63 protein-coding genes, 1 other RNA gene, 1 riboswitch and 1 other annotated feature (2 of these 66 running past the window's edge) are annotated in these 57,671 nt (G+C 28.6%); of the genes, 8 read left to right on the top strand and 56 right to left on the bottom strand.

The window, feature by feature from the left end; genetic code table 11:
* From PZA12_RS03855 to PZA12_RS03785, 15 genes are all read right to left on the bottom strand, one after another.
* Positions 1-291, bottom strand: the 5' portion of a protein-coding gene (locus PZA12_RS03855; RefSeq protein WP_077828992.1) for a phage major capsid protein. 885 nt of this gene lie to the left of the window's left edge; only the first 291 of its 1,176 coding nucleotides appear in the window; its start codon is at positions 289-291; the stop codon falls past the left edge of the window.
* 40 nt (positions 292-331) lie between these two features.
* The gene (locus tag PZA12_RS03850) at positions 332-1,054 is read right to left on the bottom strand and encodes a head maturation protease, ClpP-related (RefSeq protein WP_077868130.1); all 723 of its coding nucleotides are present in this window, start codon (positions 1,052-1,054) and stop codon (positions 332-334) included.
* Entirely contained in the window at positions 1,047-2,309 is a 1,263-nt protein-coding gene (locus tag PZA12_RS03845; protein WP_103698271.1) for a phage portal protein, read from the bottom strand. The genes PZA12_RS03850 and PZA12_RS03845 overlap by 8 nt, the downstream gene beginning before the upstream one ends.
* 16 nt (positions 2,310-2,325) lie before the next feature.
* A complete protein-coding gene (locus tag PZA12_RS03840; RefSeq protein ID WP_103698272.1) occupies positions 2,326-4,068 on the bottom strand; it encodes a terminase large subunit in 1,743 nt (580 codons plus the stop codon).
* A complete protein-coding gene (locus PZA12_RS03835; RefSeq protein ID WP_077828988.1) occupies positions 4,068-4,550 on the bottom strand; it encodes a phage terminase small subunit P27 family in 483 nt (160 codons plus the stop codon). Before PZA12_RS03835 ends, PZA12_RS03840 begins: the two co-directional genes overlap by 1 nt.
* A gap of 126 nt (positions 4,551-4,676) precedes the next feature.
* Positions 4,677-5,096, bottom strand: a complete 420-nt coding sequence (locus tag PZA12_RS03830; protein WP_103698273.1) for an HNH endonuclease — start codon at positions 5,094-5,096, stop codon at positions 4,677-4,679.
* Positions 5,096-5,590, bottom strand: a complete 495-nt coding sequence (locus tag PZA12_RS03825; protein ID WP_077828986.1) for a hypothetical protein — start codon at positions 5,588-5,590, stop codon at positions 5,096-5,098. Before PZA12_RS03825 ends, PZA12_RS03830 begins: the two co-directional genes overlap by 1 nt.
* Before the next feature lie 276 nt (positions 5,591-5,866).
* The gene (locus PZA12_RS03820; protein ID WP_103698274.1) at positions 5,867-6,520 is read right to left on the bottom strand and encodes a tyrosine-type recombinase/integrase; all 654 of its coding nucleotides are present in this window, start codon (positions 6,518-6,520) and stop codon (positions 5,867-5,869) included.
* Complete coding sequence (locus tag PZA12_RS03815; protein WP_181005993.1) at positions 6,520-6,678, bottom strand: hypothetical protein; 159 nt, start codon at positions 6,676-6,678, stop codon at positions 6,520-6,522. The genes PZA12_RS03820 and PZA12_RS03815 overlap by 1 nt, the downstream gene beginning before the upstream one ends.
* 39 nt (positions 6,679-6,717) lie before the next feature.
* Positions 6,718-7,128: a helix-turn-helix domain containing protein gene (locus tag PZA12_RS03810; RefSeq protein WP_103698275.1), complete on the bottom strand. Its 411-nt coding sequence runs from the start codon at positions 7,126-7,128 to the stop codon at positions 6,718-6,720.
* A gap of 233 nt (positions 7,129-7,361) precedes the next feature.
* The gene (locus PZA12_RS03805) at positions 7,362-7,691 is read right to left on the bottom strand and encodes an RNA polymerase subunit sigma-70 (protein ID WP_103698276.1); all 330 of its coding nucleotides are present in this window, start codon (positions 7,689-7,691) and stop codon (positions 7,362-7,364) included.
* A 114-nt stretch (positions 7,692-7,805) separates the two neighbouring features.
* On the bottom strand, positions 7,806-7,979 hold the full coding sequence (locus PZA12_RS03800) for a hypothetical protein (protein ID WP_181005994.1): 174 nt from the start codon (positions 7,977-7,979) through the stop codon (positions 7,806-7,808).
* Positions 7,980-7,997: 18 nt separating this feature from the next.
* Positions 7,998-8,255 carry a hypothetical protein gene (locus tag PZA12_RS03795; protein WP_103698277.1) on the bottom strand — a complete coding sequence of 86 codons (258 nt, stop codon included), beginning with the start codon at positions 8,253-8,255 and terminating at the stop codon, positions 7,998-8,000.
* A gap of 38 nt (positions 8,256-8,293) precedes the next feature.
* The gene (locus PZA12_RS03790) at positions 8,294-8,488 is read right to left on the bottom strand and encodes a hypothetical protein (RefSeq protein WP_103698278.1); all 195 of its coding nucleotides are present in this window, start codon (positions 8,486-8,488) and stop codon (positions 8,294-8,296) included.
* 24 nt (positions 8,489-8,512) lie between these two features.
* The gene (locus PZA12_RS03785) at positions 8,513-8,731 is read right to left on the bottom strand and encodes a hypothetical protein (RefSeq protein ID WP_103698279.1); all 219 of its coding nucleotides are present in this window, start codon (positions 8,729-8,731) and stop codon (positions 8,513-8,515) included.
* Between the two features lie 128 nt (positions 8,732-8,859).
* Between PZA12_RS03785 and PZA12_RS03780 the strand changes: the two genes are divergently transcribed.
* On the top strand, positions 8,860-9,183 hold the full coding sequence (locus tag PZA12_RS03780) for a hypothetical protein (protein ID WP_103698280.1): 324 nt from the start codon (positions 8,860-8,862) through the stop codon (positions 9,181-9,183).
* A gap of 130 nt (positions 9,184-9,313) precedes the next feature.
* On the opposite strand, the gene PZA12_RS03775 is transcribed toward PZA12_RS03780, so the two are convergent.
* From PZA12_RS03775 to PZA12_RS03715, 13 genes are all read right to left on the bottom strand, one after another.
* Positions 9,314-9,622, bottom strand: coding sequence for a hypothetical protein (locus PZA12_RS03775; RefSeq protein ID WP_103698281.1), 309 nt, complete (start codon positions 9,620-9,622; stop codon positions 9,314-9,316).
* A gap of 41 nt (positions 9,623-9,663) precedes the next feature.
* Positions 9,664-10,038 carry a hypothetical protein gene (locus PZA12_RS03770; protein ID WP_103698282.1) on the bottom strand — a complete coding sequence of 125 codons (375 nt, stop codon included), beginning with the start codon at positions 10,036-10,038 and terminating at the stop codon, positions 9,664-9,666.
* A gap of 26 nt (positions 10,039-10,064) precedes the next feature.
* Positions 10,065-10,577, bottom strand: coding sequence for a hypothetical protein (locus PZA12_RS03765; protein WP_077828979.1), 513 nt, complete (start codon positions 10,575-10,577; stop codon positions 10,065-10,067).
* A gap of 18 nt (positions 10,578-10,595) precedes the next feature.
* The gene (locus PZA12_RS03760) at positions 10,596-10,832 is read right to left on the bottom strand and encodes a hypothetical protein (protein WP_077828978.1); all 237 of its coding nucleotides are present in this window, start codon (positions 10,830-10,832) and stop codon (positions 10,596-10,598) included.
* A gap of 114 nt (positions 10,833-10,946) precedes the next feature.
* A complete protein-coding gene (locus PZA12_RS03755) occupies positions 10,947-11,102 on the bottom strand; it encodes a MarR family transcriptional regulator (RefSeq protein ID WP_077828977.1) in 156 nt (51 codons plus the stop codon).
* A 5-nt stretch (positions 11,103-11,107) separates the two neighbouring features.
* Complete coding sequence (gene dnaB / locus PZA12_RS03750; RefSeq protein WP_209013975.1) at positions 11,108-12,427, bottom strand: replicative DNA helicase; 1,320 nt, start codon at positions 12,425-12,427, stop codon at positions 11,108-11,110.
* A 1-nt stretch (position 12,428) separates the two neighbouring features.
* Complete coding sequence (locus tag PZA12_RS03745; RefSeq protein WP_077828976.1) at positions 12,429-13,145, bottom strand: hypothetical protein; 717 nt, start codon at positions 13,143-13,145, stop codon at positions 12,429-12,431.
* Between the two features lie 14 nt (positions 13,146-13,159).
* Positions 13,160-13,531 carry a hypothetical protein gene (locus PZA12_RS03740; protein ID WP_103698283.1) on the bottom strand — a complete coding sequence of 124 codons (372 nt, stop codon included), beginning with the start codon at positions 13,529-13,531 and terminating at the stop codon, positions 13,160-13,162.
* Entirely contained in the window at positions 13,524-14,405 is an 882-nt protein-coding gene (locus PZA12_RS03735; RefSeq protein WP_242984837.1) for a ParM/StbA family protein, read from the bottom strand. The genes PZA12_RS03740 and PZA12_RS03735 overlap by 8 nt, the downstream gene beginning before the upstream one ends.
* A 109-nt stretch (positions 14,406-14,514) precedes the next feature.
* On the bottom strand, positions 14,515-15,009 hold the full coding sequence (locus tag PZA12_RS03730) for a hypothetical protein (protein WP_103698284.1): 495 nt from the start codon (positions 15,007-15,009) through the stop codon (positions 14,515-14,517).
* 138 nt (positions 15,010-15,147) lie between these two features.
* On the bottom strand, positions 15,148-15,321 hold the full coding sequence (locus PZA12_RS03725; RefSeq protein WP_171779989.1) for a hypothetical protein: 174 nt from the start codon (positions 15,319-15,321) through the stop codon (positions 15,148-15,150).
* A 16-nt stretch (positions 15,322-15,337) separates the two neighbouring features.
* Positions 15,338-15,829: a helix-turn-helix domain-containing protein gene (locus PZA12_RS03720; RefSeq protein WP_103698285.1), complete on the bottom strand. Its 492-nt coding sequence runs from the start codon at positions 15,827-15,829 to the stop codon at positions 15,338-15,340.
* A 40-nt stretch (positions 15,830-15,869) separates the two neighbouring features.
* Positions 15,870-16,085, bottom strand: coding sequence for a helix-turn-helix domain-containing protein (locus tag PZA12_RS03715; protein ID WP_103698286.1), 216 nt, complete (start codon positions 16,083-16,085; stop codon positions 15,870-15,872).
* Positions 16,086-16,237: 152 nt separating this feature from the next.
* On the opposite strand from PZA12_RS03715, the gene PZA12_RS03710 reads away from it, so the two are divergent.
* From PZA12_RS03710 to PZA12_RS03700, 3 genes are all read left to right on the top strand, one after another.
* Complete coding sequence (locus PZA12_RS03710) at positions 16,238-16,666, top strand: helix-turn-helix domain-containing protein (protein ID WP_103698287.1); 429 nt, start codon at positions 16,238-16,240, stop codon at positions 16,664-16,666.
* A 14-nt stretch (positions 16,667-16,680) separates the two neighbouring features.
* Positions 16,681-17,115: an ImmA/IrrE family metallo-endopeptidase gene (locus PZA12_RS03705; protein ID WP_103698288.1), complete on the top strand. Its 435-nt coding sequence runs from the start codon at positions 16,681-16,683 to the stop codon at positions 17,113-17,115.
* Between the two features lie 145 nt (positions 17,116-17,260).
* Positions 17,261-18,775, top strand: coding sequence for a recombinase family protein (locus PZA12_RS03700; protein WP_181005995.1), 1,515 nt, complete (start codon positions 17,261-17,263; stop codon positions 18,773-18,775).
* Here the strand turns inward: PZA12_RS03700 and ssrA are convergent.
* The 12 genes from ssrA to PZA12_RS03640 all read right to left on the bottom strand — a co-directional run bounded on the left by ssrA (position 18,736) and on the right by PZA12_RS03640 (position 32,238).
* Positions 18,736-19,093, bottom strand: a transfer-messenger RNA (tmRNA) gene (ssrA, locus tag PZA12_RS03695). The two genes, PZA12_RS03700 and ssrA, sit on opposite strands and share 40 nt — an antisense overlap.
* Positions 19,094-19,355: 262 nt before the next feature.
* Positions 19,356-21,179, bottom strand: a complete 1,824-nt coding sequence (locus PZA12_RS03690) for a PAS domain S-box protein (RefSeq protein ID WP_103698289.1) — start codon at positions 21,177-21,179, stop codon at positions 19,356-19,358.
* A gap of 54 nt (positions 21,180-21,233) precedes the next feature.
* Positions 21,234-21,506: an STAS domain-containing protein gene (locus PZA12_RS03685; RefSeq protein WP_011968016.1), complete on the bottom strand. Its 273-nt coding sequence runs from the start codon at positions 21,504-21,506 to the stop codon at positions 21,234-21,236.
* 11 nt (positions 21,507-21,517) lie between these two features.
* Positions 21,518-23,518 (bottom strand): methyl-accepting chemotaxis protein, encoded by a 2,001-nt coding sequence (locus PZA12_RS03680; RefSeq protein ID WP_103698290.1) that lies wholly within the window; start codon positions 23,516-23,518, stop codon positions 21,518-21,520.
* Between the two features lie 65 nt (positions 23,519-23,583).
* Entirely contained in the window at positions 23,584-23,979 is a 396-nt protein-coding gene (locus PZA12_RS03675; RefSeq protein ID WP_078116020.1) for an ATP-binding protein, read from the bottom strand.
* A 428-nt stretch (positions 23,980-24,407) separates the two neighbouring features.
* Positions 24,408-26,123 (bottom strand): methyl-accepting chemotaxis protein, encoded by a 1,716-nt coding sequence (locus tag PZA12_RS03670; protein WP_103698291.1) that lies wholly within the window; start codon positions 26,121-26,123, stop codon positions 24,408-24,410.
* 312 nt (positions 26,124-26,435) lie between these two features.
* Positions 26,436-27,155 carry a YczE/YyaS/YitT family protein gene (locus tag PZA12_RS03665; RefSeq protein ID WP_078116018.1) on the bottom strand — a complete coding sequence of 240 codons (720 nt, stop codon included), beginning with the start codon at positions 27,153-27,155 and terminating at the stop codon, positions 26,436-26,438.
* Between the two features lie 369 nt (positions 27,156-27,524).
* Positions 27,525-28,919, bottom strand: a complete 1,395-nt coding sequence (gltA, locus tag PZA12_RS03660; protein ID WP_338481374.1) for an NADPH-dependent glutamate synthase — start codon at positions 28,917-28,919, stop codon at positions 27,525-27,527.
* Positions 28,919-29,809 carry a sulfide/dihydroorotate dehydrogenase-like FAD/NAD-binding protein gene (locus tag PZA12_RS03655; RefSeq protein ID WP_061114804.1) on the bottom strand — a complete coding sequence of 297 codons (891 nt, stop codon included), beginning with the start codon at positions 29,807-29,809 and terminating at the stop codon, positions 28,919-28,921. The genes gltA and PZA12_RS03655 overlap by 1 nt, the downstream gene beginning before the upstream one ends.
* A gap of 390 nt (positions 29,810-30,199) precedes the next feature.
* Positions 30,200-31,462: a sensor histidine kinase gene (locus tag PZA12_RS03650; protein ID WP_077855528.1), complete on the bottom strand. Its 1,263-nt coding sequence runs from the start codon at positions 31,460-31,462 to the stop codon at positions 30,200-30,202.
* Positions 31,463-31,496: 34 nt separating this feature from the next.
* Positions 31,497-31,625 (bottom strand): hypothetical protein, encoded by a 129-nt coding sequence (locus tag PZA12_RS03645; RefSeq protein WP_017212455.1) that lies wholly within the window; start codon positions 31,623-31,625, stop codon positions 31,497-31,499.
* Between the two features lie 55 nt (positions 31,626-31,680).
* Positions 31,681-32,238 carry an accessory gene regulator B family protein gene (locus tag PZA12_RS03640; protein ID WP_077844409.1) on the bottom strand — a complete coding sequence of 186 codons (558 nt, stop codon included), beginning with the start codon at positions 32,236-32,238 and terminating at the stop codon, positions 31,681-31,683.
* A 580-nt stretch (positions 32,239-32,818) separates the two neighbouring features.
* On the opposite strand from PZA12_RS03640, the gene PZA12_RS03635 reads away from it, so the two are divergent.
* Positions 32,819-33,379: a class I SAM-dependent methyltransferase gene (locus PZA12_RS03635; RefSeq protein WP_078116015.1), complete on the top strand. Its 561-nt coding sequence runs from the start codon at positions 32,819-32,821 to the stop codon at positions 33,377-33,379.
* 39 nt (positions 33,380-33,418) lie between these two features.
* Here the strand turns inward: PZA12_RS03635 and dut are convergent, their stop codons facing one another.
* From dut to PZA12_RS03620, 3 genes are all read right to left on the bottom strand, one after another.
* Positions 33,419-33,859, bottom strand: a complete 441-nt coding sequence (gene dut, locus PZA12_RS03630; protein WP_077844407.1) for a dUTP diphosphatase — start codon at positions 33,857-33,859, stop codon at positions 33,419-33,421.
* A 179-nt stretch (positions 33,860-34,038) separates the two neighbouring features.
* Complete coding sequence (locus PZA12_RS03625) at positions 34,039-34,545, bottom strand: prealbumin-like fold domain-containing protein (RefSeq protein ID WP_077844406.1); 507 nt, start codon at positions 34,543-34,545, stop codon at positions 34,039-34,041.
* Between the two features lie 97 nt (positions 34,546-34,642).
* On the bottom strand, positions 34,643-39,997 hold the full coding sequence (locus PZA12_RS03620; protein ID WP_103698532.1) for a diguanylate cyclase: 5,355 nt from the start codon (positions 39,995-39,997) through the stop codon (positions 34,643-34,645).
* A gap of 176 nt (positions 39,998-40,173) precedes the next feature.
* On the opposite strand from PZA12_RS03620, the gene PZA12_RS03615 reads away from it, so the two are divergent.
* Positions 40,174-40,890, top strand: a complete 717-nt coding sequence (locus PZA12_RS03615; protein WP_103698531.1) for a polysaccharide deacetylase family protein — start codon at positions 40,174-40,176, stop codon at positions 40,888-40,890.
* 72 nt (positions 40,891-40,962) lie between these two features.
* Here PZA12_RS03615 and PZA12_RS03610 read toward each other — a convergent pair whose 3' ends face one another.
* The 6 genes from PZA12_RS03610 to thiF all read right to left on the bottom strand — a co-directional run bounded on the left by PZA12_RS03610 (position 40,963) and on the right by thiF (position 46,667).
* Positions 40,963-41,481, bottom strand: a complete 519-nt coding sequence (locus tag PZA12_RS03610) for a tryptophan transporter (protein ID WP_078116012.1) — start codon at positions 41,479-41,481, stop codon at positions 40,963-40,965.
* Positions 41,482-41,658: 177 nt separating this feature from the next.
* Positions 41,659-41,891: a binding site (T-box leader), on the bottom strand.
* 45 nt (positions 41,892-41,936) lie between these two features.
* Positions 41,937-43,682, bottom strand: a complete 1,746-nt coding sequence (locus PZA12_RS03605) for a putative bifunctional diguanylate cyclase/phosphodiesterase (protein ID WP_103698530.1) — start codon at positions 43,680-43,682, stop codon at positions 41,937-41,939.
* Positions 43,683-43,874: 192 nt separating this feature from the next.
* Complete coding sequence (locus PZA12_RS03600) at positions 43,875-44,066, bottom strand: DUF4250 domain-containing protein (protein ID WP_171773444.1); 192 nt, start codon at positions 44,064-44,066, stop codon at positions 43,875-43,877.
* A gap of 89 nt (positions 44,067-44,155) precedes the next feature.
* On the bottom strand, positions 44,156-45,022 hold the full coding sequence (locus tag PZA12_RS03595; protein ID WP_103698529.1) for a tRNA 2-thiocytidine biosynthesis TtcA family protein: 867 nt from the start codon (positions 45,020-45,022) through the stop codon (positions 44,156-44,158).
* Between the two features lie 183 nt (positions 45,023-45,205).
* Complete coding sequence (locus PZA12_RS03590; protein WP_103698528.1) at positions 45,206-45,856, bottom strand: thiamine phosphate synthase; 651 nt, start codon at positions 45,854-45,856, stop codon at positions 45,206-45,208.
* Between the two features lie 7 nt (positions 45,857-45,863).
* On the bottom strand, positions 45,864-46,667 hold the full coding sequence (thiF, locus tag PZA12_RS03585; RefSeq protein ID WP_103698527.1) for a sulfur carrier protein ThiS adenylyltransferase ThiF: 804 nt from the start codon (positions 46,665-46,667) through the stop codon (positions 45,864-45,866).
* 186 nt (positions 46,668-46,853) lie between these two features.
* A riboswitch (TPP riboswitch) is annotated at positions 46,854-46,961 on the bottom strand.
* 330 nt (positions 46,962-47,291) lie between these two features.
* On the opposite strand from thiF, the gene PZA12_RS03580 reads away from it, so the two are divergent.
* Complete coding sequence (locus tag PZA12_RS03580) at positions 47,292-47,888, top strand: ECF transporter S component (RefSeq protein ID WP_077839041.1); 597 nt, start codon at positions 47,292-47,294, stop codon at positions 47,886-47,888.
* 267 nt (positions 47,889-48,155) lie between these two features.
* On the opposite strand, the gene clpB is transcribed toward PZA12_RS03580, so the two are convergent.
* Positions 48,156-50,747 carry an ATP-dependent chaperone ClpB gene (gene clpB, locus PZA12_RS03575; RefSeq protein ID WP_103698526.1) on the bottom strand — a complete coding sequence of 864 codons (2,592 nt, stop codon included), beginning with the start codon at positions 50,745-50,747 and terminating at the stop codon, positions 48,156-48,158.
* A gap of 265 nt (positions 50,748-51,012) precedes the next feature.
* Here clpB and PZA12_RS03570 point away from each other — a divergent pair, with 265 nt between their 5' ends.
* Complete coding sequence (locus PZA12_RS03570; RefSeq protein WP_103698525.1) at positions 51,013-51,399, top strand: CBS domain-containing protein; 387 nt, start codon at positions 51,013-51,015, stop codon at positions 51,397-51,399.
* Between the two features lie 156 nt (positions 51,400-51,555).
* Here the strand turns inward: PZA12_RS03570 and PZA12_RS03565 are convergent, their stop codons facing one another.
* The 6 genes from PZA12_RS03565 to PZA12_RS03540 form a co-directional block, all read right to left on the bottom strand.
* Positions 51,556-52,821 (bottom strand): transcriptional regulator, encoded by a 1,266-nt coding sequence (locus tag PZA12_RS03565; RefSeq protein ID WP_103698524.1) that lies wholly within the window; start codon positions 52,819-52,821, stop codon positions 51,556-51,558.
* A gap of 17 nt (positions 52,822-52,838) precedes the next feature.
* Positions 52,839-54,149 (bottom strand): tetratricopeptide repeat protein, encoded by a 1,311-nt coding sequence (locus PZA12_RS03560; protein WP_103698523.1) that lies wholly within the window; start codon positions 54,147-54,149, stop codon positions 52,839-52,841.
* Positions 54,150-54,401: 252 nt separating this feature from the next.
* Entirely contained in the window at positions 54,402-54,575 is a 174-nt protein-coding gene (locus PZA12_RS03555) for a YtxH domain-containing protein (RefSeq protein WP_111938351.1), read from the bottom strand.
* Between the two features lie 221 nt (positions 54,576-54,796).
* On the bottom strand, positions 54,797-55,750 hold the full coding sequence (locus tag PZA12_RS03550) for a viroplasmin family protein (RefSeq protein WP_103698522.1): 954 nt from the start codon (positions 55,748-55,750) through the stop codon (positions 54,797-54,799).
* Between the two features lie 103 nt (positions 55,751-55,853).
* Positions 55,854-56,816, bottom strand: coding sequence for a YkvA family protein (locus PZA12_RS03545; RefSeq protein ID WP_103698521.1), 963 nt, complete (start codon positions 56,814-56,816; stop codon positions 55,854-55,856).
* A gap of 314 nt (positions 56,817-57,130) precedes the next feature.
* Positions 57,131-57,671: the 3' portion of a MetQ/NlpA family ABC transporter substrate-binding protein gene (locus PZA12_RS03540; RefSeq protein ID WP_041894123.1), read on the bottom strand. The gene runs 290 nt beyond the window's last position; 541 of the gene's 831 nt are visible here — the last part of the coding sequence; its start codon lies off the right edge, out of view; its stop codon occupies positions 57,131-57,133.

Here is a 57,671-nt window from a genome sequence, read left to right as displayed (position 1 = left end):
TTTACCTGTAACCTTCTTTATCATTGCTCTTATCATATTTGCATTTTCTTTTGTTTTATTTTTAGAATCTTTTGCTGAGCCTTCTTCTGACTCTTTTTCTGCTTCTGCTTGTGCAGCTAATATTGCTTCTTCTTCTTGTTCAAGTTCTTCTTGAACTTCGATAGCTGCTTTTAACGTTCTAACCTCTTCCATCTTGTTCTTAGCATCTTCAACTTTGTTATTATCTAATAACACTTGAGCCTCATTCTTTAATTTTTCTAAATTATTTTTCATTGCTATACTTTTTTTCATTTAATACACTTCCTTATCTGAAATTTTTAGTACAAAAAAACTACATATCAAGCAACTCAAGCTCAATTTGTAGTTTATTTTTTAACTCACTATCTAGTTTTAGGTGTTCGTCACGATCACCTTTTTGAATTTTATCTTTAAATTCCTCTGGTATATTTCTATAATTTTTAAAATTATTAAAATCCACTTTTGCAACTGCTTTGTTCTCTTCAATTACCTTGACATTAAAATATTTCTCAGCTTCATTTGCTGGTAACCAAGTCTCTTTATCCATTAAATCTTTTATAGTTTCTATATCAATGCCATCTTTTAGCTTAGTTTTATATACATTTTCAATTCCTATTTGAATAGTATCCAAATCATCAGCCATTTTTCTCATATCTGTTGCATTTCCCCATACCATGTTACTTGGTTTATGAATCATCAGATATGAATTGTTTGGCATTATTATTTCATCAGCTGCCATGCAAATAACACTAGCTATTGATGCTGCCATTCCATCTATATGACATTTTTTCTTTCCAGTTGCTCTATTTAACATATTATATATAGCAAGTCCAGCAAATACAGAACCTCCACCACTATTTATATAAATATTTAAATCTTTTCCTTGTGCTTCATTAAGTGCTTCAACCACATCTTGTGGGCAAGTATCTGTATCACACCACTTTTCCCACTCATCGCCAACTATATCTCCATAAAAATATATATCTGCACTAGTATCTGTTGAATTTTTAACTTTTAGATAACTTAACCTACTCACTATTACCGCCACCTTTGTCGTATTGTTTTCCTAAATCTTTTAAGAAAATACTTGCGCCATTACCTACAATTAACTGATCTGTTCCCTCTATATAAGATAAATTTTCTTTTTTTCTTACTTCAGCTATAGTCATATAAGAATTATTTATGCCTGCAACATAAGATGCTGTCCTACTAGCTAAATCGCTTCTTAAAATGCTATCAACATTAAACTGCCAGTAATAACCTTCCTTATCTTGCTCATCCTCAGTAAGTAATTTATAATCCATTTCCTGCTCATAAGTAGTCAAAGTATTTTGCAACGTATCACTATAGAATGCTTTATTCTGTTGCTCTATGTTGTTGTAAGTGCTTTTCTCCATATCATTAAGCTGAAATCCCTTGACTCCAAATGCATTAGCAATATGTCTTGTTGTTAGCCCTTGCAATTGAAAGAACTGACTATTGACTAATTTAGTTTCTAATTGCTCAACCTTAAAATCGGTTGGAATAGGTACAACCTTACCAGCATTTTTAGCTCCACCCATATCAGCGAATTTCTTTTTAATCTTCTGTTGTTTTGCATCATTCAAATCACCAATATATTGAACAATTATCGGGTCCATTAATCCATTTTTATACCTGTCTTTTAAGATTTTATTAGAATATTGCTCATTTGCTATTACATCAGAAATATATTTTTTAATGCTCGTGCCTTTCAACCCATCCATGCTAAAGTTTTTAAAATGCACTATATTATCACTTGTATATAGTAATTCTCCTTTTTTACTATCTGAATATAAATAATAAACTGCATTTTTCTTATCTAATATTCCTGTATTATCTACTATAATTTGAACTCTTGTACTATCTAACAAATATAAAGCTGTTATATTCCCCTTAATATCATTCCCCATTACCCAAAATGAATTACCATGCTCTAATCTTTGGAATTCTGTTGCCCACAAAAAATCGTGCGCGTTAGTAAATGGATTTGGTCTTTTCTTTAAAATCTTATATAAGTTATGGTCAACTGCCTTATTTGCACCTTTTTCAGTTTCTTGCATTAACTTAATTGGTAATTTTGCAATTGCATTGCATCTTATTTGCATACATGCATAATACGATGCACTTGTTAATTTAGAGTTAGAAATTTCTTCTATGCTTGTATGAAAAAAGCTTTCTAACTGTTCTAGCGTTGGATTAGTTCCTATTGTTTCAACTTCGGATATTGATTGATTTTTAAAAGTATTCTTTATTTTACTTATAACTCCCATTTGCTTTATCACCTCCTTACCATTCATCTTTCTCTAGCCACTCATCTGTATCAGTTATGTCTATAAATTCATGATATAGTGCTAATTTAAAGGCACATAATAGAGCATCAACTGGGTCAATTCTTTTTGTTGTAGCATCTTTATCAATTTTTATAAGACCATTATTAGTTTTTATTACTGCATTACTCATTGCGTAATTTAATAATGGATTATTAGTATAAATAACATTTCCACAATAAATCTGCTCTCTAAATCCTTGTGTAGATTCATTCAAAGATTTATGACTTTGGAATACTTCTTCAACTACATACCCCTCATTGCTTAAATCAATCATCATTTTGCTTGCATTTGCTGGATCAAAACATAATGTTTCTATTCTCCAGTTATTTTTCTTACAAGTTTCTAATACATAATCCATAACTTGTTGCTGATCTACTATTTCAGTATTAGTTATAGTTAAATAACCAGACCTTTCCCATGAATCATAAGGAACTTTATCTACTGCCATCCTTTCCCTTAGTTTTGTTCGATTAGGTATAAAAGAATGACTAAAACAAACGTATTTTACTATTTTCTTACCACTAGAATCTAACTCATCACTTAAAATAGGTATAATAAAAGCCACCGAAGTTAAATCTATCTTCGCTGACATATCAAATCCAACATATACTACCCTATTTCTTAGATCATAAGGTATCTCTTTTACTTCGCATTTCTTCCATTTAGCCATATTCATATAGCCATTTTCCTTGGCTTGCACCCATTTATTAAGGCATTTTGTTAGAAATGCAATCATCTTTTCAGGAATTTCTTTGGCGATTTTATACTCTCCACGTATTTTTTTAATACCTGCATCATATGTCATTCTAATTGGATTCGCTTTTTTCCAACTTTCCTCATCCTCAATGTCATCATCTTCATCTATTTCACATATATCAATAAAATATTCTTCATTATCAATATCGACATTCGGATCTAGTATCTTCGAGCAATAAGTATACTCTTGAGTAAAACATGGGTAAGTTAAATCAACTCCAGCAGTAGTAATAATCATTAATAAACTTTCTTTAGTATTACCGCCTAACCCTAGGTCATAAAACTCAGTTGTCTTGTGCTGATGATATTCATCTAATACCAGTAAAGCTGGATTGCTTCCATCCCCTTCTTTACCGTCTTGTTTGTTAAGCGGTTTTAAGCTGCTAGTAGTTTTTACATGCTGTATACTGTTCTTTGTTATTTTAAATTTGCCTCTTAGTGGAGACCCCTTTAACATATTCTTGCACTCATTGAATATAACTTCTGATTGTTCTCTTTTTACTCCAGCACAATAACACTCATAAATTTCCTTATTCTTAGTAGCCCTCGTAGACATTTCATAGAGTGTTACTCCAGCTTCCATTTGTGACTTAGCATTTTTTCTAGCCACTTCTATAAAAGATTTTGTAAATCTCCTTAAATATGTTTCTTTATGCTCCCATCCATAAATCTGACATAAGCAAAACTTTTGCCACGTATTTAAAGTTATAAATTGTCCTGCTAATACACCCTTGCTATGCTTTAAATATCCAAACCATTTAACAATCTTATTAGCTTCTTCTTCATTCCAGTAATACTCAAATGGTGTACTTAATATATTTAATTCAGAATTTTTTATATCATTTAAAAATCTTAAACATGCCCATTTATGCTTTTTACCACTTGGGATTATATCATTTAAACAATCATTAGAATATTTAATTAGTTCTTCTTTAATAGTCACTAAATATCACCGAACTCATCTGTAATATCTTCTTGCTGCTTACTAGTTTTAACTGTAGCAACTTTTAATCTACTATCAATAGTCATTCCACAAAGTGAAGCAAACTTTCTCATCTCTTCTGCATAGTTTTTTTGAATTTTAATTAATGGATTTTCAACTGTTATGATACCTGACTTTGTCATTTTCTTTGATATTAGGGGCTTATCCTGCAATTCAGATGTTGCTTTTAGATACAACGAATATGAATTACAATATCCACCTAAATTATTCAAATCTAGATTTCCAAGTATATCAATTTTATCAATCTCCTTAACAACTCTTCTAAATTCTTTTTTTGCAATATCATCGATAAGCCAAGAAGGTGCTTTTTTCAATTGCTCTTTCCCTAATACCAGCATTTCTTCTTGCTGTTCCTTCTGGACTTTTTCCTCATTAGTTAAATGCTTCTTTTGCATTTCTAATGACTTCCTTCCCCTTGGCATTTTTTACACCTTCTTTCATTTCAAATTTTACTTTTTAAATTTTTTATTGGGATTTTTGAGAAATGAAAGCTGGGGGTGCGGTCTAGAAATTTATCTTAAAAACATTTCGGGCATCCCCCTATGCTATTATTCCTCTATATCAAATTCTTTTTTAAATCTAGCTACTAACTCATTTAATTCATTAATAACCTCATTATATTCACCACTCTCCATCCTATTATGGATAACTCTATGATTACTTTCCGTCAGATATATAAGATTATCTAGAGCAAATCTCTTTTCCCATTCTCTTTTAATAGGCACAATATGATGGACTGTTTGACCATACTCTAATTTATTTGAGACATAATAACTATAAATATCAATATATTCATATAACTCTTTTGCTTTATCTTTGATCTTATTCCACTGATCACTTGAGTAGAATTTCTTCTCTTTGCTATTAATTTTGTCTTTATCATATTCTTTATATCTCTTTTGAGAGCAGTTACATTTAGATCCTGTTTGTATTCTCTTACCACACCTACTGCATCTTTTACATATCATCACTCATTCCATTCTTTCATAAGTTTTTTTCTCTCATCTGCTTCCTCTTTCTTAAGCTCCAATAATGCTTTATCTATTTCGGCTCTTGTAGGGTTATCCTTCCATCGTCCTTGCTTTCTATTGATTAGCCAGAACTTAATTGCCTGAACATCTGCTGGTATCTCTTTTGTTACTTCAACTGTACCTAAGTTTTCTTTCTGACATTTGTTGCCTCTATCGTCATAATAAATGTCTTTTAATTTAACTGCTACAGTCTCTTTGACTTCATATCCAGTAGCCTTTTTATATAATGCATTTTCAACTTTGAAATCAGCCTGATTTTTGCCCCTTTTTAAACTTTCTAAAATGTCTAAATGATCTCTTTTATAGTTCTCTAAGGTCGCTCTACTTATGCCTAAATTATAAGCGATTTGCGTTTCAGATAATCCCATAGACGCCCATAATTCAACGTCTGCCAGTTTTTCTTTAACTTCATTCCATTTGCTTTTTGCCATGTGAAAACACCTCCTTTCCATTTAGACAATCATGATTTTAAATGCCTTGATTTTCGGTGTATTTCCCAACTTTTAAAACCTCACATTTTTTTATATTTTTTATGGCTTTATGCAAATGTCCCTAAGATATTGAAATTACTAGCTTTATCCCTATTTTAGTATTTGTTAAATAATAGGTAATAACATGGAGGATTACTGATATCTTTTTTAAGGCACATATATTAGTAATAATTTTTTAAAACTATATAAAATAAGTACCAGTTTATTTTTTACGCATTATATATCTTCGTCAGCAATTTCTGCTGCATCCTCTTTCATCTTTTCTTTTATGCCTAGATATCTTTTTGTTTCTTCAACTGATTGATGATTTAATGCAATTCTAACTTTTTCTAAATCCTTACCTGACTTTTCATATATTCTAGTAGCATAAGTTTTTCTAGGACTATGACCACTTATATTTTTTAATCCCATGCTCTTGCCAACCTCAGTAAGAATTGCACTAAATGATTTTTGTTCTATTGGTTCTAAACCATTTTTGGATTTATTTGATGGAAATGCATATTCAGCTCTTTTTTTACCTTTAACATATTCCCTTAAATAATTTTCTAAATTACTTTTTATATATACTTTTCTTTTATCAGGTTTCTTTTTGTTAGGATACCTATGTAAGTTCGCTAACCACTGTTTATATTGTTTAGATTCCTGTATTAAAAAATATCCATCATCTAGCGCATCTTTTATTTGTCCAATTGTAAGTTCAACTAAATCTTGCATTCTATATCCAGTCGCTCTAGCCAAAATAAATAAGTTTAAATTCCTATCAGCATATTTTTTACTATGTTCAATCAATTGCTCTTTGAATCTTTCATATTTATTTTGTGGTATTGGCGATGCTGTACCTTTTTCCCACTTATGTTTTCTTTCTTCCATTATTTCACCTGCTTTATCGCTCCTTTGTGTCTTTTATAACTTGAATGAGACATTAATTCTTTTATATCACGTTCACTCAACTTTTCTTTTTTCTTAATGGCATCCAATTTCTTATATGTTTTTGGATCTCTTTCTTTTAATATTTTTTCAATTATCATAACTCCCTCCTAAAATTCTCAATAAAAAAGAGCTGCTAATTAATTTAACAACTCATTACTTGTATCTCTATATTTTTTTACTACTCGTTTTTCATATAGTTCTTTGCTATCTTCATTTATTAATTTTTTTGGTGTATCCCACGTTACAACTGGTGCAACTCTTTTATTGATAACTATATCTCCATTTAATTTAGTCTCATATATTGATCTATTCTTTTTTATGAAAGTACTATCACCCATATATTTATTAGCTTCATAATTTGTAGCTTTTATATTTTCACGTCTTTGAACAACTGCTATATCATGTTTATGTTTCAAATGACTAAAGTTTCTTTGAATACACTTTTTTACAGTATCTTTTTCAACTTCTAATTTCCTTGCAATCTCTGGAGATTTTAGCCCATCTAAATATAATTTTTTAACTTTTTCTTTCTCTAATTTAGATTTCAAATTATCAACTCCTAAAAAAGTATATAGTTCACCCAAACCAAAAAGAGGGACATTTCTTATTTTTATAAAAGTTAAATAAGAAATATGAACTTGTATTTTGTGTTTATTACTTATTTATGTACATATATTATCATAAATTCTGGGACATTTGTGGGACATTTTCAAGACATTTTCGGGACACTTTTAGGACATTTTTGAGACATTCTATAAAAAAATAAGGATGCATTTGCACCCTATAATACTATCTTTTTAACAGCTCTATTTAAAATTCTATTTAACTGCCTTTCTGTTCTATCAATTTCATTAGCGGCTTTTTTCTTATCTTTACAATCTATTAAAACTAATTTTATAACCTTATATTCTTTTTCAGGTAATAAATTTAACATATTATCAATTCTTTTATTTTCATTTTTTAATCTATTAATTTCCTTAGTTAAAATTTCTATTCTTATGTCACTTTCATCTAATCCACTTAGTCTCAAATTTTCAATTTCAATTTCTAAATTATCAATCTTACATTTTCTTTCTCTATAGATATTAAATATACTTTTTATTTCTGCCATTTTTATCACCTATCCTTTAAAATATGGTATAATTTAGATAGGTTGATTAGAGAACCTACGTTCCAAGTTGTATTCTCTAATCTGGTGAAGGTGTTCGTGATGAACACCTTTTTCTTATTTTCTTTTTTCAATCTCTAAATAAACATTAGAATATTTACTTTTATTTCTGCCTTTATAAATTCTACTTTCATTTAAAATTCTATAATTATCTTTAAATATTTGTTTTGCTTCATCAAACTCTTCTTGTCCATCTATATCATCTACAAAAGTTACTCTTATTTTTAGCATGACTAATTCTCCTTATAATTAAATGTACTTCACAAACGTATCATCAATACTTTTACGCTTTATGAAACTCAACAACACTCCTTGATAAAAATTACTGTGTTCTGCTCTTATAGAAATAACTAAATCATTTTTCTTTGCTTTTTCCGCCATTTCTTTAAGTTCATCTTGAGTATAATGTTCAATTGGTGCTGATGTAATATGCTCTACTTCTAACGCATCTTTGATAACAGCATCAACACTTGATTTTTGTATAGTTGTATAATCAGCTACTGCCATTGATATTCCTCCCTATATTTTTAATTGCTACTTCAAATCTACATTTCTTCATCAATAAAATTATCATCTTTAAAAACTTGAAGTTCTAATTCTTCCCCAGTTTTTTCTTCATAAGTTTGGCAAAGTTTATCAATATCTATTTCACAACCATCTAATTTAAATATCATTCCATTACTTTCAAGCACAAGCTTATTATCTTCTGTAATTCCAACTATGTTCATTTCAACTTCCATCTAATTCACCCCTTTTTAGAATTGTTAAGTTAAATCTCCTGTTAATGCAACCATGATTTTATCAAATGTTCTATCACGTTCCTCTGATTCTTGAAAATTGACTATGAATGAATTAGGAGGAAAACTACTATTTTGTGCTATTGCAAATTCTATGCCTGTTCCATTTTCAAGCTTTCTGGCATAAACAATGTTATCTTTCCTAACTACTAATCCTTTAATTGCTACGAACTCACATTTATCCATATTTTATTCACTCCTTTCTGCCCCAAATTTTAGTATGACGTAATAACTCCTCACTATATTTCTAATCTATTTTTGCATATTCTCCCTATAGTTTAGAAAGAATAATGTTATACAAGGAGGTGTGTTTTTTGAATATTAAAAAGTTCTTAATATCTTTTTTACTATCCACAATTCTTTTTACAGAAGTTGCACAAGCAATTTTTACATTTGATTCTTATAAGCAAGGTGTATACAACATTTCCGGAATTCAATCTTTTGATGCTACAGCTAAGCTTGTAACTCCAAATAATGTTACAAGTTTATTTATAATTGATTCTAATGGAAACCAGAAATTTTATAAAAGATTTGATACACTAGATGAAATTATCAATCTAGGAACTATTAAAAATGGAGATCTAATTGCTATAGTTGGTAGTGGGGAAATAGCGATTACACGTGCAAGTACTCAATAAATATTAATACTAATTACAGTATTTAAAATTAATATCCTTTTACTTCAATGGCACTTTTTAGTGCTATTTTTATTAACACAATATTTTTTGTTTGTATTTAATGTAATACACACTTTCTACACTTTGTGCATTATTTACTCTTCATTAATTGTTCAATTCTTTTATTAATATCCTCCCATTTCTTACGGTTCTTTCTATCAGCTTCAATAATATCTATAATTTCTTTTCTGTTTTTGGCTTTTGTTATATCTCCAGTATCAATTTTATTTATTTTCTCTAATCTATTTAATAATGCTGTAATTAAATAATGTCTAGCTGTTGAAATTCCACCATCTTTACTAATACAAAAATAAGCATTATTGCTGATAATACAGTCAACTAATTCCTCTTTGGTCATTTCATTTAGTAGTTTTCTAACCTCAATGTTTTTAGCACTCATTCCTTTTACTCCTTAACTCTACACTTTACGCATTATTACAATCAATTTTTATATTTATACCAATTATGATTTTTCTTTAACATCTCTAAATTTTTATTATGAATTGATACGTCTTTTTTAGTGGCTTGTCTTAATTCCTCTATATTTTCCTTAGTGATTGTTAATAGAATATCGTCACAATCTTCACTGACTGCATAACATACGAAATAATCATAATCTTCATAGAATTCGTTTTTACCAAAAGTTTCATGCATTACTTTAAAGAATTTCTCCATTTGATCTAATTGAATAGGTCTTAATACCAAAAATTCATTTGAATTTTCTTGTAGCTCAATAACTGCTATCTCTAATCCAGCTACTAAGTTCCAATCATCTGTAGCATTTTCTTTAACTTTAGCAATTAATTGTTTTATCATGATCTCCCTCCATATATATTTTTTGCTTATAGCTCTTTATAAAATTTATCACTTACTGATCTTCCAAGAATTAATTCTAGTCCTTGCTTGCTTAACCAAAAGTAAATACATTCATCATTATTTGGATGATTAGTGCCTTTTTCAGCTAAGCCTTTTTGAACTAATTCATTCCAATCTTTATCTGTTTCCTGAGTAAAAAAATAATTTCTATATGGTTTATTTTTTCTTCCTATACCAACACAATGTCTCATTATATCTAATTGATATTGAGTTACATATTCTAATAAATTTTTGACTTCCGTATTTTCTCTGTTATATAAAGAGCAATATCCCTTTTGGCATCTATAAAATGCAACTGGCTCTTCATCTTCCTTAACTGGTTGCCTTATTCTTTTACACCTTGACGCTGATAACCATTTATCAGCATATTTTTTATAACTTCCACCATCTAACATAGGCAGGCCAGTTTCTCTACATGATGCTGCTGTATAAAATCCATATCCGTTTGCTACTAGTAAATCTTTTATATTATTACTCATAATTGTTACTCCTTCCCCCTATACTGCGGTCACATACCACACATCAAATATCTCTTCTGGTAACACATAGGTGCATGACTGCCAATTAGCTATTACTGGATTATAAAACTTTAATTTATTCTGCTTTTCTGATATATCAATTCTGTAGCTTTCGCCACTTTTTTTGCTAGTAATTATCACATTTTTATCATCTATTCCTTTTTCCCATGCTTCTAGGAATTTATATTCAATTGTTTTATCTATCTTAATATCCATGCTTACACCTTATTTACTACAAGAGGATTGCTCCCCTTGTATATTTTTTTATTGCAGTAACCTTAACATTAACAATTCGTAACCCCTGCCAACGCTCCTAGTCCTGCAAGTACTTCAATTTACTATTTCTTTTATTTTTTTATAAAAAGCTCTTGTCTTATCATCCGAAAAGCCTTTTGTATATTCCTTAAAAATTTCTTCCAAAGTTTTATCCGGCTTTTCGAAATATGCTTTAACAACCTTATCTATAATTTCATTCTTATTCTCCATTTGCTCTACCTCCTTATAACATCTAGAGAACCAAATCTCTGAAATTGCCCTAACCATGCAAGTTTAGTAGTGGTTGTTTGTCCATTACGATTCTTAGCTGTAATAACTTCCGCAATGTTTTTATCTTCCGTTTCTTTGTTGTAATACTCATCTCTATAGAGAAAATGAATTACATCTGCATCCTGTTCTATAGATCCTGATTCTCTTAAATCAGATAAAATCGGTCTATGATCCGCTCTTTGTTCTGGAGCTCTTGATAACTGAGATAAAGCAATCATAGTAATATCTAATTCCTTAGCTAGTGCCTTAAGCTCTCTTGAAATATTTGATACTTCCTGCTCTCTACTTGATGTTTTCAGTGTAGTTCTTATTAGCTGTAAATAATCTATTATTACAACATCTAGGCCCTTTTGTATTTTTAGCTTTCTACATTTAGCTTTTATATCACTTAAAAGAGTTGTTGTATCATCCAAAACCAGTTTTCTTGTCATTAAATCATTAGCTCCAATAGAAATATCCTCAAACTCCTTGTCATTCAATTGACCAGTTTTAACTTTTAAATATTCAATTAAGCATTTAGCTGATAGTAATCTATCTGTTAACTGATCATTAGACATTTCCAATGAGAATATAGCTACACTTGCATCTTTGGAGGCTGCTTGTCCTATGTTTAGTGCAAGAGCTGTTTTACCCATTGATGGTCTTGCTGCTATTATTACAAAATCCTTTTTTATCAATCCGCATGTAATTTTATCTAAATCCTGAAATCCACTTGATAGTCCAATTAAATCTCCACCATTATTGAATCTTTTCTCTAAATTGATAAATGCTTTCTCTACAGCTTTATCAATTGGAACAAAATCATTTTTATTTTGATTACTAGATATTTGATATAAATCATTTTCAGTATTATCAATAACACTCTTAATGTCTTCTGCTTCATAAGCTCCTTCTAAAAGGCTTTTACTTGCTTTAATTAATCTTCGTCTATTTGCTTTTTCCTTAACTATATTTGCATATGTTTTAATATTAATGCTTTCAAAATATGAAGTTGCTAACTCTGTTACATAAGTCACACCACCGCACTTATCAAGTAAGTTCTTTTTCCTCATTTCCTCTAATACTGTAACTAGATCTGTTCCAATACTTCGGTTGAAAAGTGATATTACTACTTCATAGATTTTCTTGTGCTTATCAACATAAAAGTCTTCTGGTAGTAATATTAATTCTACTTCTAGTAATTTATCTGCATTGCTCATTATGCATCCAATGATTGCTTGTTCTGCATCGATGTTATTAGGTAACATCCTATCTAGAATTTCCATACTACAAATCTCCTAACTTCGACTTATCTATTTCTACTGTCTTTGGTTCAATATTACCTTTGATATCGATAGCTGTATCAGATTTGTAATTATTATCTAAGTAATCCTCAAACCTGCCATTAAAAAATGTTGATCCATTAAGAATGAATTGACTTTCTTTTCCCTTAACCTCATTAGAATATCTTTCAACACATCTAGATAATTGGTCTTTACCATACTTTTTTAATATACTAGGTATTTTTTTAATAGCTTGAGCCTTTCCCCTTTTGTTAGGATACATATTCCAAATCTCTTCTTCATCACCTGGTATATATATATCTGTGTTTATATATGTGTTTATATCTGGTATAGGTTCCCCTGTTTGGTCATTTGGAATTTCCTCTTTGGTAACTTCCATTTTCCCATTTGGTAAAATGGAATATCCCTTTTGGGTAATTGCATACCACTTAGTTCTATCGTAGTTTAACTTGTTATAATTCCCATCAATCAAATATCCACCTTCTATTAAATTTTTTAGGATTCTTGATATCTGCTTTTTAGACCAAAAAGGAAATAATTTTTCAAAAGCATTTACGGTATTATACGTCCAATAGCTATCATCATAAAAATGCTTATTATTAGCCTTATTTTTTTCTATCCAAAAACTAATATTCTGCAACATAACTGCTCCGTCCACACCAACTATTTCAGCCACATTAGAATCAAACATATAATTCATATTGCTATCTCCTTTCAAAAATTATTTTTAAGAAAATCTAGAGCATTTTGACTTGGATTTTCTGATTCATCTGTATCAATTTTTAGTTCTGTATCAGACACATTGCTTATATCTATAAAAAAATTGTTATTATCATTATTTGATAATTGTGTTATCACTTCATTATCATCATGTGGTAATTGAATTACCATCTTATTATCATTGTGTGATAATTCATTTATCATTAAATTATCATCATGTAAAATATTGTTATTTTTTATATAAGAAAAAAGTGCATCCTTTATAAACTCCGAATAATTGTATTGCTTGCCTAATTCATCTAAAATTAATTTCTCTTTTGGATTATTTTCATTAAGTATTATAGTTTTTCTAACCCCTTTAGCCATTGCTCTTATCGCTCCAAATTTGCTTACTAACTGCTAATGCTCCATTTATATTTGAATACAAAGCATTATCTAGAACGCTACATTGTTTAGGCAAATTATTTTTTACTATGTCAGCTATAACTAAAGAACCTCCACCAGTAAAAGCTACATTGTAATGATTTATATTAACTGCTAAGCTAATCTCATTTATCACATCATTTGCGAATACTGCTAAATCCTTTTGAGACACCTTAATATCACCTCTTTGAATCGCTTTTTCAATATCCTCTAGCTTATACTGTTTGTCCTCATTTAGGAGCTTAAGCTTTGAATAAAAATCTAAAATACCAATCTTATAAGTGTTTAATGTTTGTGGCTTTCCATAATCCATTGCAACTACATTTGTTGTTCTCCCACCAATATCTATAATTAAGACATTACTTGCCTTCAATTTATCATCCAATGTAAAGTAACTTGCATATCCTTCTGGAACTACAAAAACATCTTTTATCTTAACGATCATATCCTTTTTCTTGTTAGCTTTAACAGCAAATTTAAATTGCTTATTTTTTAACTCATCCTCATACTTTGCTTTATGCTCCATTTCACTTATTGGCAGCAATAAAGTTAAATTAGTATCTATACTATCTGCATCAGGATTTAATTTTGCTATTCCATATAATAATTGGGCCTTATAATCTTTATTAGTTTTTATGTACTCCTTACTAAAAGTACCCTTTTCAAAGTAAGTATATTGTCCATCTAAAAGCACATAATTAAATCCATCTGGATATGCTTCATAATCCCTACTTAAATTACTTCTAAAATTAATCGGACCACATATATCTGTTAATCCCTTAATATTGTTATTTCCTAAATCTAATACTGTTATCATCTTTACATCTCCAATCAAATAATTTATAATGGAGATACGGAGTAGTGATCCGCATCTCAAAGAACGTAAATCAAAACTTATTGAACCTTTATGTAAGGTTCTTTTTTTATTAGTACCATTGTTTGCCTTCATGAGTTACATGTAACCAAACTTTACTCTTACCCTCTAAGAACGCGAATCTTAAATATTCCTTTCTATACTGCTCTGTAGGCTTTAAATTCTTATACTCACTATCTGAATATTTGTGTAATTGTTTTTTACTTCCATCAGCTTTTAATACAATTATTTTTGTATCTATGCTTACATAACAATCCTTATAGTCTTCATCAACTTCTGCATCAGGATGTGGTGCTACATAATCTATTTCCTCAACATAATTTATAGCTTTTGGCACTGTAATCATCTTTTTATCCATTCCCATGGAATTAAAGAAATTAATAATAAAATTAGTGTAAATTTCTTTATTTTCTTCTGTTAAATCCTCATATCCATTAACTGCTAATGCATCTATACCTAAACAATTCTTTAGATCTTCAATACAAGTTAATCTATAATCATTCAATCCATGTTCTTGAAAAACTTTTTCAACTTCATTTCTTTTCATTTCTAACACTCCTTACATATTTTGCATTTAGAATAATTTCCACAACAAAATTTAATTAAATGAACTTTTCTACTCTTTTTATCCAGAATTTTGCTACGCAATTTATGGCTATTGTGGATAAAGTGAGGACATTTAATCTTACACATTTTTCTCTTTCCTTTCTTTTGCTAATTTTTCCATAATGCATTTTGCTTCAATTTCAACTATTGGTGCGTAAAATTCTTTATCAGTCATGTCTAAAACTTCAATTATTTCTCGACTTAAGCATTTGCCTGTTTTTCTATCATAAGTACTTCTTAAAACTCCTACCATATTTCATCCCCCACATCTATTCAATTTCTAATTTTTCTAGAGCTATTACTAATTCGTTTGTTAATCCAGAAAGTTTTTTTAAATTTCCTACTATATAATCCACCTGTGGCTTTTCGTCTTCTGTTATTTTCCCATCCTCAACAACATCAAGTAAGGTTGTACTCATTTCATTGCCTGCACCAAGCAAATTAAAAATACTTATTGAAAGTTTATAAATATTTTCAACATTTTCTTGATTAATTGGTATTGCAATATGCTGTCCTATTGGACATTCATGGCAACAATAATGATTTAAAAGCTCTGGAGCATTGTATGTGTCCGAAATTAGAAGTACTTCCTCTGGATAAGGATTTAGACTTCCAAGTTCTATACGAGCTAATCTAGTTCTATCTATGCCAATTTTCTCAGATGCACCTTCTCTACTATTTAGCGAATCATTGAACTTTGCTGCTTCCATTCGTGCTTTATAGAATATGTTATCAATGGCTTTTGTGGCTTTTTTGGACATGTATTTCCCCCTCTTTCAAAGATATAATGTAAATATAAATTCAGCTACACATTTCGTGTACATACTGTCTAAAAAAAATATCATCTATTGACGCATTTGGGAATGCACTTTTGAATTTATTAAGAAAATTATAACTAGGATTTCTAAGACCTAATTCTATTTTGGAATAATATGTTAAGGTAATTCCTAGTAAATCAGAAAATTCTTCCTGAGTTAATTTTTTTTCTTTTCTGAATTTTAATAAAAACTCATTCATTAATTTATCACCTCGTTTCACACGCTTTGTGTTTATGTTTTTATTATAAATCACACGTTTTGTGTTGTCAATATTTTTTTACACTTTTTGTGTGATTTATTTATTACCTACACATATTGTGATACTATAATTTTAAAGATTGGAGGATTAATATGTTAGGCGATAATTTGAAAATTTTAAGAGAGGAAAAAAATTTGACACAAGCTGCTATAGCAAAAATACTAAATATAAGTCCTAGTACAATTGGTATGTGGGAACAAAATAGACGTTCGCCAGATAATGATTCATTAAAAAAATTAGCAGATTTTTTTGATGTTACTATTGATTTTTTATTAGGAAAAAGTGCTTATAGAAAATTTAATCCTGAAAAATTAACAGAAAAAGATAAAAAAGATATTCAAAACGATTTAAAAAATATAATTGATGATTTCAGAAATAAAAAAGATGAAGGTAAATATTATAATGGTGTAGAACTTGATGATGATGGTTTAGATCTAATGGAAGCTGCTATGAATATAGCTCTTGAACAAATAAAAATTAAAAACAAGAAAAAATATACACCTAATAAATATAAAAAATAAGGTGGCGGTATATTTTGAATAGAGAGTATATAAAAGAAACGGTCAATAAACTAAAGAAGAAATATAAAACCGATAATCCTAAAACAATAGCATATAGTGAAGATATTGAAGTGATTTATTGTCCTTTAGATATATGGGGGATGTATAAGTATATAAAAAGAAACAAAGTTATTTTTGTTAATTCTTGTCTTACAGAATCAGAACAACACTTTGTTCTGATTCATGAACTAGGACACGCTATTCTCCACCCTAAAAGTAATTGTTTTTTTAGTAATGCAACAAACTATTTAAATAAGGTGAAAATAGAATATGAAGCCAATGTGTTTTTAGCCGAATTCTCAATTTATCATATAGATGAAAGTGAATTAAATGGTTATTCAATCAACCAGATTGCTAGTAAATTTAATGTTCCAGTTGAAATAGTTAAATTAAAATTTAATTATATATAAAAGTGTTCTCAACGAACGCCTTATAAAATAAGTAAATTTGATAATAATATAATTGTAACCCAGTTATCGGTAAGTAACTGGTTAATTTTAAAACTCAAAAAGAACATACATTCTTATTAAATAAGTACTAGGAAGGAAGAAAAAAATGAAAGCAGCCATATATGCACGTTATTCATCAGATAACCAAAGAGAAGAAAGTATAGATGCTCAAATTAGAGCCATAAAAGACTTTGCAAACCATAATAATATTCAAATAGTAAAAATATATACTGATGAAGCGCGTTCTGCTACAACAGACGATAGGCCTCAATTTTTACAAATGATAAAAGATTCAGAATTTAATATTTTTAATACTGTTATAGTTCATAAATTAGATAGATTTTCTCGTAACAGATATGATAGTGCTTTTTATAAAAAGAAATTGAAAGATAATCATGTAAAATTGATATCTGTATTAGAACATTTAGATGATTCTCCTGAAAGTATAATACTTGAATCAGTTCTTGAAGGTATGGCTGAATACTATTCAATTAATCTTAGTCGTGAAGTCATGAAAGGGATGAAAGAGACTGCTCTGCAATGCAAACATACTGGTGGAATTCCACCCTTAGGTTATGATGTTAATCCAGATAAAACTTATTGTATAAATGAGAAAGAAGCTAATGCTATACGATTAATATTTCAAATGTATGCATCTGGCACTGGATATACTCCTATTATTGATAAATTAAATGATTTAGGATATAAGTCTAAAACAGGTAAAGGCTTTGGCAAAAATAGCTTATATGGAATATTGACTAATGAAAAATATAGAGGAGTTTATATTTTTAATAAATCATCAAAAAAAATTAATGGTAAGAGAAATTCACATAAAATTAAATCAGAAGATGAAATAATAAAAATCGAAGGTGGTATGCCTGCAATCATATCAGAAGATCTATGGAAAAGAGTGAAGATTAAAATGGACAGTAATAAAATTAATAAAGGTGCTAATACTGCAAAAGCTATTTATCTTTTAAGTGGCCTTATCTATTGTGGAAAATGTGGTTCAGCCATGACTGGTAATAGAAGATATGCTGGAAGAAATAAGAGCCTATATGAAACTTATGAATGTTCTAATAGAAAAAGAACAAAACAATGTGATATGAAAGCTATAAATAAAGATTATGTTGAACAAGTGGTTATTGATGACCTATATAATAATATATTTTCAGATTCGGCTATAGAAAATATAGTACCTGATATATTTTCATTTATAAGCGAACAAAATAAAATAATTAATGAAGATATTAAAATTTATAAAAAAGAATTAGCTAATATTCAAACTAAAATTGATAATATGCTAGACGCTATTGCAAATGGTTTTTATAATTCATCAATGAAAGAAAAATCAGATCAGTTAGAAACTAGAAAAACAACATTACTTATAAGAATAAATGAAGCTGAAAGAGAGGCAAAATTAAATTCACCAACGGAAGATATGATAAAAAAATATTTAAAGAAAGATTCTGATATAAAAGAAAAAAGTTTGGAAAACAAAAAGAAAGTAATCCAAACTCATGTTCAAAAAATCACTGTCTATGAAGACAGAATCACAACTGACACAATTGTGAGCCTTATTGGTGGAGGCGACGGGTGTCGAACCCGTGTCCGAAAGTAGATTGATTTATCTTTCTCCGAGTGCAGTCTAAGTTTTAAAATTCCCTCAAAGTATCGCCCTTAGACAGGCTATACTTCTCAGTAGCTTCATGAATACCCCTCTAGCTCAAAGCTTTGCTAGGCTTCGTTTCCCACTTTAATGACACCAGTGATCCAAGCCGTAGGCAACCTGGGCTGATGAACAGCTATTAAACTAAGCTGCTAATGCAAAATTATCTTCTGCGTTTACATTTAGTGCATACTTTATTAACGAGGCTCCATGCGTCCCTCGACTCGCTTAACAAACCCTTCTTACCCCCGTCGAAGCCAAAACGCCCCCAAGTTAAAGATGGTTTAATAACATATTTTGTTTTCAAAGAAATGTTCATCTTGTATAACCTATTCTAACTTAATAGATGCTAAGTGTCAACTGGTACATTGTTACTTAGTTAGAATCAACAATCAATAAATCCTGTATTATAGCTTAAAATCATTAAATACTTTTATTAAAAAATTTTACAAATTCTAAGTTTTAAATTATTAATCAAAGGATAACATTTATTATAAATTTTATCCTTTGATATAAATCAATAAATCTTAATTTATTTTATTTCTATTGCAACCATTGTACAATCATCTTTTAATTTTCCACTTTCTAAAATACTATCACTTAGGAAATCATCTAAGTAATTCTTAAATTCAAATATGCTTGCATCTCTCATATATTCTTGTATAACTTTATCCTCTTCTAGAATAAAATCTAATCCATCAGTAAAAAAGAAAATTTTATCTCCTGATTCAAAAAAGATCGTTTGCTCACAGAATTCACTATTATCAAACATACCTAGGAAAGATCCTTCTACAATCTTCTCTTCTAAATTTTCTCCTTTTTTTTGAAAAAGAAATTGATTAATTCCGGCTCCAACTACTTTAAGCTCATTGCTATTAAAATCCATGCAAAAACAACATACAGCAACATAATTTTCTTCGTAATATTTTACTAACTTCTTATTTAAATTTTTTACTATCTCCATTGGATCATGGTGACCCTTATTAACTTCTTGAAAACACAAAATATCAAATGCAGAAATATTTAGAGCTGCCGATATCCCCTTACCTCTAACATCAATTATCATTCCAATAATAAAGTCTTTGTTTATTTCATAAATTCTATAGAAATCCCCACTAATGGTATGCGCCGGCATATAAACACTCATAGTATCAATAAAATTTTGAGCAGGAAATTCTTTTTGAAGCGTACTCCTTTGTAACTCAGCAGCTTTCTTTATATCTCGCTTCATTTCAGTAATATCTCTTATTGCTGCCAATATGGCTTGGTTACCTTCGTATAATATGTAGCTATATGAAACTTGAACATTTATTAATTTATTATTGGGAACGTAGAAGTCATAATCATAAATTTCTTTCATTTTTCGTTCAGATATTATATTTCTAAATACTTTATGCAAAGCCTTTTTATATTTGTCCTGAAAATGTCTATATACATTACTCCCAATCAAATCATCATAAAGCGTTGCAAACAAATTACAGGCTTCATTATTAGCTAAAGCAATTTTATTATCTACTATAATAATTACAGCATCGGGTGAATTATCAATTATTTGTTTATATCGTTCCCTGCTATCTTTAGTTATTTTATCAAGCATTTTTTTCTCTGTTATGTCTCTAAGCCTCTCAACAATAAATAATAATTCTCCATTTTTATCTAACACCGGATTATAGCATACATCCATAAATTTATTTAATTCTGGAATATATCTTTCACGCGATAGCATTTTCTTAGTCGCCACTACTTCTTCAAAAGAACAATCTAAGCATTTTTCGTTTCTAGATAGCATCTCATAACACATTTTTCCCTTTATTTCTTCTGAGGTTTTATTATAAAACTCATATCCTGCTTCATTAAAAAAAGCTATAGTATAATCTGTATTGTATACTTTTATTACATCAGGTATTCCATTTAATATTCCTTTAAGCTCTTCTTCTAATATTTTGTATTCAGTAATATCAGTTGCAATTACTAAAGCAAAATCTTTTTCTTCATGACTAAATATAGATATATTAGATTTAGCGTAAATACGTTTTTCATCCTTTGATTTTAATGTAAGCTCTATTTTATCGCATACTCTCTTATTACTTAAATTTTCAAATATACTAATCTTATCTTCTATATTAGTCAAATTTAAAACATTTGAAGGTAAAATTTTAATAAGTTCCTCTCTAGAATAACCCAATTTACTACAAACTTTATTATTAAAATCTATAAAATTCTTTGGAACAAATCCTTTACTAATCTCAATTACAAACACTAACTCATTTACCTTGTCCCAAATTTTTTTGTAATTACTTTGACTTATTTCTACGCTTTCATCTAATGTTTTTATACTTTCTTTACCCTCACGCATATAATCGAAAGTCCTTTCTATCTGAATTTTACTTCATAAAAAATTCAGATATTTTTATGGACAAATTTCAAATACCTTATCTAACCTTGTTAATTTGAATAACTTCTCGACTTCTGGCTTTAGTCCTTTTAATTTTATACTTCCATTCTTTTCAGCGCATTTTTTATAAACAGCTACTAATGCACCGAGTCCTGTACTATCTATAAAATTACAATCATTAAAATTGAATATAAAATTCTTTTGTCCTTCATCTATTAATTTATTTACTTTTACTCTAAAATTTGCGACTTCATCAACAACAAAGTCTTTTGGTATACTTATTTCCATCAATTATCACCTCATATTTTAAATCTTTCTACAAGTTTAGTTAATTCCTCTGCCATAGCGCTTGTTTCCTGTGCTGTAGCTGTTAAATTATTAATTGCACTAGCTTGTTCTTCTGCTGCTGAAGATACATTTTCACTATTTGACGCATTGCTTTCTGTTACTGTTGCTATGTCATTTATAAGCCCAATTACCTTATCAGACGATGCTACTTCATCACCAGTAATATCAAGTATCTCATTAACATGTTTAACTATATTTTCTATTGCATTAATTATATCAACAAATGCTTTATCTGTTTCTGATACTATTTTTACTCCATTATTTACTTCTGACTTAGATCTTTCCATTGCTATTACCGCATTCTGCGTTTGCTTTACCATTTCACTAACTAGTACAGCAATCTCTCTTGCCCTATCATTTGATTCTTCGGATAATTTACGAACCTCATCTGCAACTACACTAAATCCCTTTCCATGCTCTCCTGCTCTAGCAGCCTCTATAGCTGCATTCAATGCTAAAAGATTAGTCTGCTCTGCAATAGAATTTATTATGTTTATAATACCATCTACTTTACTCGATAATCCACTTAAAGATTCTAATGCTTGCGAAGTTTCCTCACTGCCTTTACTTATAATATCCATTGCCTTTACAGTTTCCTCAACTTTTTCTCTTCCAAGATCAGCTGCTGACATTGTATTAGCTGCATTTGAACTTGTAGCTTTAGCTCTACTTTGAGCTAATTGAACAAGACTTGAAAGCTGAACTAAAACTTTTGAAACATCAACTATAGATTCATTTTGCTTTTCTGCATCTTGCGCCACTTGATTAACTGTAGCACTTATTTCCTCAGTTGCAGCACTTATTTCTTCTGAAGAAGCTGCCATTTCTTCTGATGCTGCATTCAACTGTTCTGCTGCGTTAGTTACATTTCTTACTATTCGATCTTGATGTTTTATCATTTCATTGAATGATTTTCCAAGTTCCTCAATTTCATCTTTGCTTTGTATATCAATCTTAACAGTTAAATCTCCTTCTCCTGCAGATCTCATTAATCTCTCTAGTTTCTTAATTGGATTAATTATTCCTATTGTCGAATATGTATAAGCACATATCATTGCTATAATGATTGATATTAAAGAAATAATTATTGTATAATTCCTTATACTTAAAGCTGCTGACATATATTCTTCATATTGCGCTGTAACTGCAATCACCCAGTTACCAACAGGTTGGAAAACAACATATTTATATATATTCCCATATGTATAGAATCCTTCTGAAGATTTTCCTTCTTTCATTTCCTGAACTAAAACTTTTAAATCTTCTCCTGCATTATCATTTGCATTTTCTTTTAGAATTTTACTTGAATCTGGATGATAAACAATTAACCCATTTTTATCGATCATATATGCATATCCACTTTTACCAACTTTTATTTGAGATGCATAACTTGATATACTATCAAACTTTATACTTCCCACAAGTGTACCAATCAATTTGCCATTTTCTTTCAATGGATAAGCTATAAAAATAGCTGGATTACCAGTAAATCTAGACGTTAATACTTCACTAACAACTTCCTTACCACTACTAAGTGCTTGTTTCATATAATCTCTATCACTTAAATCTATATCATTCTCTTTTGACTGAGTATTTACAATTACCTTACCATAAGCATCTGTAATAATTAATACTTCCATGAAATCTTTATTTTTCTCTTGGACCGCTCTTATATATTCAGATGCTGTATCTAAATTGCTTGTATTTGAATTTTCAACTGCTTTTATAATATCGCCATTCAAACTTGCAACTTCCAAAGAATGTTTTGTTGAATCTATCGTTTTATTTATTAAATTAGATGTATTGTAAGTCTGTTCCTTTAATTGTTGTTGAACAGCCGTTTGTATAGATGCGCTGGACATTCTATACGATATATACCCAAGTAACCCCATTGGTAAGGAAATGAGTACAAAAAAAGTGATCATAAGTTTTATCTTTAAAGAAATTTTCATCGAGCTGCCTCCCTAGCATGTACAATATTCATTAGGTATAAATTACTAACCATATATATATTAATCTATATGTCACATAAAAGATTCTTACGCATAATTATAGAGCTTCCGTCTAATATTAGTTCATCAGTATAACAACTTATAATATACAAGCCTCTACCTGATTCATCTAATATATTCTCTTCGTCTATTTTCTTATGCAAATTTATATTTTCAAACCCTTGCCCACAATCTTTTACTATAACACTTAGTAAATTTTCTTTCAATTCCCACTCAACATAAATTGGTTTACTGCTATCACTATTGTTTCCATGAATATAAGCATTATTAACAGCTTCAAATATTATAAGTTTCACTTCAAAAGATTGTTTTTTTAAATCCAAAACATCAATGATATCATTCACCTTCTTATCAAGATTATCTAGTCCATAAAATATCACCGATCCTTTTGTTACTGACACATTAATTCCCCCTCTTTGACATAGTTAAAACATTTTTTCATAATTAACTCAAAATCCTACTTATCTTATCATTTTTCATTAATATTAACTACTTTTTCTAATTAACCAATTAAAGATAAAATATCCCCATTACATTATTACACTTATTTCATCCGCTTTCAACATATTGCATCATATCCATTAGTTTTTTAATATACTATATTGTATCAAATATAACATCGTTCAAAAATAATTTTTATAATATATTTTTATATGAACTTCTCTTAATCAAAAAAACATAAAGTGATAATTTATTTTCAATATCACTCTATGTTTTATATGATTCACCTTCTATTGTCCTAGTTTTATTTTATAATTAATCATATCATTAGTTTGTATTTTTCATTTACCTCCTAAATTCTATCTCTTCTTAAAGTTAATAAGTATTACTATATCTTAAATTTTTGCACCATTTCATTAAGTTTTTGAGCAAGCTCTGCTTGACTTTGAGCGGTTAATGCTACTTGTTCAATAGCTTTTGTTGTTTCATTCATACTATCTTTTATCATTTCAGCTTCTTCGCTTGATTTTTGTGATGTTTGCGCCATATTTTGAATTGCTTCGCTCACTTGTCCAACTGTCGCTGTTATTTCTTCTGACATAGCAGCAATTTCTTCTGACATGTTACTTACAAAGTTTGAATCATTATAGTACTTGTTTCCTACTTCACTATAATCATTAAATTGTTCTTCAACATTTTTACTTATAAATTCTAATATATCGCTGCCTGTGCTGATGCTACTATTAAATGCCAACTGAACTTTATTAATTGTATCTTGAATATTTATTACTGCATCAGATGATTGCTCCGCAAGTTTTCTTACCTCTTCGGCTACTACAGCAAATCCCTTTCCTTGTTCTCCAGCTCTTGCAGCTTCAATTGCCGCATTTAATGCAAGTAAATTTGTTTGTTCCGCTATGCCTCCAATTGTTTCTGCCATAACTTTTATACTCTCTACTACTTTTCCATCTTCGATGGCTTTTTGCATTTTTTCCTGCTTTTCAATATATAATTCTCTAGTTTCACTAATAGCCTTTTGACTATTAGTTTTAACTTCCATAGATTTTTTCTTAGACTCACTTGCATTATTACTTCCTTCCATAGCTTTAGAAGAAAGTACATTAATACTTGAATCTACTTCTTCAATAGATGCACTTATTTCCTCAGTAGTTGCACTAGATTCTTGAATTGCAGAAGTAATATTATCTACTGCTTGATCTATGGTGTTGGCTTTTGAAGATATTTCTTCAACTGTTGCTGAAAGTTCTTCTGAGCTTGCACTTAAATCTTGTGAATTTTCCATAATTACTTTAACTAAGTTCTTTACATTTTCTTGTGCAGTGTTTAAAGCCACACCTGTTTGTCCAAACTCATCTCCCCTTGTAATCGTAATTTCAGTTGCAAAATCATAGGTTGATAATCTTTTTGCAAAGTCCTTTATCTCTCTTAATTGATTCAATATATTCTTACTTAACATATATGCCATAAAAAGAATAATTACAAAAGCTATTGATGTAAAAATTAATATCGTATATCGAACACTCTTAAATTGAGCCATACTATTTAAATTAGCTTGCTCTGCAGATTTTGCATTTGCATCAATACTTTTTTGAATATTTTCAAGTAAAGAATTTTTAATTGTAGTTAAATCGGAATTGCTAATTTTAATTGCTTCATCATAATCCCCGTTTTTCGCGAATTCAATTGCTTTATTTCTTACTTCTATATATTTGGCTAAGTCATTTTTCAAATCATTATAAGTTTGTTTTTCTTCTGAAAGTGTAATTACACTTTCGTAGTCTTTCATACTTTTATCATTTTTTATGTCTAAACCATTTATAACCTTTAAATAATCATCTAGTTTTGTTTTATCTCTTTCGAAAACTAATCTATTATATGTAGCTCTCATATCATTGATATTTCCCTTTATTTCCCCTAAGTCTTTAATTGATGTTAAATTATTTGTATACAAGACCTCTGCATTATCATTTATTTTTGCAGAACTTAAAATCCCTTCTGTTCCTATTGCGGCTATAAGAATACAAATCACAAAGAACACTAAAACAAGTTTCTTCTTAACACTTAAATTAATAAGATTTTTCATTATAACACTTCCTTTTTTAATAATATATCCCCAATTTTTCGTACAGAAATTAATTTAAATAAAATAATCATGCAATTATAGATTAATAGTTATTCTCCATTATAAACTCTGGTCATTTTTTATCGACTTATTTCATTATTTGTAATAATTTTACACCATTTCAAAATATATTTCAATATTCGCTATATAATTACTACAATTAAAAACAGGGTTTGCTAAGCAAACCCTGTTTCTAAATAAAATTTGTATTCTTTTAAATTAAACTAATTAATAAATCGCCCTTATAGCTTTACTCTCACTTTTATAAATTAACTATACAGTGGCTGTAACACTTTCTTCTACATCCACATCTTTTTCATTTACTAATAAGTTTACAAACTTTTCTCCATAAGGGAGGCAGAATTGTATAAATGGTCCAGTTGTTATCATTGCTATCACAGTACCAAGACCAACTTTTCCTCCTAATATAAATCCTATTATTAAAAATCCAGCATCTAGTGTTATTCTAATCCAACGGTATTGTACCTTAGTTTTATCTTGTATTATAAATGGAACGATATCATTTGGGGCAACTCCTACGTTTGTTGCTGATAAAACTGCAAACCCTATTGCAATTATTAAACACCCAAATACAACCAATAATGCCTTTATAAAATAGTTATAAGATTCAACTGGAAAATATGAAACAACCTTCACTCCAAGATCTATAATTGGTCCTACTCCTACAACACAAATTAAAGTTCCTATCTTTATACGCGATCTCTCAACTAAGAGTATAACGGCAAATAGTACGATCAATATAATCATATTTGCTACCCCTGGCGTTACTTGATCTGCTCCACTTATCATCTTAACTACAGAAAAATTCTTTAATCCTGTTTTATCTAATGCAAACGCTAAACCTTGCGTAAATACAGTAAATGGATCAGATCCAATATTAGTCTTCAAAAATAATGCTACACCAAACTGAATTATACTCATTCCAACAAAAAATAAAATAATTCTTTTTAATAAGTTCATTGCTTTATTCATATTATTTCTTCCTTTTTTATTATAATTTATTGCTACATATAAACTGAATAAACATAAAATAGATATAATTATGTATCACTTTTTATTATATAATTTTCTATATATAATCTTAAATAATATGCACATGTACAAACATAAAATCATTTTACTATCTACCATTCATTTTGTCAAAAGAAAAATTCATTTTCATTCATTTTCCATCATATTAATTCATTGTATATAAAACAATTTAATTTACATTTGAGTATAAAAAAGGATATTTGTTCTAATGGCTTTTATTTTTAGCCCTTGTAACAAATATCCTCTGATTTTATATAAAATATTAGCTTAAGTATATATCTTATTATTTACTGAAATCTAATTAAAATCTTATTTTCCTTGTAAATACTCATCTATAGCTTTTGCTGCTTTTTTACCTGCACCCATAGCAAGTATTACTGTTGCTGCTCCTGTAACTGCATCTCCACCAGCATAAACTGCTTCTTTAGTAGTAAGACCTGTTTCTTCTTCAGCTACAATACATCTTCTCTTATTTATTTCTAATCCTTGAGTTGTTGATGAAATTAATGGATTTGGTGATGTTCCAAGTGACATTATTACAGTGTCTACATCCATAACAAATTCTGAACCAGGAACTTCAACCGGACTTCTTCTTCCCGATGCATCTGGTTCTCCAAGTTCCATTCTTACACATTTCATTCCTTTAACCCATCCATTTTCATCTACTAAGATTTCTGTTGGATTAGTTAATACATCAAAGATTACTCCTTCTTCCTTAGCATGATGTACTTCTTCCACTCTTGCTGGAAGTTCTGATTCACCTCTTCTATAAACGATATGACTTTCAGATCCAAGTCTTAAGGCAGTTCTTGCTGCGTCCATAGCAACATTTCCTCCACCTACTACTGCAACTTTTTTACCAGATCTAACTGGAGTGTCGTATCCTTCTACTGCTGCTTTCATTAAGTTTACTCTTGTTAAAAATTCATTTGCTGAGCATACTCCATTTGCATTTTCCCCTGGTATTCCCATAAATCTTGGAAGTCCTGCACCTGAACCTATAAATACAGCTTTGAATCCTTCATCTTCAAATAGTTGATCTATAGTTATAGTTCTGCCAACTATAACATTAGTTTCTATTTTAACACCAAGTTTCTTAATGTTTTCAACTTCATTTTTAACTACTTTTTCTTTTGGAAGTCTGAATTCTGGAATTCCATATTCCAAAACTCCACCTGCTTTATGAAGTGCTTCAAATATAGTTACTTCATATCCTTTTTTAGCCAAATCTCCAGCACAAGTAAGTCCTGCAGGTCCACTTCCTATAACTGCAACTTTAATTCCATTTTTAGGTTCTGTTGCACTTAAATCAACATTATGTGATGCTGCCCAGTCTGCTGTAAATCTTTCAAGTTTACCAATAGATACTGAGTCACCTTTTATTCCTAAAACACATCTTCCTTCACATTGCTTTTCTTGTGGACATACTCTTCCACAAACTGCTGGAAGTGAGCTGTATTTTGAAATTTCTTTTGCAGCTTCTTCAAATTTTTCATCTTTAACATAAGAAATGAATCCAGGTATATTGATTGATACTGGACATCCTTCTACACACTTAGGATTCTTACAATTTAAGCATCTAGAAGCTTCTTTAGTTGCTTCTTCTTCGTTATATCCGATACAAACTTCTTCAAAGTTTGCTGCTCTAACCTTTGGATCTTGTTCTCTTACTGGTATTCTAACTAATCTCTCATTCATGTCCATTATTTATCACCTCTGCAACCACAGCCACCGTGACTATGAGTATTTCCTTCTTCAACTTCTAACTGTGCTTTTCCTTCTTCTGTTTTATACATAGCTTGTCTTCTCATTGATTCATCGTAATTTACTAAATGTCCATCAAATTCTGGTCCATCAACACAAGCAAACTTAACTTCTCCTCCAACGGTAACTCTACAAGCACCACACATACCTGTACCATCAACCATTATTGGATTTAAGCTTACTGTTGTTGGAATTCCTAATTCCTTAGTTAGCATAGAAGTAAATTTCATCATTATCATTGGTCCAATAATAATTGCATGATCATATTTCTTACCTTGATTATTAACTAGCTCTTTAAGCATATCTGATCCAGTTCCCTTAAATTCATATGAACCATCATCAGTTGTTACATAAAGATTTCCAGCAGCATTCTTTAATTTTTCTTCATATATCAATAAATCTTTATTTCTGCTTCCTAAAATAACATCTACAGCTATTCCATGTTCATGCATCCATTTTACTTGTGGGTAAACTGGTGCTGCACCAACTCCACCTGCCACAAAGATGAAATTCTTTTTCTTTAATTCTTCTATATCCTCATGTATAAATTCACTTGGTACACCTAATGGTCCAACAAAGTCAGCTACATGATCCCCTTCATTAAAAGCAGCTAACTGTTTTGTTCCCTTTCCTACAGTTTGAAAAACTATAGTTACTGTTCCTTTTTCCTGATCATAATCTGCTATAGTTAACGGAATTCTTTCACCTTTTTCATCATTTTTTATGATAATAAATTGTCCAGGCTTTGCAGATTTTGCTACTCTTGGAGCTTCTATATCCATTGAGAATATATTGTTTGTTAGCTCCTTTTTGTTCACTATTTTATACATGCCATCGCACCCCTTTTAATTATGTTAAGTTTTATCACTTAATATATAGTTTACACTATTATTCTGAATTTTTAAAATACTTTTTATGAATTCTCATATATTTCTACTTATCTATAAGACCTATATTACTACTTAATACTGATGATTCTCGAGCATTTTCTAATGATATCCCTGTGCATCTAAATTTATCACTGATATCTATATTAAGTTTCTCATAATAAAAAACCTGATATTAATATTTCTAACTATCAAAACTCAATAAAAAATGATAATAAACCTTAATTTTATATAGATCTATTATCATCATTGTAATCTTATTTAATTTTAATATGTACTTCTATTCAATCCTAAATATATTTCTAGGGAAATATTCGCTATGTATACTAAATATTATACAAAATTCTTTATAGGAAATACTATTTTAAATTCAGTAACTACATCGCTACTTTTCGCATATATCTTACCATTATGACTCTCTACTAAATCCTTTACAATACTTAACCCGTATCCATGACTTTGATCACTATTTTCCTTTGTAGTAAACCCAACTTTAAATATATCATTCAGATGTTGTTCTGGAATTCTAGGACCATTATTCTCTATTCTCACTATTACATTTCCTAAATATTCATAAGCCTTTGCAATTATTATACCTTTGCCGTTCATTGCTTTTATTGCATTATTTACTATATTAGATACTATTCTATAAAACTCCATTTCAGTAATACTCACTAAAGAGAAATCACAATTTTCTTCTATTATTACATGTATTCCCATATCAATAGCCGGTTTTAATGCAAGGGATAATATAGAATTTCTATTCTCGCTAACCTCTACAGCTGTTGGCGTAGAATCATTCTTATTTATAATATCTTTTAGAGATTTTTTTAAATCATCGAATCTTTCCATTAGACAAAGTCCATATAAATACGATATCTGTGCTCCGTAGTCATGCTTAATTTTCCTAAGTTCACTATTTTTTTCTTCTAGAGCTTCATTTAATTTAAATATTTGATCTGATTTCTTCTTTATATTTGCAAAATATTTTATGATAAACGCTAAAAATACGCATAAGATTGTGATTATCATATTTTTTAACATTTTAGATTCATCATTATAAATTATTAAATAAAAGGCCAAAACGAAATCTAGACAGAAGCTTATTGTTATAATCACGATCATATTAATCTTCTCACTAACCGCCAGCTTGTACATCTCTATAAACTTGCCCATGTATTTTATACATAAGTATAAGAATAAAATATAAGGAACATATATAATCAAAATATTAGCTATATCTGCATATTCTACTGGTATCAGACCTTCTATAAAACCAAAAAATAAATTATATGATATAATTCCATACACTCCCATAAAAGAATATGTCAATGTATAGGGAATCATTGACTTTAGTTTGTTATCTTTATATGAGAAAATCATTACAACTAAACATGATATATGTATTATAAACACACAGATAGATATGTTTCCAAATATACTTGTAAAGCTACTGTTTATAATAAAAGTAACTATGGTTATTAAAACTACTTTAAGTTTGTTTAATTTATTTTCACTCTTCAAGCAGCATTCTGTCGAATACGCGAAAATTATAGCTTGAATCATAGAGACTATTATATCTGCCAATAAACGCACCAAAAATTCCTCCTTAAATTTACGTGAAAGTGACTTATCTCAATTTTTTCATAGATTCAGGCATTTCTTCAATTCCTGCTGTAGCTGCTGATGCTGGAGCAAATATAATCATTGAAAGTGATAACATCATTAATACCTTACCTAATAAATTTTTAATTTTCATAAAATCCATTCCCCTTTCAATTTTGCTTAAAATTTATCGTTAATATTTCAAAACATTAAGCATCTTTTTTATTAAACATTAATATGGTGTTAAATAGGATTGTCCATGTTATAAGCGAATAATAGTTGCTAAAATTGTACAGACATATAGATGTTATACCAAGTATTATTGCAATACTTAGACCTCTTATTCTGTTTTTACTTATTAATTCTTGGCGCGTAATTGGCATTTTAGGATTTATTATTGGAACTTGATGCCATAGGCAAAATATACTTAAGATAATTAGTATACAGTTACCTACAAATGAGAGAGTGCACTGAGAATTTAACACCAATATTCCAATTGCTAATAGCACTGTGGCTATAAAACACTTAACCTGAGTATCTTCATGGTATCCGCCTATAAAAATCTTAGTCATACTCATGACTGTTAAAATTATAATAATTTTGTCGAAATATCCAAGCAATGAAAATATAACTATAACAGAAAATAGCTTTATCGTCTCAAATAAAATACTAACTAAAATATATTCCATTTGTTCTAGTTGGTCTTTACTATAGTTATCATTTGTTGATATACTATTTATAATTTTTTTTGAAATACTCTTTACCATATTTATCTCTCTTTTTATATATTTTTCTATATGTTAAATATATTATAGTCCCTTATTTGCTAATTTTCAACATATATTTATCTATATCCAAGTCGTTAATAAGCATAATTTGTAAAAATATTTTTCCAATTATTAATAGATGATTATTATAAAAAAAATGCCTTAATAAGTAACTATTAATAGTATATTTTTTCTTTACTATATTATAAATATTAATTTACTCTTAAGTATAATTTTATATACTAATGCGAAAATCGGTATTTTTCTACATTTAAAATTTAAATATGATTAAATATATATTCAAATTAATTTATAATTATATATCTATTCTAATTTAATGAATTGTATATATATTTTTTATTCATAGGAGTATTTTTACTTCAGTCTCAGCACTGCATTCTTACTACCTACTTTTCTATTACCTCTTCTCATTTTGCAATACCATGGTAAATTCTGCATGAACTTATTGTACTGAACATTGAACAATGTTAGTATAATATCGTTCAATAATTGAACTCACTTATATGAATAAAACATTTTTATTTTTATTCAATTTAATAAATTTCAGGAGGAGAGAATTATGGAAGATATGTCTTATTGGAAAGAAGTTTGGGAAAGAAAAGGAAATGGAAATACTACATGTTTAGAGGAATTAGACGGATACGAAGATACTACTGCTGATGTAAAAGAAATAGCTAAACAAATTGTTAAAGAGCTAGACATTAAGGAAACAGATAGAATATTAGAGGTTGCCTGCGGAGCAGGTGGACTAGCTCAATATATAAAATGTGGTGAATATGTAGGAGTAGATTATTCTTCTTCTCTTGTAAAAAGGCACATAGAATTACTTAACAATTCAGTTCTTCATGGAGAGGCAAATAATCTAATCTTTAAAGACAAAACTTTTGATAAAGTATTTTGCTTTGGAGCATTTCACTATTTTCCTAATCAAGAGTATGCTAGACAAGCAATTTCAGAATTAAAAAGAGTTGCTAAAGAGGCTATATTTATCGGAGACCTTCCTATTACTTCACACAGAAAAGAGCACTTACTTTATGATAAAAATGACTTTAAAGACTGGAAAATAACTGATGGATATTATAATCCATGCAGGTTTAATGTATCTCTAAAATTAGTTTAATTGATAAGTAAAGACAGGTATCTCTCAATACCTGTCGATTTACCTTGTTCCCGATGAACCAAAGCCATTCTGATTTCTTTCACTTTCAGATAATTCTTCTATTTCTATTATGTCAACTTTAACTACAGGTTTTATAACCATTTGAGCTATTTTCATTCCTGCTTCCACTTTGAAAATTTCGCTTCCATGATTAATTAGAATCACTCCTATTTCGCCCCTATATCCTTCATCTATAGTACCTGGCGAATTTAACGTAGTTATACCATTTTTTAATGCAAGACCGCTTCTTGGTCTTATTTGAGCTTCAGTATTCTTAGGCAGTTCAATTTGTATTCCTGTATGTACTAATCCTCTTTCTCCTGGCTTTAAAGTTAATTCTTTTACTGCGTATAGATCTAATCCAGCATCACCTTCATGAGCGTAATTAGGCATTACAGCTTTGTCATCAATTTTTTTTATTTTTAAAATATAGTTATCCATTTTAACACCTACTTAAAGATTATATAATATTATGATTATATAATTTTCGAATACAAAAATCCACTTCTTTTCTTCAAATTAGAGTATCATATAATTTTTATTACTTAATTAAACATATGCAAAAGGTTATATTTACGAATAAATTAATTTATTTCTTAAATATAACCTTCATTCCTTATTTAATTCTTATATTTGTTTTGTGCCATAAGTTTTTTAAATTTATTAACTACTACTATTTTTTGTTTCTTATTAGTATTATCTATTATTATTTCGTTCCAATTTATATACTTAGGTTTTTCAAAGTATCTTTTATCAATAATCTCAATTATCCTATAACAGCCTTCCTCAACTCCAGAAAAAATAACTTTTCCTTCCTCATCGGTAACTTTCGATTTAACAAGAACAGGAGATAATCCATTTATTTTATATAAATTAATTTTTACACCTTTTAAATATTCGTGTTCTTCACATTCCAAAATTGATGTAACAATAATTTCCCCTCCATTGCAATCTTTTTCGTCTACTTTTTGGGGACTTGCAGCTTTCTTATTTAATATGAACTCTTTATTATCTCTTTTCTCCTTATTATCATCGGATATTTCAAATGTATAATTGGTATTATTTTCTACAGATACTATATCATTAATATTTTCTTTTTCATAATTTCTAGGAACAGTATCACTCATAAAAAGCTCCTCTTAAAAATTGGTTCTCTTTATATAATATGATAAAAAAGCTTTTATGTGATTATGAATTGAAAACATTCTAAAATGTATTGTTAATTTAACCAAGAAAAATGGAACTTCCTATTTCTATTAAGAAATTCAGCACATTATAGTCATTGCAAATAAATTCTTTCTCATTTACTGAAATTGAAAGGTATACGACTGCCAATAATTCTCCGTTACAAATTATTGGAGCTATACAGACTGATTTCCAATCTGGAAGCCCATAACTATTGTGACTGTCCATGCTTTCCCAATCTACTAAATATAAACCTTTTTCTTCTTCAATGACTTTATTTACTAATTTAAAATTAAACTTATCATCTAAATTCCAATTATCCTTATTTCTTCTCTTACTATACGTATTTACTACTTTTTTCTCTTTTACAATAAAAATTGTAGCTACATCGCACTCAATCGTCTGCATAATCTTTAAAATAAGATTATAAAGCTTTTCTTCCTTACTACATCTACGTTTGGTAATACCAGCTATCTCTTTGAGCATTAACATAAAGTTATAATCTTTAGCCGCATTTCCTGATAATACTCCAGTTAATTCGTCATTTGTATTTCCACTTGTTCCACACTCATTTTCCCAAACGATGCATCTATTCTTACCATCACGTTTAGCCTTATATAGAGCCTGGTCAGCTCTCCTTATAATTTCTTCATTGTTAAGAGATTCATAAGAACTCATTGCTATTCCTATGCTTACGGTAACTTTTCTTTTATCTCCTAGAATCCTTGCTTCCTCTATATTTTTTCTTATTCTCTCCCCTGAATTTATAGCCGCTTCACAATTAACATTAGGCAAGAGAATTATAAATTCCTCTCCTCCATATCTTCCAATAATATCACCTTTGCTCATGCACTTTTTAACTTCATTTGCAACCTTAACTAAGACTTCATCTCCAGTTTGATGTCCATACTTGTCATTTACTCCTTTAAAATCGTCGATATCAAACATTATTACAGCAAATTCACTTCCCCTTGCCTTCGCAGAATCTAATAAAAAAAGTAACGCTTCTTCAAAATATTTTCTATTATAAACACCTGTTAGCTTGTCTAGTGTAGAGCTTATTGTAAGATTATACTTTTCTAATAAAAAGGTTAAGAAAGGTTTAAATTTCTCTATTGTTTTCTTTGATTCATTATTTATATAATTTAATGCGTTATTAGTAATAAAAATTAATCTTGCATTAATTCCTGCACTACTATTTATGTGTTTTTCTCTATTTATTATTTTCATATACATACAAGATCTTATTCCATCTTTTAGTACTTTATCATCTAGCTGATAGAATCTAGGGTCATTACTGCAAATTGCGAATGTATCTTCATCTGAATCAACTTTTAGTGAGAGGTATCTATTTATTTCATTTTTATCGCTAATTCTATATGTGCATATAACATCATTTTCTCCCTGCTCGTTCTCTGTAACAATCATGGCCTTATCTGCCAAAATTAATCTAGCCATATACTTCATCACATTTTTTATATCATCAATAGTATTATTAGAAAACTTCTCAAATACTTTATATATATCTCTAAAATCATTGTAATAGCATTTTTCATATAAATGTTGAACCAATTTGAATGTATCTTCATTATCTAGTATATTCATTAAATCTAGCTCTTTTAATATTTGCTCTAAATCCTCAATTGTTTGTATAAATTGTGTTGATTTAAAACTCATATTTATACCCAAATCTTCATTTAAGCATTTTACAAATAACTTACGGGTTTCTAAAAACCTGCTATTATTTGCATATGATAACTTATCATTTTGTGGTAATAAATTTATTGTATCTATATATAAAGCTATAGATTCATAATAATAATTCAATGCCAATGCATTACATTCAAGTTCATTATACTTCTCACCAATCGCAGAATATATATCAGCTTTAATTTCCTGATTATCCACAAAGGAGCATACTCTTAGCGCCTTATTTATCAGAAAATTATATTGATTTCTATTTCTAAAATTAAGTTCTAGATATACATAAATTCCTTCAACATTGTAATTTTTAGGATATCCCTTGAGATCAAGGAATAATTCTTTAGCCAACACCTTATATCCAAGTGTTAAAATTCTTCTAATAGCGCTTATTCTTATTTCAAGACATGTATCTACATCCTGTAATAGATTAATTTTTTTCTCTAACCTATTGTATACATTTCTTATATCACTCTCATTTTTGCATTTATATAAAATAAGCTCAAAGTAATTACAAACAACTATTTTATACTTAGAACTATTGCTATTAAATATTAGAGCATATATTTTTTTCAAGTGGTCATATGCTAAATCATAATTACAAATCATCAGATTATATAAAGCATATGTATAGTTTGTATTTATAATTCTATCTTCCAATAGTTTTAATCCTTTTTGCATTTGCATTATTAAATTATGATACTTTACTACCAGACTTATCCTTCCTGATTTTATATATAACAAACAAAGTTCATTGCAAATATTAAATGAATAAGAGTCTATCCCCTCTTCTCTTTCTCTTTCTAGCGCTCTTAATAGATATTTCTCTGCTTCTGAATATCTTTTTTCCTGACTATAAATATCTGCTATGCAAATCAGACTTAATATTTCCCTCTTGTATACTTTCTGTTTATTCCCTTCTCTAGCTATTTCTAAATATTGCTCTAAAATTTCCTTGTTATCTTTTCCTTCTTCCTTAGATATAGATGCATCTAATAGTTTGATATATAGTTGACCATTAATATTATTGTTATTAATAAATATACCCCTTGCATATAAACATAAATTTTTAGCCTCTTTATAATTCCCCTTCTTTATATATATGCTAATAAGGATGCTTACTGACCAGCCATATACATCCTCTTTTATCTTATTTTCTTCACATATAATTATTGCTTTTTGTGCATTAAGCAACGTTAATTTATTGTTATATTCTAATCTATATTTTAATGAAAGTGCATAGTAATAATAAACCTCTCCCTTAGGATAGTGTTCTTTATCTAGCAATCTTCGTACACAATTTAAAGAATAATCTATTCCTGTATCTATATCTGTAATACTATTAATTTTTATTATTATCATTTCAAGCAGTGTATATATTTCAATTTCAATTTCGTCATTCTGTATTGCTATTTGATTTGCCTTTTCAAAATATTCAAAACTTTTTTCATGGTTAGATTTTTTTTCATAAAGCTTTGCAATCTTAATTGCCACTTCACTTCCACTTGAATCACTAGGATATGTTAATACTTTCTTATAATATGATATTGACTTCGATATATCTCCTAACAGATCCTGAGCTTCTGCGTATTTTAATGTATAAAAATATGCTTTTTCGTAACTATTACTTTTCTCTAAATGTAGTAATAACTCTTCTATATAATAATCCGTCTCAAGTAAAACCTTCTCCATAAAAATAGATGCCTTAGAGTGTAGTTTACTTCTTTCTTCTTCACTTAACTTTAAATACAATATATTTCTTAATAAATTATTCCTAAAACCTATAAGTATACCTTGATCACTTATTTTATCAGTCAAAAGGCCTTTTAATTTTAAATTCTCATAAATTTCTACATTACCCGAATCCATTATTACATATTCTAAAATTATTTTTTCTGATAAAGGAGTTTTAAATATAGCTAACTCCTTTAAAATATTAATTTCTTCTTCGTCTAATGAAAAAATACTTGCCTCTAATCTTCTTTCTAGAGATTTGGGTATAAGTATATCTTGAACCTTAATGTTAGTCTTCCATTCTCCATTATTGCTATCAAAATATAAGGTTCCATTACCGTATAATTCATTTATAACTCCACTTATATACTGTGGATTCCCTAGCGTTTCTGAATATATTTTTACCGCTAACTTATTTACATCAGTACCTGTATTAAGCATACCTCTAATCATCTTAGTAGTATTATATTGATTAAAGTAATTTATTTTATATTCTTCGTACTTCTCTACTTGTTTTAGTTCATTTATGAACTTCATGAAACTTTCATCAATACTGCTTTCATTCATAGAAAATATTATCATAACATTTTCTAAGTTATTTCTTAAAAAGATTATATATTTAATAAACAGTTTGAAAACTTCATTTTTCTTATCTAAATCATCTATTATCATTATAAATGGCTTAGTCATTGTATACTCACTTATGAACTTCCCCATTCTATTAATCAATTGAAGCTTTTGTTTATTATTTTCACTATTTGTAGAATTTTTTTCAAGTAATATAGAAATAAATTTTTTTATATAAATTTCATACTTATCTCTCAAATTCTTATCTATTTTATTTAAAATGTAATTTAGTATTGTATTGTATTTCTCTTCGTCACTCGCATTTTTATTATTAAAATCATCAATATATATAATGTCTTTGAAGTATTTATTTTCAAATCTATATTTAATTTCTTCTAAAAGTCTGGTTTTTCCGCTTCCATCCTCACCATTGAAATTTATAAACTTATTTCTCTGCTTGTTTTCCAATATCCTCTGAAAATTTTTTTCCACTATTTTTATTTCTTCTGTCATTCCTATTATATCTAAATCCGTTTTAATCTTATTTAAAGCCTCACTAATAAACAATCTGTAGTTCTTCTTCATTTTTTTGTTTATATTTTGCATAAAATATTTAAGTTTAAACGATTTATTTATAGTATTCACACGATTATATATATTTTTTATATCTTCTAATCCTTTAAATCCTGTTTCAAGTTCTGATTCTGTGAATATTTGTCTGCACAGCTCTACAACTTGCACAACATTATCTTTATTTGAATTTATATCTTCTCTTGTTTCGATGTTATATTGGTAAGGTAATGAATTTATTAAATTAAACTTTCTTAATTCATTTGCTAACAAATCTTTCATTTTTACTTTCACATTATTGTTGGAATCAGGAATTAATATTACATCCTTCATACTAATATCATCAAATATATACCCCTGCATGTTTAGCGTATTGATAGCAGCACAAATCTCCATAAATGTATCTAATTTCTTATGAAAGTCACATTTATTAAAATAATCTTGTGTATCTAGTTTAGCCTCTACATACTCCATTAAATACCCATATTGAGGAGTATCAAGTTTTATCCCATTAATACTATAAATTATTTCAATATTTATAATGTTAGTAACGTTCTCAAAATTAAGATTTTTAATAGTCTTAAATTTACTCAATAAATATTCTCTTGTTTTCTCATATGTAAAACCATTTTTCAAAATACATAGAACATATCTTGCGTCTCTCTCTATGTCTGTAACAATATAATTTGAAAAATTCTCTTCAATAACTATCTCATGCTCTATTAGATATTTATTATTTACATTTCTCAATTCTAATTCATCCCTTTTCTTCACTAACTTGAAGTTTACCAATCTATATAAAATTATACCATATTTTAGCATAGTCCTGAACACTATTATATCTAATTCAATTAATTATCTACTTTTTTACATAAATTTATATTTTTATAATTATATCTTCTTAATTATATTTTAACCGAAAGTATATAAAGGCTTATAATATAAATTTAATTTTAGGACATAATACTTTTTGTAAAAACATTTAGGAAGGTGATAATATGAATCTAAAATCGCTAAAGAAATACATTCCTTTTGTTTTGATTATAATAACTATAATTAATTATCAAAATCTTCTTATGCATAAGGTTCTTGCTGATGAAAAAAAAATAATATATCTAACTTTCGATGATGGCCCAGCCGGAAAGGTAACCACTAATGTGTTGGACATATTAAAACAAGAATCTGTTCCTGCAACCTTTTTCTTAATAGGAAGTCAAATCAAAGGACAAGAGGATTTAATTAAAAGAATGTATGATGAAGGGCATGCGCTCGGTCTTCATAGTATGAGTCATAATCGAAACAATCTTTATAACTCTAATGAAGAATTTCTAAAAGAAATGTTGGATACCCAACAAATGGTTAATTCTATAGTCGGCATTAAGCCAACTATACTAAGATTCCCTTTCGGTTGTAATAATAACTGCTATAAAATTTCACAATCTATGGTTGATTTACTTCATCAAAATAACCTAAAAATTTACGATTGGAATACAGATAGTGGTGATGGTGCTCATCCTAATGCTAGTCCAAGTACATTTATTAAAAATTCCAAAAGTGACAAAGAACGTGTAGTACTCTTGATGCATTGTGCATATATGAGTAAAAATTCAACCAAAGCTCTACCTAGTATAATTAAATATTATAAAGATAATGGCTATGAATTTAAAGTAATAGATGAAAATACTCCTGAAGAATATCATTTCATGAAAAAATAATAACTAATAGAATAAAGAAGCTATCTCAAAATTAATATTTTTGAAATAGCTTCTTTATTTTATACAAAATATCTATTCTACAGCATAACTTCCATTTACTGATGTAATCTTTTCAACAATCTTAAACATTACAATTCCTGATATTGTATTTACTATTATTGTTGGAACAACTACTGATATGAAAAGTACATTAAACGATAATCCTCCAGGTAATCCTACTATTGTAGCTAGTAAAGTTAAAAATGCTGTTCCGCTCACTAAAGTTCCTAAAGGTAATAATATTGATATTTGTACTAACCTATTAACTTTATTTCTTAAAGGCATTAATATCAAGTACATTACGTTACAAGTTATAAACTTATCTATAATATTTGGTAATTGTCCTCCTGGTGTTTTAGTTGTTAGTGCTGCAAATACTCCCATAATAATCCCACATATTAATGTTGTTTTATAATCTTTATTAAATACTATTATTATAAATAACATTGCCAATGAGAAATCTGCCTGCATACCGAAAGGTGGTGTAACCTGGTGTAATATTGCTCCTATTGCTATTAAAATTGCATTTGTTGCCATTTTCTTTGTATTCATAATGAAAATCCCCCTTGTTAATCTTTGCTTATTTTATTTTTAAGTTGAAACCACTTTCTTTCACAACATACTTATCACGCCCCAATATTTAAATATATTACTTTGTTATTCTTCCAAATGTAGAGTCTTTTGGTTAACAACTACTAAAAAAGAATATAAAAAAAACCGTCCTATAATTAATAGGACGGATATTATCCGCGTTGCCACCTAGATTGCATAAAATGCCTCTCATTTCAGATACAAACATATCTTATTCGCTATAACGTGCGACTTACGGCTAAACTACTCTCAAAAGATTTCATCTCGCTCCTCAAAGGCCCATTCATCATTAACTACCGTACTGAAATCTCACCACCTTCAGCTCTCTTTAACATTGTTATATGATTACTATCCCTCTTCATAGGATTTATTTTATAATCTTATATTATATCCTCAGATAGTGTTTGTCAACACTTTTATAAAATTTCCTTACCGATTATGTTCTTAATTGCGTCAAACATTCTAGGTTTACTGAAATAGTATCCTTGAACAACATCACATAATATTGTTCTTAAATATTCAACTTGCGATTTTTCTTCAACCCCTTCTGCCACTACTTCTATCCCTAATTGATGTGATAAATTTATTATATTTTCTACAATGCATTTACTCTTAGGATTGTTCATCAAATCAATTACAAAACTCCTATCTATCTTTAACACATCTATAGGTAATTTTGTTAAATAGTTAAGCGAAGAGTATCCCGTCCCAAAATCATCTAAAGCAATGCTTACTCCTAATTTTTTTATCTCCTGAAGGATCTTCACATTTCTATCAAATGACTTCATTAGCATACTTTCTGTTATTTCTACTTCTATATACTTGGGATGAATTTTATATTTTTTTATTAGTTTCTTAAAGTCTGATAAAACAACGTCTTCTCTGAGCTGCATTTCAGATAAATTAACTGCTATCTTAAAATTATCATTTCCTTCGTTTAAAAGACATTTCGTCTTTTTAAATACTTCTTCCAAAACAAAACTTCCAATTGGAATTATCATTTTTGAACTTTCTGCGATCGGAATAAACTCCGCCGGGCTTACCATTCCAAATTCACGACTTTCCCATCTTGCTAAAGCTTCAAATCCGTTTACCAAAGAATCATCAAGCGATACTTTAGGTTGAAACATCACATATAATTCATTATTATGTAGTGCAGTTCTCAACCCTTTCTGCAAACTATAAACTCTGTTTAGCTCATCAGAAAGGCTATCATCAAAAAAATCACACTCGTTTTTACCATTTTTCTTTGCTTCATACATTGCTGCATCTGCATTTTTAAGTAATGTATTATAATCTATTCCGTGATCTGGAGATAGAGAAACACCAATACTTGCTGTTAAGTATATTTTTCTTCCATTCACTATATTAGGTTTTTCAAAAGACTTTGCTATAGCATTACCCAAAGTTATAATTTCTTGTATATCAATTATATTTGGCTTAAATAGCAGAAAAGTATTTCCGCTATATCTTGATACTAATATATCTTCTGTAACAGATTCGACTATATTATAGCCCACTTCTTTTAACACTAAATCTCCAAAATCATGCCCGTAGGAGTCGTTTACATATTTAAAATTATCTAAATCTATTATCAGCATCGCGGCTCTAGTATTATTATTAACAACATTTTTCAACATTTTGGCTACCGTGTTCTTGAAAAAATATTTATTAGGTAGCCCTGTAATTCTATCACTATGAATTATTGAATCTATTGTTTTATTTATCATAGATTCTTTCCAATTTTTCATCAAAGAATCTATGTCACCATATTCATTCTCTAAGTCTTTAAAACAATAACTAGTTCCAGTAAAATAATACTGTTCATTACTTTTAATTGACTTCCCGACAAGAATAAACTCAACAATGTTCCCCCTAGGACTTTCCATCTTATATTGTAGCTGCATTTGTTCTCTATTTATATAGTGTCTCTTTAAATCTTGAGAGAAAAAGCTTAAAACATTTTGTTTATCTTCTTCAACAACAAAATTTATAAATTGATCTAAAGTTTCATTCTTAGTATCATACTCTTCAAAAAAACTTTTCATTGTATCATCAATTATTAATTTAAGCTCTGATTGATTCCAAATTATATTAACGCCCAAAATTGCTATAGAATCAAATATTTCCTCATGATTTAATTGAAGTTCCTCCCTAATCATATATATACAATCCTTCACATAATTCTCTAATTTATACTATTCCTGTTTGTTAGAATCTTTAGATTTCTTATCATTTGCTAATGATGCTATTAAAGCTGCTGTTGCTGCTATAACAGTAATTAATTTGCCTGTCTTTTTTAAATTCATATAACATCACCTTCCTAACTTTATGAATAATTATTTATTAAGACTCTAATTCTTAAATTGATTTTCTTCTTCATCGTATTTATATCCGATATTTATTAATATATTTATTATATCGTCTTTAGATAATTCTAAATCATCACAAAGAATATCTAATGACCCATATTGATCTCTTAATTTCATGTTTATTACACTTAACAATATGTTTGGATCACTGATCCCCATAGGATTATTTTCCATCTCTACTCTTCCTTTTCATCTATTGGTATATGGTTAATTATAGCATAACATACATTTTCAAATTAATAAATACTTTTAGTTACTTAAGTCTACTCTTCATCGTAATAATCTAGAAAAGAATGCTTTTCTTCACCTTTTTGCCAACCTAATATTGAATCCATACTAACATTTTCAGCTGCTTTAAATATAGACTTTTCAACTCCACTAAAATTCTTCTTTAATTCTTTAATAAGATCTTTTATTTCATATCTCTTATTACCTATTCTTTCAGCTGCAACCATGCAAGCGCAATTCAATGGCCATATACCACTATAATTTATAAATCTTTTTATATACTCTTCCTCTATAAAATACATAGGCCTAATTAATTCTAAACCTTCAAAGTTTTTGGCTTTTAATTTAGGCAACATTGTCTTAAAATTACCACCATATAAAATGTTTAGCATAGTTGTTTCAATTACATCATTATAATGATGTCCTAATGCAAGTTTATTACATCCAAATTCTTTTGCTTTTGCATAAAGAGAGCCTCTTCTCATTCTTGCGCATAAGTAACATGGGTAATCCTTAGCCATTTTATCAACAACATCAAAAATGCCTGACTCATACATATGAATCGGAATATTTAGATGGTCACAATTTTCTATTAGTAAATTTTTTATATCTGGATGATACCCTGGATCCATAGCTAAAAATACTAATTCAAATTTAACTTGACCATGTCTTTGCAACTCCTGAAATAATTTTGCCATAAGTATACTATCTTTTCCTCCAGAAATTCCAACAGCAATTTTATCTCCTTCTTGAATTAAATTATATTCTTTAATTGCCTTAACAAATTTTGACCAAATATGCTTTCTATAGCTTTTAATTATAGCTTTTTCAATCTCTTCTAGTGGCTTTTTTTCTCCATCTGGTATAATTCTTGGACAACCTTTTCCTGCAATTGTACTCATTATTTCATTTCTCCTTATTATCTTAATAGCATCCAGGTCATAGATACTAATTATTCTTTAATATATCTTTCTTTAAAGAGTTTATAATGAACACTTAAGATTTACAAGTGTTTTTAGGTTTTAATATTAGCTGATTTTAATTATTCGTATTTGTACTTTGATTTTTATATATCAAAGTAATGTTTATTTAGAAAGAGATTTCACTAATTCTTCAGGATTTTTGTCTTTCATTAAACTAGACATTATAGCAATTCCACTTGCTCCAGCATCCAATACTTTCTTATAATTATCTTGATTTATTCCGCCTATTCCGATGATGGGAATGTTAATCTTCTTGGAAAGAGCCTCTATTTCCTTAATCCCTCTAGGAGGGAGCCCTTTTTTGCAATCAGTTTCAAACACATGGCCATAAATAACATAGTCTGCTCCTAATTTAGCCGCCTGTATACCTTCTTCGCAACTATGTATTGAAACGCCTATCATCTTATATATTTTATATTTATTCCCACTAAATCGAAAATTATCCACTATTTCTTTAGAATTTATTGCTCTTCCTGTGCATAACTTGTTACTAATATTTATAAAATCATTAAATGATAACTGAATTCCATCAACATTGGACTTTCTAGCAATATCTATATTGGAATTTAGTATTATTCTGATATTTGTATTTTTCAGTTCCTCTTTTACTTTCAAAACTAATATTATTAGCTCTTCACTGCTTAAATCTTTTTCTCGTATAATTAAGAAATCTAGATTAGATTCTGATATTTTCTTTATTTGATAAAAAAAGTCACTACAAAGTTTTCTATTTGTTATTCCAATTACAGACATCTTTAGTTTATACCTCTTCCCCTAATATTAATCTAAGAGCCATATTCGCTTCATGACAAGCTGCGATACCAACCCTAGGTGCCATTAACCCCTCATTTACTTTTGCCTCATTTTTAAAGTCTCCACACATATATAGCCTTGTATTTATTTTTTTGCTAATTATTAGATTATTAGAATAATACCCTGCCATACCTGATGCTGAAATAACCTTTGGCTTTTCTGTCTGAAGTAAAACTTCTCTAACTATCATCGCTTTATTTTCTGCGCCATCAAATGCTTCAATTACAATATCCATATCCTCAAATAAATCTTTAATGTTATCCTTATCTACATACGTATCAACAACTTCGATATTTATGAACGGATTGATTTCTAACAATATTTCTTTTAATGCATGGCATTTTTTCATTCCAATATGTCTTATAAAGTATTGTTGTCTGTTTAAATTACTTGGTTCAACCACATCAAAATCTATTATTTTTATGTGTCCAACACCAACTCTTCCCAATGCTAATGCTACTGTTGAACCCAGTCCACCAAGTCCAGCAATAGCTATCTTCGCCTTCTTAACTTTCTCGTGAACCTTTGGAGTATGTCTACTTACCATTAATGCCTCTAACTCTTCTTTTTTAGGCACCTCGCCTCTCTTGATTAAAGTAACTTTATCTCCTTCATTTAGAGAATAATCTTGTTTAATTGGAAAGCCATTTAAAATAACTATATCCGCATCACTTTTTATCTTGTTTCTAACTTCAAATGCAGTAATTTCTCCCTCAATATCTATTTCTCTTTCATTTACTAAAACTTTCAAACTAATATCCCCAATCTAAATAAATTTTAAAACTTAATGTATCTACTTATTATTTACTCATTATTTTCTTATCAGTCTTTTTTCATAATTTATACTACCAATGGGCAGAACATCTACTTATTTGGCTTCCATAATAAATTACTAGAGAATAAAAAGACTTACCCTAAGGTAAGTCTTATAAATCTTCTAAAATATTTATTGCTTCCCTACGGTGGTATTAGCCACATCAGGTCAAAAGAGTTAAAGCAAATAAGCTTCTCTCAGCCAATTAAATTAGCACCCCTAGCCTTTTTATACTATTCAATTTCTATTATGGTTATATATTATCATTTTATTTCTTATAATTCAAATTTTTATGGATCAAATCCATAAATTAGACTTGTGAATTTAATCATATTTTAAATATAAATCAACTTTTTTCTAAGTTAACATAATTAAGTATAGAAACAGTAATTATTATTCCTATATTTAAGTTTATATTTTTAAAATATAATTGAACATTTTTTCTAACGTGGTAAAATAATATATGTCGGTATTCAATTAGAAGCTGAACGGAAATTCGTATATATTATATATTTTTCCGAATTATATCCATATGTCAAGGAATAAGAACGGAGGTACCTTATGGAAAGAGGCTATACTAAATCTAAATTTTCAGTTAGACAGATTGCAATGATCGGAATGCTTTCTGCAATTTCAATTTTCTTAGGATTAACTGGACTTGGGTTCATACCAATTCCACCTGTAAAAGCTACTATAATGCATATTCCAGTTATTATAGGTGCGATAGTTGAAGGACCTATAGTTGGATCCCTAGTTGGATTAGTTTTTGGTTTATTCTCAATGTATCAAAATTTTACTGCTCCTGGTCCAACATCATTTATATTTTGGAATCCTATAATTGCATTAGTTCCTAGAGTCCTAATTGGAATTGTAGCATACTATGTGTATATACTTCTTAGAAAGAGATTTAAAAATCAAAGCATTAGTATCGCAATCGCATCAATCTGTGCTACATTAATTAACACTATAGGTGTTTTGGGTTTAACTTACGTATTCTATTTAGAAAGATACTCTGCTATTTTAAAGATAAACCCACAAACTGCTGGTATTGCAATTGCAACCATTGGTTTAACAAATGGAGTTCCTGAAGCTATAGTGAGTGCTGTAATATCAGTTCCTGTAATTGTAGCGATATTTAGAATTAAGAAAAAAGTTTAACTAGACTCTAAACAAGTAAAATGAAATATTTTTTAAAGAATATAAATTATAAAGAGGCACTTGCTAAAAGTTGCCTCTTTTCTTATTTTAATTATTATTTACATATATAACTATTATGAAGAATTAAAATATATTATCTCATACAAATGTCACCATTCCTATTAACTGCTAAAAAAGTTGCTAACGGATTTTTCTTAATCACTAAAGAATAAAAAAATTCCTATAGATCACATTTATCTACAGGAATTTTATAAAACTTATTTTTTACTAAAGTGGTTTTATTATTATTTCTTCATCTTTACTATCAATCAAAACCTTAGATCCATAACTTAGTTCACCCTTAATTATCATCCTAGCGAGTCTATTCTCTAAAGTGTTCTGTATATATCTTTTTAATGGCCTTGCTCCATAAACTACATCATAACCTTCTCTTGCCATTATTGTTTTTGCTTTATCTGTAACTTCTATTTCGATATTTTTATCTTTTAACCTCAAACTTACTTCTCTTAAGAATATATCTATAATTTTCTTAATACCAGACTCTGCCAAAGGTTTAAACATTATAGTATCGTCTACTCTATTTAAAAATTCCGGTTTAAATCTTGATTTTAAAACACTCATTACTTTTGATTTTATTTCTTCATCAACATGATCTTCATTAGTATTTTCTAATAAATATTCACTTCCAATATTTGAAGTCATAATTATTATAGTATTTTTAAAATCTACTGTTTTACCCTTATTATCAGTTAGTCTACCATCATCTAATATCTGAAGGAATATATTAAACACATCTTCATGCGCTTTTTCAATTTCATCAAATAAAATTACACTATATGGTTTTCTTCTTACAGCTTCTGTTAGCTGACCACCTTCATCATAACCTACATATCCTGGAGGCGCTCCAACTAATCTAGATACTGAGTGCTTCTCCATATATTCTGACATATCAATACGAATAATATTTTCTTCTGAATCAAATAAATTTCTAGCTAGTGTTTTTGCAAGCTCTGTTTTACCAACTCCTGTTGGCCCTAGGAATATAAATGATCCTATTGGTCTATTGATATCTTTAAGCCCAGCTCTTGCTCTGAGTATTGCATTAGTTACAGCTTCTATCGCCTCACCCTGCCCTATAACTCTATTACTCATATCATCTTCTAGTCTTAAAAGTTTTTCTCTTTCTCCTTCAAGTAAATTAGTTACAGGAATTCCAGTCCATTTAGAAAGTACAGCAGATACCTCTTGCTCTGTTACTTCCTCTTTTAATAAAGCACCTTCATAATTTTCTCTTAGTTCAATTTCTTTTTGCTTGATTTTTTCTTCTAAAGCAGGAATCCTACTATATTGAATCTCAGCAACTTTATTATAATCAAAGTTTCTCTGAGCTACTTCTATTTCTCCTCTAGCATCATCTAACTCACTTTTTAAGGTTTTAATAGCTGTGATTTGCTCTTTTTCTTTGGTATATTTTGCAGTCATTTCATCATTCTTTTCTTTTAATCCTGCAAGTTCTTTCTCTAGGTCATCTAACCTATTTTTTGAGCCCTCATCCTTCTCTTTTGATAGAGCTTCTTTTTCTATTTCTAACTTAAATATTTTTCTTCTTATAACATCAAGTTCTGTTGGAAGGGAATCTATCTCAGATCTTATCATAGCTCCAGCTTCATCAATTAAATCAATTGCCTTATCAGGCATATATCTATCTTGAATATATCGATCAGAAAGCTTTGCAGCAGCTACTATAGCTGAATCATGAATTCTAATCCCATGATGGATTTCAAACCTTTCTTTTAATCCTCTTAGTATTGCAATTGTATCCTCCACTGTAGGTTCATCTATAATTACTGGTTGAAATCTTCTTTCTAAAGCTTTATCTTTCTCAATATATTTTCTATATTCATCAAAAGTTGTTGCACCTATACAATGCAGCTCTCCTCTTGCTAATAATGGCTTAATCAAATTACCAGCATCCATTGCTCCATCAGTCTTACCTGCTCCAACTATTGTATGAATTTCATCTATGAATAGTAATATTCTACCCTCACTGCTTTGAACTTCTTTTAATACTGCTTTTAATCTTTCTTCAAATTCACCTCTATACTTAGCTCCGGCAATCAAAGATCCCATATCCAAGGCAAATATAATTTTATCCTTAAGGCCTTCTGGAACATCTCCTCTAACTATTCTTTCAGCTAATCCTTCAATAATCGCTGTTTTACCAACACCAGGTTCACCTATTAAGACTGGATTATTCTTGGTTCTCCTTGATAAAATTCTTATTGTCCTTCTTATTTCTTCATCTCTTCCTATAACAGGATCTAACTTATGCTTTTTAGCAAGGTCAACTAAATTAGTTCCATACTTTGCTAATGCATCATATGTCCCTTCTGGATCTTGCGTTTCAACTCTTTGACTTCCTCTAACTTCAGAAAGAACTTTTAAGAAATTATCCTTGGTTATATTATATTGCTTTAATATTTTAGAAACTTGATTGTTATCTATTTCTATAATAGCAAGCATTAAATGTTCAACACTAACATATGAATCTTCAAACTGTTTCGAAAATTCTTCAGCTTTAATTAACACTTCCTCTACTTTTCTAGTTATATATACATTGCCAACTCCTTCTCCTAAAACCTTTGGCATTGCATCTAATTCTTTATTTACTGAAGCTTTTAGATTCTTTACTGATACACCCATTTTAGTAAGAATATTAGGGACTAACCCGTCCTCCTGCTCTACAAGAGCTGAAAAAAGATGAATTAAATCTATTTGCTGATGATTAAATTTAACAGCTGTAACATTGGCATCATTCAATGCTTGTTGAACTCTCAACGTCATTTTATCAATATTCATACTTATTCCTCCTAGATCTCTATGTTAAATTTCGAAATTATTATTAAAACTACTTTATCACTATACCTAAATAATTCCTCTTTACTTATATAATAATACATAGGTCAAAGAAAGTCAAAGTTTATTCAGCCTTTTTTTAAATTTTTTTATCATCTAAAGATTTATTTTAAATTTTGTTGTTTTATAGTAAAATAGTAATATAAATATTATTAGCTTGTTATTTTACAGCTTAACGATATTAAACTTTTTTAAAAGAGGTGATGTTATGAAAATAAGTTCTATCATTAAACCAAATTTCCATACAATTAATGTAAACGATACTATAGATAAAGCTTTAGATTTTATGGACAAACTTAATATTAATGGAATGCCAGTAGTAGATGATAAAGAAATTGTAGTAGGAATGATAGTAAAAGCTGATATATATAGATTCATGATACATCCAGGACATTATGTTAGCTGTCCAGTTGAGTGGGTTATGTCAAAATCAGTTATCTCTGCGCAATCTGACGAAGATCTACTCACTGTAGCTAAGCGTCTAAGAGAAAATGATATTATAACAATGCCTGTTATTGAAGACGGAAAAATTGTAGGAGTTATTAATATAGATGATTTATTAGATTACTTCATTGACTCTTGTTCAAAAAATTAGTAACAATAATATCCATATGAATTTAATAGCTTAAATATATCATTACTGATCTTAAAGGCTTAATTGTGAATATAAAAAATAGAAGTGGCGATATTTTGTTAATCCATTATAATCGAATTAACAAAATATCGCCCTTCCCTATATATTTACGAGAAATTAGATTTTTTTATCAACAGCTAATGCAAGATTAAAGTATTTTAGCGAATCCGCTGTAAGTCCAAGCTTATAATAAAGCTTACCCATATCTACATATCTATTTCTTCTTTCTTCTCTGGTACCAAACTTAAACAACGAATCTAATGATAGATTCATATATTTTTCAGCTTCCAAATGTTTGTCCATTTTTTGAAGAATTATACCTTTAAAATAATATGACTTCTCAATTAACTTTATATTGTCAGTCATAATAGCTAAATTTAATGATTCTTCTGTAATCCTATAAGCTATCTCATACTCTGAATTATCAATTAATATTCTTGTACAATAATTCAAAAACTCCACATATTTTCCTACATTATCTTGTGGAAATATTTTTATTCCAGCTTCTATTTCAGAGATTGCCTTTTCCTTTTCTTCTACTTCAAAATAATACTTTCCATAATTTCCATGGGATGCTGCCAGAGAAATAGGATTATATTTTTGATATTGAAATGCTTTCTTTTTATATTCATCAACATAATCTTTTTTAAGCTTAATGCATACTGTAGCATATATATGATATATTTTTCCCTTACTTTCATCTGTTTTAAGGTCATCAACATATCCTATGATTTCTGATAAAATGCTATATGCTTCTTCAGATTTTCTTAAATTCTGATAACACAGAGCCTCATTGTAACCTATTAAACAGTACTCTGAACTATCAAATCCATCTTCTTTCAATCTAAACATTTCTCTAAGCTTGCTGTAGTAAGAAATAGCCTCAATATATTCACCATTTTGAGATAAATAACGTGCCATATCTTTAAAGTAGATAGCTGTATTTTCTTCCGTATTATTTCTTTGATATAAATCATAATATTGAGAAACTATAAGCTGAATATTTTCAACCTTATTTTCTTCTACATAATACGAGAATAGTATGTGTATTAATTCAAAAGCTAAATCATAATATTTATATTTTAGTGCATAGCTTAGGTTATCTTTCAACTTACTTTCAGAATCAGTATCGGAAGATACGTTCCTCTTTATTATATTTAGATTATTTGAAATTTGTTCATATACGTCTTCTATTAAATAATCTACATCTATTTCTATCTTCTCAGCTATATAATTTAATAATTCAGTATCCGCCTTAATCTTACCATTTTCTATACAGCTCATCTTGGCAATTGAAATCTTATTTCCACATAGTTCTTTTAATGTTATACCTTTAAATACCCTAGCTCTTTTTATCTTTTCGCCAGTAGATAGTATTTCCAAATATCTCACCCACTTACTTATAATTTGTAATTTTTTAACTTTTCTGCTTCATTAAATAACTTTATTCCTTGATTTAAGTAATACGAAGCTTCTTCTTCTTCTTTTTTATCTATGAAATATTTTCCGACTCTCATAGCCAATTCAGCTGCCTTGGACAACTTTCCGCTATTCTTTGCTAGCACATATGTATCAATCAATACACTTTCTGCTTGTTCTGGTTTATCGTCAATATTAAACATAGTATATTTTATTAGCTTACATTCGATTTTTCTGTCTATATCATGCTCTTCAATTCTATTTTCTATATCTTTTAGTATTTTGCTACATTGTTCAGTATTCTTTAACTTCAGATAACTTTTACAAATATCTATTAGTATATCATTTATACATCCTACACGGTTTTGTGTACTAATGCTTTTTGATATATCATAATGCTTAAGAGATTCATCTAAATTTCCTAGTTCATAAAATAACTTTCCTAAATTATGTTCTATATTAACTATGCTCTTGTTATACTGTATCTTTTTATACACTTCTAATGTTTTCTTTGAATACTTTATTGCATTCGGCAAGTCACCTTTTTTATTAAATTCTTCTGCTAAAGAGAATAGATTTCTCGCATAATCTTCATCATTATAGACTTGTTCAAATCTATTTCTTGCTAGACAAGAATATTCTAAGGCTAAATCCAATTCTTCTACATCGTAATATGTTCTAGCCATATTGTAGTATATTTCTCCCATTAAAAATTCGTCTACAACCTTATTGTCTATATATACCTTTTCAGCCTGTTTTAAATAACTACTAGAAGAATGATATGCTTTTAATTCCAAAGCAATGTTAGCTAAATGTAGAAAAGTTTTTATTATTTGCTCATAATTATTATTTTTTACAAAAATTACATTTGCTGATAAAAAAAACTTCTGAGCCATAGGAAAATCTCTTTTATACATGTAGGATTTTGCTGTTATAAAATATATCATTGCTTTTCTATATTCTAGATTATATTTTTCACAGTAGTATAGAGCATTATCAATATATCTTTGACCTTTTTCGTAATCTCCCTGAAGTATGCATGATTCCCCTACCTGTTCGTAATATAAACTAATCTTTTCAGCTTGGCTTTCTTCTGATTCCATTAAATATTCTACATTTGTGTTCAATGCATCAGCTAAATATTCTAGCAAATCTACTGATGGATTCGAACGGCCAGATTCTACCAAACTTATTTGTCCTGGAGTTATTCTGTCTTTTGCCAAATCCTTTAACGTCATATTCAATTGTTTTCTTCTTCTCTTGATTTTTTCTCCCAATGATAGAATTTCCATCTTTTTAATCCTTCTCTATTCAACAAATTATTTAGTTATTTTAATATAATTTCCTTAATTATAACATAAATTTATAAAAAACTGCATAAAAATATAAATGTGCCCCAAATTTTATATAATTTAATTTTATTATCCATATTTATGTACAAAAGTATAAATACAATAAATAAAAATAAAAAGGCATGAAAGAAATTCATGCCCTTCTATTTTTATTATACCTAATATTTACATATTATACTTTCTTTTTTAATTCTATCTCATCCAATCATAAACTTCATGACATGCTGATTCAGCCATGTTCCTCATTCTTCTGCCTGCTCTTCTCATTGTTTTTTGACTTCTTCTATCCATACGTGGCATTAGAGACATTTCGACAGCAACTCCAATTAAAAATCCAGTCATCATTCCCTTAGAAAATCTTTCCATAATAAACACCTCTTTAACATCAATTTATTTTCTATAAATATATTGTGTATTAATCAAAAAGTTATCCAAGTTAATTTATTCCATGATTATATACGATTTTAAAAATATTCTAAAAAGTAACTATGCATATTACAATCAACTTTCTATATTCCAGTCCTAATTAAGCACTTTTCTTATTAGCATTTTAAATGTAAATTTATTATCCAGACATATATACCACTTTAATTATTATCAACTTCCTCTTTAAGTAAATAATAAATTAATTTTTCTTTTTCTTTGCTTAATAACTTAGAAATTATCTTTTTACCTTCAACAGCATTATTTCTATATAGATTAATAATTTGTTCAAATCTAATTTCATCATCATCATCTTTCTTACCTACATTTAATATATTTTCCATTTGTAGATTTTCATCTTTGCCAATTAAAATTATATTATTTGAATGACTTGGAGCTATGCTTAAGATTTCTTCTTTCACCTTAGTACCAGAAACTCTTATAACATTTTTATTTAACCATTTTTCAACGGTTTTATCAGAAGCTATCCCTAAGCACTCTTTACATTTCTCATCAACAAGCTCATTAAATAAATCTCCAGTATGACTATCAACTTTTACAAATATAATTTCCATTCCAGAATTTATTAACTCTTGCATCTTTTTATAATATTGCATAGATGATTCTTCTTTTCGTTCCCATGCTCCAGTTGCATGATGAGCTATCCCCTCGTAATCATGAAATAGAACTACTTTTTTTTGTCCATGTTCTAAAGCATATTCAACAGCTCTAACAGCTCCCTTAAGTTCGCCTGCTATTTGTCTTATATTTTTAGAAGAGCTATCTTTTTCAGCTCCGCTTTCTATATATTCTACAACATCATTATTAACACAAACTACTCCATAAGAATATCTTCCGTCAGAAGAATTATAGCTTCCATCAACATATGCATGAAGGCAATCTTTTGGATAATTTTCATCACTCTTTTTTAGCATTCTATTTCCTTCGTTTAGATATGATTTTGCCTCTTCGATATCTTCGAAACTCTTATACTTAGCTCCTTTTACCCCTTTTACATATGCTAAGCACTCATTCCAAGTATTAACTATTACATTTTCAACCTTTTTGTTGTTTTTAATATCAAAACCATACTGTATTGCATAAACTTTTTTCGCCATATAATATTCCTTTCTCTGAATGTCTAACTTATTTATTATATTTTTCATAGAGAATTTATAAACTTAATAATCTATATGTTATTAAATTTATAAATAATATTTTCTATAGTGATGATAATTCTTCTACAGCACTATATAATTTTTCAATATTTGCGGCATTTGTAAAGTTAGTTAGATATTCTATTCCTTTTTTTAATGTTAAAAGTATATCATTTTTACCTTCCCAATTCTCTACTATTATAGATAATGGTATATCTTTAAGAATCTTATTTAAAACAAAAAATATAACTCCAATATCATCAATCACACCTATAAATGGTATACTATTAGGTATTATGTTAACTGGTACAGTTACATATGCTATTCCTGCCGACATTATAAGCTTAGTCTTTATAGATACTCTTTTATCCTTAAGTAATCTATATATTAAAGAAGCTATATCTGGCAATACAAATATATACTCTTTATAATTTCTCACATTTTCAGATAATTTATTTGTAATTCTATTTCTTCCAACAGAATAGCAATCTTTAGTTTTATCTATATTATCCAATGATGCTACATCAATCTCTTCTTCTTCACTTGTTTCTTCAACATCATTTTCCTTTATTAATTCGCCTAGTATTGATACCTCAACATTAGAAATTTCAGCCCATACCTCTGATTTTTTCATAAAGACTTCACTAATATTTAGATTTATGTATGGTACATCTTGAAGTATTGTATTTATATCAATTATTACTTTATCTCTATCGCTATCTATTCCATACTTTTTAAAAGCTTTTGCTAATTGCTTTAGCACAAAACTTCTTAATATTCTAAAGAAACCAACATTTAATACTTTAACTTTAACTATCTTTACAATAATTTTGTTATGAACACACCCAACTAATTGAACCTTTATATTAAAGTCTATATTTATTCCCTTTTTCAAAGTTCCTTCTAATATTATCCCATCATTAATAGTTACTGTTCTTAAATCCAACCCATCAACCTTAACAAATTCATTGATTATACTTAATATATCATTACCAGTTAATTTAACTTTTACTTCTGATATGTTCATTTTTTATTCCCCTTTAGAGTAAATTCTTACTTTTATATAAATTAAATCAAATTATTTTCCTAAATATACTTAAAAGTATACATTATTCCAGAAAATTATTAAAGATATGTTATATATAGAATCTACAATTTTTCTTAATAACAAAAGCCCCCATTTAACTTTTTGATAAAAAAAAGAAGGCATGCCTTAATGTCATTTTGTTGCCTAAATGACATTTGGCATAACCTCTCTTCTTGTAATACAGTATATTTAATGTTTCAAATACTATTTATTACTGAATTTCTTTTCTTAACCTATATGTTCAAAATGAACTATTAAAATACTGGAATTACTGAACCATTATATTCTTTTTCTATAAATTCTTTAACTTCTGGTGATGTCATAGCTTTTACTAAAGCCTTAATCTTTTCTTGATTTTCGTTACCTTGTTTTACAACAACTATGTTTGCATAAGGTTTAGCAGCTTCTGAAGCCTTATCTTCAATAATAATTGCATCTTTTGCTGGATTAAACTTAGCTTCTATAGCATAGTTTCCATTGATTACTGCAGCATCAACATCATCTATTGCTCTTGGAACTGCTGCTGCTTCTAATTCATTAAACTTTAAGTTCTTAGGATTTTCAGTAATATCTTTTGATGTAACTAATTCTCCATCTTTAATTTTTATTAAGCCTTTTCCTGCTAATAATTTTAATGCTCTAGCTTCATTTGATGGATCATTAGGAACGGCAATTGTAGCTCCATCTTTAAGTTCATCTAAACTTTTTACCTTCTTAGAATATAATCCCATTGGTTCTAAATGTACTGCACCAACTGAAACTAGGTGATATCCCTTAGATGAATTTTGTTCGTTC

It is taken from the genome of Clostridium beijerinckii, from assembly GCF_036699995.1.
GTDB classification, from domain to species: domain Bacteria; phylum Bacillota; class Clostridia; order Clostridiales; family Clostridiaceae; genus Clostridium; species Clostridium helianthi.
The sequence above is the reverse complement of the archived record's forward strand: the minus strand, read 5'-3'. Positions and strand labels throughout refer to the sequence as shown.

Excerpts from the sequence above, each read along its gene's own strand:
- PZA12_RS03720 (WP_103698285.1), bottom strand. The coding sequence starts at position 15,829 with ATGTCCAAAAAAGCCACAAAAGCCATTGATAACATATTCTATAAAGCA.
- PZA12_RS03730 (WP_103698284.1), bottom strand. The coding sequence starts at position 15,009 with ATGAAAAGAAATGAAGTTGAAAAAGTTTTTCAAGAACATGGATTGAAT.
- PZA12_RS03640 (WP_077844409.1), bottom strand. The coding sequence starts at position 32,238 with ATGGTAAAGAGTATTTCAAAAAAAATTATAAATAGTATATCAACAAAT.
- PZA12_RS03830 (WP_103698273.1), bottom strand. The coding sequence starts at position 5,096 with ATGATATGTAAAAGATGCAGTAGGTGTGGTAAGAGAATACAAACAGGA.
- PZA12_RS03580 (WP_077839041.1), top strand. The coding sequence starts at position 47,292 with ATGGAAAGAGGCTATACTAAATCTAAATTTTCAGTTAGACAGATTGCA.
- PZA12_RS03555 (WP_111938351.1), bottom strand. The coding sequence starts at position 54,575 with ATGGAAAGATTTTCTAAGGGAATGATGACTGGATTTTTAATTGGAGTT.
- PZA12_RS03610 (WP_078116012.1), bottom strand. The coding sequence starts at position 41,481 with ATGAATACAAAGAAAATGGCAACAAATGCAATTTTAATAGCAATAGGA.
- PZA12_RS03825 (WP_077828986.1), bottom strand. The coding sequence starts at position 5,590 with ATGGCAAAAAGCAAATGGAATGAAGTTAAAGAAAAACTGGCAGACGTT.
- PZA12_RS03685 (WP_011968016.1), bottom strand. The coding sequence starts at position 21,506 with ATGGAAATAAGTATACCAAAAGACTTTGTTGTTGATGAAGTCGCAAAT.
- PZA12_RS03775 (WP_103698281.1), bottom strand. The coding sequence starts at position 9,622 with ATGAGTGCTAAAAACATTGAGGTTAGAAAACTACTAAATGAAATGACC.
- PZA12_RS03735 (WP_242984837.1), bottom strand. The coding sequence starts at position 14,405 with ATGATAACAGTATTAGATTTAGGAAATAACAATATTAAGGGATTAACA.
- PZA12_RS03590 (WP_103698528.1), bottom strand. The coding sequence starts at position 45,856 with ATGTCTGTAATTGGAATAACAAATAGAAAACTTTGTAGTGACTTTTTT.
- PZA12_RS03800 (WP_181005994.1), bottom strand. The coding sequence starts at position 7,979 with ATGCTAAAAATAAGAGTAACTTTTGTAGATGATATAGATGGACAAGAA.
- PZA12_RS03725 (WP_171779989.1), bottom strand. The coding sequence starts at position 15,321 with ATGGTAGGAGTTTTAAGAAGTACTTATGATAGAAAAACAGGCAAATGC.
- PZA12_RS03815 (WP_181005993.1), bottom strand. The coding sequence starts at position 6,678 with ATGATAATTGAAAAAATATTAAAAGAAAGAGATCCAAAAACATATAAG.
- PZA12_RS03635 (WP_078116015.1), top strand. The coding sequence starts at position 32,819 with ATGGAAGATATGTCTTATTGGAAAGAAGTTTGGGAAAGAAAAGGAAAT.
- PZA12_RS03770 (WP_103698282.1), bottom strand. The coding sequence starts at position 10,038 with ATGATAAAACAATTAATTGCTAAAGTTAAAGAAAATGCTACAGATGAT.
- PZA12_RS03835 (WP_077828988.1), bottom strand. The coding sequence starts at position 4,550 with ATGCCAAGGGGAAGGAAGTCATTAGAAATGCAAAAGAAGCATTTAACT.
- PZA12_RS03755 (WP_077828977.1), bottom strand. The coding sequence starts at position 11,102 with ATGGAGAATAAGAATGAAATTATAGATAAGGTTGTTAAAGCATATTTC.
- PZA12_RS03545 (WP_103698521.1), bottom strand. The coding sequence starts at position 56,816 with ATGAACATATCAGAAGTAAAAGTTAAATTAACTGGTAATGATATATTA.
- PZA12_RS03570 (WP_103698525.1), top strand. The coding sequence starts at position 51,013 with ATGAAAATAAGTTCTATCATTAAACCAAATTTCCATACAATTAATGTA.
- gltA (WP_338481374.1), bottom strand. The coding sequence starts at position 28,919 with ATGGACATGAATGAGAGATTAGTTAGAATACCAGTAAGAGAACAAGAT.
- PZA12_RS03805 (WP_103698276.1), bottom strand. The coding sequence starts at position 7,691 with ATGGCAGAAATAAAAAGTATATTTAATATCTATAGAGAAAGAAAATGT.
- PZA12_RS03560 (WP_103698523.1), bottom strand. The coding sequence starts at position 54,149 with ATGGAAATTCTATCATTGGGAGAAAAAATCAAGAGAAGAAGAAAACAA.
- clpB (WP_103698526.1), bottom strand. The coding sequence starts at position 50,747 with ATGAATATTGATAAAATGACGTTGAGAGTTCAACAAGCATTGAATGAT.
- dut (WP_077844407.1), bottom strand. The coding sequence starts at position 33,859 with ATGGATAACTATATTTTAAAAATAAAAAAAATTGATGACAAAGCTGTA.
- PZA12_RS03620 (WP_103698532.1), bottom strand. The coding sequence starts at position 39,997 with ATGCTAAAATATGGTATAATTTTATATAGATTGGTAAACTTCAAGTTA.
- PZA12_RS03745 (WP_077828976.1), bottom strand. The coding sequence starts at position 13,145 with ATGAATTATATGTTTGATTCTAATGTGGCTGAAATAGTTGGTGTGGAC.
- PZA12_RS03820 (WP_103698274.1), bottom strand. The coding sequence starts at position 6,520 with ATGGAAGAAAGAAAACATAAGTGGGAAAAAGGTACAGCATCGCCAATA.
- PZA12_RS03645 (WP_017212455.1), bottom strand. The coding sequence starts at position 31,625 with ATGAAAATTAAAAATTTATTAGGTAAGGTATTAATGATGTTATCACTT.
- PZA12_RS03680 (WP_103698290.1), bottom strand. The coding sequence starts at position 23,518 with ATGAAAATTTCTTTAAAGATAAAACTTATGATCACTTTTTTTGTACTC.
- PZA12_RS03760 (WP_077828978.1), bottom strand. The coding sequence starts at position 10,832 with ATGGATATTAAGATAGATAAAACAATTGAATATAAATTCCTAGAAGCA.
- PZA12_RS03785 (WP_103698279.1), bottom strand. The coding sequence starts at position 8,731 with ATGGATAAATGTGAGTTCGTAGCAATTAAAGGATTAGTAGTTAGGAAA.
- PZA12_RS03615 (WP_103698531.1), top strand. The coding sequence starts at position 40,174 with ATGAATCTAAAATCGCTAAAGAAATACATTCCTTTTGTTTTGATTATA.
- PZA12_RS03600 (WP_171773444.1), bottom strand. The coding sequence starts at position 44,066 with ATGGAAAATAATCCTATGGGGATCAGTGATCCAAACATATTGTTAAGT.
- PZA12_RS03715 (WP_103698286.1), bottom strand. The coding sequence starts at position 16,085 with ATGAATGAGTTTTTATTAAAATTCAGAAAAGAAAAAAAATTAACTCAG.
- PZA12_RS03625 (WP_077844406.1), bottom strand. The coding sequence starts at position 34,545 with ATGAGTGATACTGTTCCTAGAAATTATGAAAAAGAAAATATTAATGAT.
- PZA12_RS03690 (WP_103698289.1), bottom strand. The coding sequence starts at position 21,179 with ATGCGTGAGGGTAAAGAAAGTATAAAAACATTAGATGAAAGCGTAGAA.
- PZA12_RS03710 (WP_103698287.1), top strand. The coding sequence starts at position 16,238 with ATGTTAGGCGATAATTTGAAAATTTTAAGAGAGGAAAAAAATTTGACA.
- PZA12_RS03765 (WP_077828979.1), bottom strand. The coding sequence starts at position 10,577 with ATGAGTAATAATATAAAAGATTTACTAGTAGCAAACGGATATGGATTT.
- PZA12_RS03665 (WP_078116018.1), bottom strand. The coding sequence starts at position 27,155 with ATGAATAAAGCAATGAACTTATTAAAAAGAATTATTTTATTTTTTGTT.
- dnaB (WP_209013975.1), bottom strand. The coding sequence starts at position 12,427 with ATGGAAATTCTAGATAGGATGTTACCTAATAACATCGATGCAGAACAA.
- PZA12_RS03845 (WP_103698271.1), bottom strand. The coding sequence starts at position 2,309 with ATGGGAGTTATAAGTAAAATAAAGAATACTTTTAAAAATCAATCAATA.
- PZA12_RS03790 (WP_103698278.1), bottom strand. The coding sequence starts at position 8,488 with ATGGAAGTTGAAATGAACATAGTTGGAATTACAGAAGATAATAAGCTT.
- PZA12_RS03795 (WP_103698277.1), bottom strand. The coding sequence starts at position 8,255 with ATGGCAGTAGCTGATTATACAACTATACAAAAATCAAGTGTTGATGCT.
- PZA12_RS03605 (WP_103698530.1), bottom strand. The coding sequence starts at position 43,682 with ATGATTAGGGAGGAACTTCAATTAAATCATGAGGAAATATTTGATTCT.
- PZA12_RS03670 (WP_103698291.1), bottom strand. The coding sequence starts at position 26,123 with ATGAAAAATCTTATTAATTTAAGTGTTAAGAAGAAACTTGTTTTAGTG.
- PZA12_RS03655 (WP_061114804.1), bottom strand. The coding sequence starts at position 29,809 with ATGTATAAAATAGTGAACAAAAAGGAGCTAACAAACAATATATTCTCA.
- PZA12_RS03700 (WP_181005995.1), top strand. The coding sequence starts at position 17,261 with ATGAAAGCAGCCATATATGCACGTTATTCATCAGATAACCAAAGAGAA.
- PZA12_RS03550 (WP_103698522.1), bottom strand. The coding sequence starts at position 55,750 with ATGGCGAAAAAAGTTTATGCAATACAGTATGGTTTTGATATTAAAAAC.
- PZA12_RS03740 (WP_103698283.1), bottom strand. The coding sequence starts at position 13,531 with ATGGCTAAAGGGGTTAGAAAAACTATAATACTTAATGAAAATAATCCA.
- PZA12_RS03595 (WP_103698529.1), bottom strand. The coding sequence starts at position 45,022 with ATGAGTACAATTGCAGGAAAAGGTTGTCCAAGAATTATACCAGATGGA.